The following is a 57,671-nucleotide window of genomic DNA, read 5'->3' as shown; positions in this document are numbered from 1 at the left end:
CACCACCTTGCTGGAGCTGGCCAAGGCCGCCGGCCGCGGCACTGGGGTGGTTACCACCACCCGGGTGACTCACGCCACCCCGGCCGCCACCTATGCCCACCTCTGCAACCGGGATCTGGAAGCCGACATCGCCGCCCAGCTGGTGCCCGGCGGTGCCGGTTACAACAGCGCCCTCAAAGAGGGGGTGGACGTGGTGCTCGGTGGCGGCAGCAGCTTCTTTTTGCCCAAGACCGACAAGGGCAAGCGCGAGGATGGCCGCAACCTCATCGATGAGATGAAGGCCAAGGGCTACCAGTTTGCCGGCAATCTGGACGAGCTGAACAAGGCCGAGGCGGGCAAGCCGCTGCTGGGGCTGTTTGGCTCAAGCCACATGAAATATGACCTGGACCGACCCGCCAGCGAGCCTTCCCTGGCCCAGATGACCCTGGCCGCCATCAAGCAGCTCAAAGACCAGAAACAGGGCTACTTCCTGATGGTGGAAGGGGGCCGCATCGACCACGCCCTGCACGACACCAACGCCAAGCGAGCCCTGCAGGACACCCTCGCCTTCGACAACGCCATCAAGGCGACCCTCGACGAGGTGAAGAAAACCGATCCCGAGCTGAAAAACACCCTGATCGTGGTCACCGCCGACCATGACCACACGCTAGTCCTGAATGGTTATGCCAAGCGCACCGGCAAGACCACCGCCGACAACCCCGGCGTGCTCGGGCTGGTGAAGAACTACGAAACCGGCGAACCGAGCAAGGATGCCGATGGCATGCCCTACACCATCATCGGCTTTGGCAACGGCTACAACCGGGTGGACGGGCCGCGCAGCAGCGTGGCACCGCTGGATGACGCCACCGTCTCCGCCAACGACTATCACCAGGAGGTAGTGGTCAAGGTGGGCGAAATCGGCAACGAGACCCACGGCGGCACCGACGTCTTCCTAGGCGCCATCGGCCAGGGAGCGGACAGCTTCCACGGCTCACTCGACAACACCGCCGTGTTCGGCAAGGTCAAGGCTGCGGCCGGGCTGTAAGGAGCATTCCCATGAAAAGAGCCATCAACCAATCCATGAAACAGAACCTGCATAAAACCCTGGTCAGCACGGCCCTGCTGGCCGCCCTCGGCGGCGCGGCCCAGGCACAGGCCAGCGACGCCAAGAACGTCATCCTGTTTATCGGCGACGGCATGGGCCCCACAGTGCTCACCGCCACCCGCCTCTACAAGGTGGGGGAGGAGGGCAATCTGGAGATGATGAAGCTGGCTCGCAGCGCCCGCATCAAGACCTTCTCCAACGATGCCCAGACCACCGACTCGGCCCCCTCCATGGCGGCCTACACCACCGGGGTCAAGATGAACAACGAGGTGATCGCCATGAGCAGCGACACCAAAGCCATCGCGCCCGGCAAGGACGCCAACGGCAACAAGGGCGTCAACAACTGCGCCAGCGACAACGGCAAGCCGGTGCCCACCATCCTGGAGCTGGCCAAGGCGGCAGGCAAATCGGTCGGGGCCGTCACCACCACCGAGCTGACCCATGCCACCCCGGCCGCCACCTATTCCCACATCTGCCACCGGGATGCTGCCTACGCCATCGCCGCGCAGGCGGTACCGGGCGGTGCCGGCTTCAACCAGGCGCTGGGGGACGGGGTCGACGTGCTGATGGGGGGCGGCGCCAACCACTGGACGCCTTACAACAGCACCAGCAACAAGGGGGGCCGCGCCGACGGACGGGATCTCACCGCCGAGCTGACCGCTCAGGGCTATCGCTACGTCACCACCAAAGATGATCTGGCTGGCGTCAACTCGGGCAAGGTGCTTGGGCTGTTCAGCGCCAAATCCCACCTCGACTACGAGCTGGACCGCGTCGCCAAGGGGGCGGCCAATACCCAGCCGTCGCTCTCCGAGATGACCGCCAAGGCGATCGATCTGCTCAGCCAGAACAGCCAGGGTTATTTCCTGATGGTGGAAGGGGGCCGCATTGACCACGCCCTGCACGGCACCAATGCCAAGCGTTCGCTCACCGATGCGGTAGCACTGGACGAGGCGGTCAAGACGGCGCTCGGCAAGGTGGATTTGAAAGATACCCTGATCGTGGTCACCGCCGACCATGACCACACCATGACCATCAACGGCTACTCCGCCAAGGGCAACAAGGTGCTGGATCTGGTGAAAAATGGCGATGGCTCGACCCAGAACGACGTGGATGGCAAGCCGTTCACCACCCTGGTGTTCGGCAACGGCCCCAACCGTCCCGATGTGCGCCCCACCCTCACCAGCGATCAGGTGATGGCGGACGACTACCTGCAGGAGACCGGGGTCAAGCTCGGCTCCGAGACCCACGGTGGCGGCGATGTCATGCTGTTCGCCGACGGTGCCGGCAGCAGCCGCTTCAAAGGCACGCTGGATAACACAAAGGTGTTCGGCAAGCTCAAGGAGGCGCTCGGCCTGTAAACGGCAGGGCCCGGCAGGGTGCCGGGCCCTGCTCGTTCGAGCGATCCCCCATGATGCGATATTTACTTCCGCTATGGCTGTTCGCCAGCAGCCTCTCTTTTCCCCTCCTTGCCGATGAAATCCCCGATCTGGCCGCCCGCATCCGCTATCAGGACAGGGTGACCAGCAGCGATGGCATCAGCAAGGAGAGCCAGTGGCAGGAGAAGTGGCTGCGGGTTGGCGATCAGGTGTGGAGCCAGCGGCTCATCCCGCTGCCCCTTGCCCGCGCCTATCACGCCACCCACGATGCCACCCCGGGCCACAAGCACTTTACCCACCAGATGGCGGCGCGCTGGGTGACCCGCGACCAGCAGGGGATGCTGCAACTGCGCTACGCCGACAGCTGGCACAACCAGCTGGTGGAGGTGCCTGAAGAGGAGTACGGTCAAGTGGCCTTCAAGCCCGACTGGCCGCGGATCCGCCATCTCATCAACCCGGCCCTGTTGCAGGAAATGACGCCCCTCGACGAGGCAGCCCCCGAACAGGCGCGCTGGTATGAAAAACGCGAGGGCAACCAGCGCACCCGCATCCTCTGGTCGAGCCGCTGGCAGCTGCCGCTGGTGGTGGAGTCGGCGAGCCTCGACGGTTATCGCAGCTACCGGATGGAGGTGACCCTCAAGCCCCTGCCAAAGAGCCAGCCCTGGCAGCAGCTGGACGGCTACCAGACCCTTGATCTGCGGGATTTCTTCGACTGACGGGACGCCCCGAATGGGGTGAGCTGATTTGTGCTGACGGGATGTTACACTCTGTGTACTCATCCCAAATCCGGCCAGCCATGCGAACTTCCCTTCTCTTGCTGCTTTGCACCCTGCTCTTCCCCGCCGCCCAGGCTAAGGCCGTGGTGGTCATCGCCGCCGAGATCCCCCCCTACGTCATCCGCTCCTATCAGGGCGCCCCGAGCGGCATGGCCATCGAAGTGCTGGAGGAGGCGGCCCGCCGCCTCAAGGAGCCGCTGACCATCGAGCTGATGCCGCTGGCCCGCGCCCTCAGCCAGACTCGCCACCGCCAGGACGTACTGCTGGTGCCGCCGGTGCGCAGCCCCCAGCGCGAGCCGCAGTTCCTGTGGATCGCACCGCTGCTGGACGAAGCCTTCGTGCTGGTCAGCCATCGCCAGCACCACCCGACGCCTCTCACCACCAACACGCTGCCCGGCCTCACCATCGGGGTGATGCGCGGCTCCTATGGCCAGAGCCTGCTGCAGCCCTACCCGCAAGTGAAGCAGGCGCTGGTTGCCGAAGAGATCCACAACGCCGACAAGCTGGCGCTGGGCCGTATCCAGGGCTGGGCGGTGGCCTGGAACAGCGCCCGCTACAACCAGCAGCAGGCCGGTCTGCCACTGACGGATCTGGTGCGCGGCGACACCCTGCAGCGGGCCTCGCTTTACTTGGCCGCCAGCCCCCGTTTCCCGCCCGCCGAGGCAACCCGCTGGCGCAAGATCATCGCCACCATGCACGACGATGGCAGCCTGGCGCGCATCATCAAGCAGTACGATTACCAGGCCCCCTGACAAGCTTGTCAGGATAATTGCCAAAGCAGTCCAGAATGGTTATGGTATCCCCATGAAAGCGCTCATTATTTTATCAAGCCAGCTCACACCCCGTTGAGCCCCCGCCCTCGCCTCCGACAGCGAGTCGTTCGGGGGCGTCGCATTCCCGATCTGTTTTTTCGTATCGCACAATCTTTTTCGACCAGCTTGCCCGTCATCCTGGTCATTTAACCCATTGATAAGGAATATCTTATGAAACAACCTCATCTCGTGATCTCCAGCCTGGATCTCGACCGCATCGAGCAACTGCTCGGCAACCATCCCCAGCACCTGGCCCTGCAGGAGGAGCTGGATCGCGCCGAGATGCGCGAGCCGGCCGACATGCCCCCGGACGTGGTCACCATGAACAGCACGGTGCGCTTCAAGATGCCGAGCAGCGGCAACGAGTTCTGCCTGACCCTGGTCTACCCCAAGGACGTGCAGGGTGACGAGTCGAAGATCTCCGTGCTGGCCCCGGTCGGCAGCGCCCTGCTCGGCCTGAAGGTAGGCGACAGCATCGCCTGGCCCGGCCCGGCCGGTCGCACCATCGAGGTGGAGATCCTGGAAGTGGTCTATCAGCCGGAGCGGGCCGGCGAGCTGCACCGCTAATCCTCCCGGGTACGTGCCAAGCCGCTGGCGCAGGCCTGCGCACGTGCCCGCCCCTGATCCCGATCAAGCTTTGCCACAGAAGCGCCGCCAATCCCGCTCACATGCCCTGCTTTCTCTTGAGCCCGGGCGAGGCGGCAGGTATCTTGTTGGCCGCGCCAGCACCCTGGCCGCAGATTTCAGGCTGACATCATGATAAAGATTGCCCTCATCGACGATCACCAGATCGTCCGCTCCGGCTTTGCTCAACTGCTCAATCTCGAACCCGACCTGCGGGTGGTGGCCGAATTTGGCTCCGCCGCCGAGGCGCTGGCGGGACTGCCCGGCAGCGGCGTGCAGCTGTGCGTGTGCGACATCTCCATGCCGGACCAGTCCGGGCTGGATCTGCTCAAGCGCCTCCCTTCCGGCCTCGCCGTAGTGATGCTGTCGGTGCACGACAGCCCGGCGTTGATCGAGCAGGCATTGCAAGCTGGCGCCAAGGGGTTCCTCTCCAAGCGCTGCAGCCCGGACGAACTGATCGCCGCAGTGCGCACCGCCGCCCACGGCGGTTGCTACCTCACCCCGGACATTGCCCACAAGCTGGCCTGCAACAGCCAGGATCCGCTTACCAACCGGGAACGGGAAGTGGCCCAGCTGCTGGCGCGGGGACTGGAGGTGAAGGCCATCGCCGAGCAGCTTGGTCTTTCCCCCAAGACGGTGCACGTGCACCGCGCCAACCTGATGGACAAACTCAAGGTCAGCAACAACGTGGAGCTGGCCCACCGCATGCTGGACAGCTGGTGATCCCCCGTCTTGCCAGCTATGTCGCCATCTCGCTGGCGGCCTGTTTCATCTTTGCTGCCGGCTGGTTCTGCCTGTGGAGCATCGGCCTGCACCTGGCGGGATCGCCCATGCTGGCGGCCCTGCTGTTCCCCTTCGGCCTGCGTCTGGGGCTGCTGCTGCAAAGCCCGATCGCCTACTGGCCGCCGCTGCTGCTGTGCGAATCCCTGCTGCTCTACTGGCTCAATCAGGAGGTGGGGCTGCCGCTGTGGCCGCTCATTCAGGCGGGCAGCCTGCTCACCCTGCTGCCGCTGCTCATCGCCCGCCGCCAGCCAGTGCGCAACGACTGGCAGCAGCTGCTGGTGCTGCTGGCCAGCGTCACGGTGGCGGCGGGGCTGCAATCCCTGCTCTGGCATCTGGCTGGCGAGGATGGCCTCACCGCGCTGCTGCTCACCCTCACCGGCGGGCTGACGCTGACCTCCACCTGCATGCTGATCTGGCACTACCTCACCCGCGCCACCTGGGTACCGCTCGGGCCAACCCTGGTGGATCAACCGGTGGACTGGCGTTTTCGCCATCTGGTCTGGTATCTGCTGTTGTTCGTGCTGAGCCTCTGGCTGCAGCTCGGTCTGCCGGACTCGCTGGTGCGCTTCACCCCGTTTTGTCTGGCCATTCCCATCATGGCCATGGCCTGGCGCTACGGCTGGCAGGGGGCCCTGCTCGCCACTCTGATGAACACGGTGGCGCTGATGGCCGGCCAGGCCTGGCATGATCATCCGCTCGATCTGCTGCTCTCCCTGCTGGCCCAGAGCCTCACCGGCCTGCTGCTCGGCGCCGGCATCCAGCGCCAGCGCGAGCTCAACCAGGCGCTGACCCGCCAGCTTGCCCACAATCGCCAGCTCACCGAACGGCTGCTGGAGACCGAAGAGAGCATCCGCAAGGAGGTGGCGCGCGAGCTGCACGACGACATCGGCCAGACCATCACCGCCATCCGCACCCAGGCCGGCATAGTGCGCCGCCTCGCCCCCGACAATGCCGGGGTCGGCCAGAGCAGCGCCCTCATCGAGACGCTGTCGCTGGGCATCTACGACGCGGTGCGCGGCCTGCTCGGCCGGCTGCGCCCCCGCCAGCTCGACGACATGAGCCTGGAGCAGGCGGTACGCGGCCTGCTGCGGGAGCTGGAGCTGGAGCGCCGCGGCATCGTCACCCGGCTCGAGTGGCAGCTGGCGGACGCCGGCCTCTCCGATGCCCAGCGAGTCACCCTGTTTCGGGTCTGTCAGGAGGGGCTCAACAACGTGGTGAAACACGCCAATGCCAGCTCGGTCACCATCCGGGCCCACCGCCAGGGCGAGCGACTGACTCTGCTGCTGGAAGACGATGGCTGCGGCCTGCCCGAACACCGCACGCCCCAGGGCTACGGCCTGCTCGGCATCCGCGAGCGGGTGCAGGCGCTGGGAGGCACATTGCAGCTCTCCTGCGTGCACGGCACCCAGCTGACCGTGACCCTGCCCGGCCGCAAACGGGAGGAGAGTCATGACTGACACCCTGCTGCAAGGGAGGAGCGTCTAATGCTCAGCTTCATGAGAAGCGCACCGCCTCAACCCCTCATCCGCGATCAGGCCGAGATCGACGCCTGTTATCGCCACTGGCGGCTGCACATCCTGCTGACCATGTATCTGGGCTACGCGGTGTTCTACTTCACCCGCAAGAGCTTCAACTTCGCCATGCCGGACATGTTGGCCAGCGGCATGCTGAACAAGGCCGACATCGGCATGCTGTGGACCCTGTTCTACATCACCTACGGCTGCTCCAAGTTCTTCTCCGGCATCATCAGCGACCGCGCCAACCCGCGCTACTTCATGGGCCTCGGGCTGATGGCGACCGGGGTCATCAACATACTGTTCGGGCTCTCGTCGTCGCTGTGGCTGTTCGCCGCCCTCTGGGTGGCCAACGCCTTCTTCCAGGGCTGGGGCTGGCCCCCCTGCTCCAAGCTGCTCACCAGCTGGTACTCGCGCAGCGAGCGCGGCTTCTGGTGGTCAGCCTGGAACACGGCCCACAACGTGGGCGGCGCGCTCATTCCCCTCATCGTCAGCACCCTGGCCCTGCAGCACGGCTGGCGCTACGGCATGATAGTGCCCGGCCTGATCGCCATCTTGGCGGGGTTGTTCCTCTGCTGGCGGCTGCGCGATACCCCGGCCGCCATGGGACTGCCCACGGTGGGCGAGTGGCGAAACGATGCCATGGAGCTGGCCCAGCAGACCCAGGATGCCGGCCTCTCCCATCGCCAGATCCTGCGCAAATACGTGCTCGGCAACCCCTATATCTGGCTGCTGGCCTGCTGCTACGTGCTGGTCTACGTGGTGCGCACCGCCATCAACGACTGGGGCAATCTCTACATGACCGAGCAGCGCGGCTTCAATCTGATGAGCGCCAACTCGGCCATCTCCATGTTCGAAGTGGGCGGTTTTATCGGTGCCCTGGTGGCGGGCTGGGGATCGGACAAGCTGTTCAACGGCAACCGCGGGCCCATGAATCTCATCTTCGCGGTGGGCATATTGCTGGCGGTGGGATCGCTCTGGCTGATGCCCTTCTTCAGCTATGTGATGCAGGCGGCCTGTTTCTTCACCATCGGCTTCTTCGTGTTCGGCCCCCAGATGCTGATCGGCATGGCGGCGGCCGAGTGCTCCCACAAGAATTCGGCGGGGGCCGCCACCGGCTTCGTCGGCCTGTTTGCCTACATGGGAGCGGCGCTCTCTGGCTATCCGCTCGCCAGGGTGCTGGAGATCTGGCACTGGCAGGGCTTCTTCGTGGTGATCTCGGTGGCCGCCGGCGTCTCCGCCCTGCTGCTGCTCCCCTTCCTCAAGGCGCAGGCGCCGCGTCCCCGCGACGCCGATTGACCGGCTAGGCTTGCGCCAGCCGGCAGACCCGATTCTTGCCCTCCCGCTTGGCCTGATAGAGGGCGCGATCCGCCTGGCTGAACAGGGGGTCGAAGTGCCAGCTGTGCTGGCAGCGCACCAGCCCCATGCTGACGGTGATGCCGATCCCGTGCATGTCCTGCGCCGCCAGAGAGCGGATGATCTGCTCGCAGCGCTGCTGCTGCGCCGTTTCATCCTCCTGCGGCAGCAGCAACACGAACTCCTCGCCGCCAAAGCGACTGGCCACCAGCTCATGCTGAGCGCCGAGATAGGCCCCCACCGCGGCCAGCACCTTGTCCCCCATCTCATGACCATGGCGATCGTTGATCTGCTTGAAGTCATCGAGATCCAGCACCGCCAGGGCGCCAAACTCGGTCATTCGGCGCCGGGCCATCAGCTCCATGAAGCCGCGTCGGTTGAGCAGGCCGGTAAGCGAATCGTGGCTCGCCTGCTGGCGCAGGGCCAGTGCCCGGTACTGGGTGCAGAGCAGCAGCACCCCGAAGGTGGAGAGGTAGCTGCCCATCAGCATGGAGAGGAAGGGCAGCACGTTGACACCGCTCTGATCCATCAAGACTCTGGCGTCCCCCTGCAGCAGAAATGCCATGCGCAGCAGGTTGAAGCCGTAGAGCAGGATGTTGACCACGGTGAACACCAGTACGGCGGGCAGGTAAGCGGGATAGCCGTGCCGCCAGATGAGAAAGACGATCACCGCCCCCAGCACCATGTAGCTCAGGCAGGCCAGCAGCACCCGGGGGGCCATCTGATCGTTGAAGGCAATGCTCCAGCTCAGGATCAGCACATAGATCAGCATGAACCAGCCGCTGGCAGACCAGCTGAGGGGCTGGCCGAAGAAACGCTGCAGCGCCAGCGGCATCAGGGCGATGCAGACGGTGATCAGCAGATTGGCCAGCCAGATCCCCGCCAGACTCGGCATGAAGGCCTGCAGGGTAAAGAGGCTCTGGGCCGCCAGTGCGAACAGACTGGACCACCACCAGTATCCGAGTCCGGGGATCTCCCTGTGGGTCGACCAGATGATGGAGAGAGTGATGAAACCGAGGCTGTAGCCACCCAGCGCCATGATCATCAAAGTGAATACATCCAGCTTGAGCAGTATTGAGGCGTCCATACCAGTGCCACTAAACGAAGGTAACTGAGTATATTTGAAGCGCAAAACAAGACCCAGCGGTGTCTGACTAAATCCTCAATTAAAAACCATTTAGTGGGCGGCAATCGTACACACTAAATTCATTCGAATCTGTTTTTTGGCGCTTGGCGGCCAGGTGAGCAACAATTGACACTACTGATGGCGGGCTGGCTTGTAACAAAATGTGCTGAATACATTTTTGGCTTGAACCCGCCTCATTAGATAGATATGTTGTTTTCGTGTGATTTTATGAGTGTCGCCACGGGGAAAAAGCGCCACTAACCTATTGAGTCATCTGGCACAATCGGAATTTGGTACATTTTTCACTCAGTCGGCAGCAAATAGAATCTCATATGGGGCTTTTGCCTCAATCAAGACAATAATCCTGTCTTGCCCTGTTGCCGGATGCAGCAGTCTCTTGTGCCACGGAGTCGCACGGGATCAGGTTCAAGGCCGAACACACTTTTGACAGAGACGTCACTTATGATCAAAAAACTCATTCTTTCTACCCTGCTGCTGTGCGGGCTGGCCAACGCCGCGCCCACTTCCACCCTGGATGCCGTGCTGGAGCGCGGCGTGCTGCGGGTCGGTTTCGACGCCGGCTATCAACCCTTCGAAATGACCAACAAGCAGGGCCAGTACATCGGCTTTGACGTGGATCTGGCCAAGATGGTCGCCAAGGAGATGGGCGTGAAGGTCGAGTTCGTCAACACCGCCTGGGATGGCATCATTCCGGCCCTCTTGACCGACAAGTTCGACGTCATCATGGGCGGCATGACCGTCACTCCCCAGCGCAACCTGCGCGTCAACTTTGCCGACCCCTACATCGTGGTCGGGCAGACCATCGTCCTGCGCAAGGACAAGGCCGGCGAGATCAAATCCTTCACCGACCTCAACGATCCCAAGTACAAGATCGCGGTCAAGCTCGGCACCACCGGCGAGCAGGCAGTCAAGCGTCTGATCCCGAAAGCCACCCTGCTGCAGTTTGAAACCCAGGATGACGCCAAGCTGGAAGTGCTCAACGGCAAGGTCGACGCCTTCGTCTACGACCTGCCCTACAACGCCATCTTCGCCACCCAGAACAAGGGGGCCGTGGTGCACCTCGACAAGCCGTTCACCTTCGAACCGCTGGCCTGGGCCATCCGCAAGGGCGACCAAGACACCCTCAACTGGTTCAACAACTACCTGCGCCAAATCAAGGGCGACGGCAGCTACGACCGCCTCTACCAGAAGTGGTTCGAGTCCACCGCCTGGCTGAACCAGCTCAAGTAACCTCGCAAGGGGCGGCCCGCCGCCCCTTCACGCAGATCCCCACACAATAACTACAACGAGGTTGCGACAGTGCACAACCCAACAAGACAGATGGAAAAACAACCCAATCAACTGCTCTGGCACGGGATCTTCCTGCTGATCGTGCTGGCCGCCATCTTTGGCATCTACAAGGCCGTGCAATCGGTGGATTACACCTGGCGCTGGGAGCGGATCCCCCAGTACATCGCCTATCAGGCGGAACAGAAAAACTACGCCGAATTTGACGGTACCGTGGTCGCCGGCACCACAGAAGCCGACAAGGGCAAGCTGTTTTTGCAAAACGACCTCGATCCCAACCAGCGCCAAGCCATCGCCATCAGCGGCGGCCAGGTAGCGGAAGGGGACACCATCTTTCGTGGCGACACCCTCGACACCCAGCTGAGCTGGACTGCCGGCCCGATTGCCTGGGGCGTCTGGGTCACGGTCAAACTCTCGCTGGTGGCGGGCATCTTTGCCATCCTGCTCGGCACCCTGGCCGGGCTGGCCCGACTCTCCCCCAACCCCGCCCTGCGCAACCTGGCAGTCACCTACGTGGAGCTCATCCGCGGCACCCCGCTGCTGGTGCAGATCTTCATCGTCTACTTCTTCATCGGTACCGTGCTGAACCTCGACCGATTCACCGCCGGGGTGGCGGCACTGGCGGTCTTTACCGGCGCCTACGTGGCGGAAATCGTCCGTGCCGGCATCAGCTCCATCCACAAGGGGCAGATGGAAGCGGGCAGAAGCCTCGGCATGACCTCGGCCCAGACCATGCGCTACGTCATCCTGCCGCAGGCGTTCAAGCGGGTGCTGCCGCCGCTGGCGGGCCAGTTCATCAACCTTATCAAGGACTCCTCGCTGGTCTCTGTCATCTCCATCACCGATCTCACCAAGGCGGGGCGCGAGGTGGTGAGCTCCACCTTCAGCCCGTTCGAGGTGTGGTTCACCGTGGCCCTGCTCTATCTGGTGCTGACTGGCACTCTCTCCTTCCTGGTGCGTCGTCTGGAGGTGAAATATGCGCGCAGCAACTGATCCCATTATCAAAGCCAGTGGTGTAGAGAAGTTCTACGGCACCGAAGTGCACGCCCTCAAAAACGTCAGCACCCAGGTCGCCGAGGGGGAAGTGGTGGTGATCGTCGGCCCCAGTGGCTCCGGCAAGTCCACCTTCCTGCGCACCCTCAACCAGTTGGAGACCATCAACGACGGCAATATCGTGGTGGATGGCATCAGCCTGACCGAGCCGGGGGACGTCAACAAATTGCGGGAGGAGGTGGGCATGGTGTTCCAGTCTTTCAACCTCTTCCCCCATCTGAACGTGCTGGACAACATCTGCCTCGCCCCGCAGAAGGTGCGCGGGCTGTCGCGTCGCGATGCCGAAGACAGAGCCAAGGCCCTGCTGCTCAAAGTCGGCCTGTCGGCCAAGGCCGAGAGTTACCCCTCCCAGCTCTCCGGTGGCCAGCAGCAACGGGTGGCCATCGCCCGGGCGCTCGCCATGCAGCCGCGCATCATGCTGTTTGACGAGCCCACCAGCGCGCTCGACCCCGAGATGGTGGGCGAGGTGCTGGACGTGATGAAGGGACTGGCCCGCGAGGGGATGACCATGGTGGTGGTGACCCACGAGATGGGCTTTGCCCGTGAGGTGGCAGATCGGGTGCTCTTTATGGAGAGCGGCGAGCTGCTGGTAGACGAGAAGCCGACGGACTTTTTCGACAATCCCCCCTCCCCACGCCTGCGCCAGTTCCTGAGCCAGGTGCTGTAATAGCGCCGGTGATAAAAAGCAGCAGAGGGAGCCCATGGCTCCCTCTGCTGCTTATACCTTGCCGACCATATCTATTTTGTCGCTTTGCGTTTCGCTTCATCCAGCATGGCTTGCAGTGCCGGCATGTTGCGCTCGGCCAGAGATTGGCCCACCAGCGAGCTCTCCTGAAAGATGACCGGCATGGTATCCAGAGATTTCTTCCCGACCGGACTCTGATAAAAGGCGATCAGCGCCTTGAGCTCAGCCTCGGTGAAATGCTTGCGGTAGATAGCGGCCACTTCGCTACTCATTGCCCCCCAGGAGAGGTAACGGCTCACCCAGGCCTCCAGTACATCGCGGTGCTGGGCCAACTCCTGAGCATGTTCACCGGCGCCACGAATGATCAGCGGGATCATCTGTGCCTGCATCTGGGCCTGCAGCTGCTCCGCCTGCTGCTCGCTGTTGAGCAGGTTGACCAGTTCCTGAGCAGGATCGGCCCACACACTGCCACTCCACATCAGGGCGATGACAACCCCTCTTTTCACCCCCTGCATAACCACCTCGCTAATCATATAAAAACAACAGGTTACATTGATTTATCAAACAGACCAGTCGCCAGATGGTGGTGATGCGTGCAAGGTCTGTGATTGCCATCCGGATCTGTTTTGGCGACTCCCTGTGGTGCTGCCTTTCCCGCCACCGTCACCGGTGACCCACCAAAAACAGCAGAGGGACTCTCAGTCCCTCTGCTGTTGGCCGAAACCCTGTGTTTATCGGCTGAATCTGACTGGCCCCCTTATCAGTTCAGCGCGGGGACTTTCCCAGATAACGCTCCACTATGGTTCGGATCCCGTCTCGCTTCTTGAGCTCGTAGAGCCGCTTGTCGAACTGCTCGGCAAAGTCCTCCTTGAAGTCGAACTCCCCCTTGCGGCTGTAACCGAGAAACCCCTGCTCCTTGCTGAGCACCGGCCCCTGCTTGAGCTGGGACATGTCGGCCACCGCCAGCTGGTTGCCCTTGATCATGTTGAGCAGCTCATAGAGCAGGGAGAGGCGGTCGTTGACGGTACAGTCCACCCGCCCGCGCACAATCTTGAGCAGATTCTCCCGGTTGCTCTTCACCTCCTCCAACCCGATCTTCTGCTGCTGGACGGCCTGCCAGAAGGAGGCACCACCTATGGTGAAACCGGCATTCATGCCAAAGCGCAGCCCGTAGTAGTCGAGCGGGAATTGCGCCTGCGGGGTATTGACCGCCACCCCGGCGCCACACATCACCACCAGCTCCTCGTCGAGCAGGGGTTGGGAATAGGGCCACATCCAAGGGCGGCTGTCGGGCTGGTAATAGGGCGGAAAGATGGCGAAGGCACTGCCCTGTTCCACCATGCTGAGACCCCGTCGCCAGGGCATGGCCTTGAGCACCACCTCGTACTCATCCATGGAGGCCGTCACGCTGCGCACTATGTCGGCATAGATCCCCTTCACCTCCTCCCCCTCCTGCCAGGAGTAGGGTGGATAGTTGGCATCGGCCAGGATCTCGACCCGGGTCTTGGCCTGCGCCAGCAGGCAGACTCCCATCAACAAACAACACCACAGCCGCATCATCTGCCACTCCAGAGGTAGAAAACCTCATCAAGCATAGTCACTGCGCCATGGTTCAGAGGGCCATCACACCCTTTCATGGCAATGCGTTTGCGGACTCCCGCCGCCAGCGTCAGATGGCGATGGCCATCGGGTGAAAATTGTTAATGAAAGATTAAATTCATCCTTTATGCTGGAGAGCAATTGCTCTGACTGGATACCCGACATGGATGTGCAACTGCTCCTGCTCTACCTCTCGCCCCTCTTTCTGGCCTTCATCGGCTGGGAGATGCTCTACCTGCGCAAGCATGGCGCCGCCTATCCCACCGCCGGCTACCAGTGGAAGGATCTCTTCGCCAACGCCACCCTGGCGCTGATGCATCAGGGTGGCGACGCATTGACGGCCATCGCCATCGCCTACCTCTACGACGCCCTCTGGGGCTGGCGGCTGCTGGATATCGATCTCAACTTCTGGAGCCTGCTGCTGCTCTTTTTGTTGCAGGATCTCTGCTACTGGCTGTTCCATTTCGCCAGCCACCACGTGCGCTGGTTGTGGGCCTCCCACGTGGTGCACCACAGCTCGGAGCGGCTCAACCTCTCCACCGCCTTTCGCCAGAGCCTGATGTATCCGGTCTCCGGCATGTGGCTGTTCTGGATCCCGATGATCCTCATCGGCTTCCCGCCCGAGGCGGTGGTGGCCACCGTGCTGCTCAGCCTGGGTTTTCAGTTTTTCGTCCACACCCAGGTGGTGGGCAAGCTCGGCTGGCTGGAGTGGGTTTTCAACACCCCCTCCCACCACAGGGTGCACCACGCCAGCAACGCCAAATACATAGATCGCAACTTCGCTGGCGTGCTCATTATCTGGGACAGGCTGTTTGGCACCTTCGTGGAAGAAGACCCGGCCGAGCCGTGCCGCTTCGGCATCACCAAGCCGATCCACAGCTTCAACCCGCTCACCCTCACCTTCCATGAGTGGCGCGACATGCTGCAAGAGGCCCGCGGCCTGCCCTGGCGGCAAAAACTCGCGGTGCTGTTTGGCAAACCGGCGGGTCCCGCCGGCCGCTGAGCACTCACTGCAGATAACCCGCAGACAAAAAGAGAGCGCCCAAGGGCGCTCTCTTTCATTGTCGGACACAGCCCGATCAGACGTGGGCAAAAGACCAAATGGCGGGGATCAGGCTCAGCAGTGTCACCCCAGCCAGCAGCCGCTCGCGCCCGCTGAGCCGCAGCTCGGCACCGAGCTGGCGGCGACTGTAGAGAAACAGCAGCAGACCCGGCCCGTAGAGCAGCAAGGAGAGCAGCAGGTATTCCACCCCGGCGGCGTAGAGCAGCCAGAGGCCGTAACCGCTCGATACCAGCGCCACCGCCCGCATCAGACCATTGCCCTCGCCACGCAAAGAGAGCTTGAGCAGGAACAGACCGATCAACAGGTAGGGCACCAGGATCATCGAGGTGGAGATGAGCAGCAAGTTGGTGTAGCCCTTGCCGAGCAGCCACACCAGCAACAGACAGCCCTGCACCGTCAGGCTGGTGAGCCACAGCGATGCGATGGGGGTGCCGTTGCGGTTCTGGCGCCGGAAAATGGCCGGGAAGGCGCCGTGGCGCGCCGCGCTGAACGGCACCTCGGCCGAGAACAGGGTCCAGCTCACATAGGAGGCCAGCACCGACACGATGAGACCGGCGCTGATGAGCAGCTTGCCCCAGGAGCCGGTCATCTGGGCCATCAGTCCCGCCATGGAGGGGTTGGGCAGGGCCGCAAGCTCCGGGCGGCTCAATATTCCGAGCGCCAGCACCGAGATAAGCACATAGAGCAGCAGCGCCAGCACTACCCCGAGCACGGTGGCGGTGCCCACATCCCGCTTGTTTCTCGCCCGGGCCGACAGCACCGCTGCCCCCTCGATGCCGGTGAAGACCCAGAGGGTGATGAGCATGGTGTTGCGCACCTGCTCGGAGACCGGCACCGCCAGGGTGCTGCCCTGCCGATCCGCCGCGAAGGTGACCGGGTCGAACCAATAGCAAGCGAACAGGATAAACAGCAACAGCGGCAGGCTCTTGGCCAGGGTCGCCACCAGGTTGAACAGGGCCGCCTGCTGTACGCCGCGGGCCACCAGCAGGTGTACCGCCCAGAGGATGCAGGACTCGCCGATGAAAGCCGCCAGGGTGTTGCCCTCGCCAAACCAGATCCGTTCCGGGGTGTCGACAAAGCTGCCCAACGCCGCGAAGGCGATCACCAGATAGCCCACCACGCCGATGGTGGCACAGAGCCAGTATCCCCAGGCGGAGAAGAAGCCCACCAGATCGCCGAAACCGGCGCGGGCATAGCTGTAGATGCCGCCATCGAGCTCCGGCCTTAATCGCGACAGATACAGAAAACTCATGGCGAGCGCCAGGATACCCACCCCGGTGATGCCCCAGCCGATCAGCACGGCGCGGGCGCCAGCCACCTCGGCCATGTTCTGCGGCAGGCTGAAGATCCCCGCTCCCACCATGGAGCTGAACACCAGCGCGGTGAGGGACCAAAGCCCGATCTTGCTCTCTTTCATGGGCTCTCCTTAGCGCAGCCGGCTGGCCAGGGCTTTAATGTGTTCCGGCCCAATGCCGCAGCAACCGCCGATAAGGTTTGCCCCGGCCGCGCGCCAGCGCTCGGCCCAGCCAAGGTAATCCAGCGGTCCCAGATCGGTGCGGATCTCGTCCAGCCCATCGTTGGCGGTCGCCTCCTTGGGCTGGGGCGGGAAGGCGTTGGCATAGGCGCCGAGGCGAATGTCGCTGCGACCCTGCTCTTGCAATGCGGCACCGGCCACCTTGAGCGCCCCTTCAATCACCTCTGGCTGGCAGCAGTTGAACAGGATGGCATCCACCCCGGCCGACGCCAACGCGGTCACGGCATCCGCCACCCGCTCGCCGGAGCGCAGGGTGGGCTCGCTGCCCGGCACCTCGTCTTCCAGAGTAAAGGAGACCCAGAACGGCTTGCCGTCCTCGGGCAGCAGGGCCTTGAGGGCCAGGGGCTCGGCGATGAGGCTCATGGTCTCGGCCAGCCAGAGATCCACGTGGGGGGAGAGCGCCCGAATAAGCGGGGTCGCCAGCTCGCTCACCCTGCCCGCGTCGAACAAGTCGGCGCGGTAGGAACCAAACAGCGGCGGCAAGGAGCCAGCCACCTGCACGCTGCCCGGCTGCTCATCGGCCACCTCGCGGGCCAGCTGGCCGGCCAGCGCAGCCAGCCCCTCCCCCTCTGCCACAAAGCGCGCGTCACCGATATGAAACGGCACCAGCGCATAGCTGTTGGTGGTGATGACCCGGGCCCCGCTCGCCACATAGGCCTGATGCACCTCGCGCACCGTCTCGGGGGCCTCCATCAGGGCCAGCGCCGACCACTCCGGCTGGCGAAACGGCGCCCCCCGCCGTGCCAGCTCGCGTCCCATGCCACCATCCAGTACCCACAAATCCTTTGTATCCATCTCTGTCTCTCTGCGTGTCCCCGTCGTGACGGGTATTTATTGTGTTTAGCCAAAAAGGCCATCAAAACATCTAGACGGCTAGAATGCCTTTTCATCATGACCCAAAGTAGAACAAGAGGCAATCGGGTGCTACGAACAAATCCGAACAAGCTCAGGGAGATAACGGCAAAGGAAGGGAGGTATGGCTGTTGAAGGCTCAACTCCGGGATGAGAAACGACAAGAGGCCACCCTAAGGTGGCCTCTTGTGGCAACAGATGATCTGGCGGCTCAACGCCCGGCCAGTACCCGCTTGGTCTGCTTGACCCAGTCGGAAACCCGACCCTGCTGGGGATATCCCTGCCAGATCTGCTCCCACTGGGCGGGGCTGAGCGGGCGGCCCAATCGGCGCTGCACCCCGGCATAGAGGTAGTCGTGAGCCGTGGTGCGTGCCTGGGCGGAGGTGAGGAACTTGGCCACCGGATCGGTCAGGCGTACGTCCCGCATGCTGAGCAGCGGGTAGTCGCTGTGCACCGCCGCCAGCATGGTCTCGCGCATGGCCGATTCGATGTAGCCACGGGCAAACAGGGCGGTCACCGACTCGAGCGATCCTTGATCCGGACCGTGATATTCCTCGTCGAACACCGGACTCGGCTCCGCCACGGCGCTTTGCACCACCGCATCTGGATCCTGCTGCGGCACGACTACAGCCGCCTTGGGGGCTGCCGGTTTGGCGACTGTGGTGGCCTTGCGCGGAGCGCTCTGGCTGCAGGCACCGAGTGCCAAGGCGAGCGCCACACAGGCCAGCGCACGGGAATGAGACTGCATCTTCATGATTGCTAACTAGCTCCTTTTACGATTCCTGAGCGGGTTTCTCGGCCGGCGTGGGCTCGACCCGGGTGACCAGCAGTTGGTCAATCTTGTAGCTATCGATGTCCACCACTTCGAACTTGTAACCGGCATATTTGACCGAATCGGTTCGCTTGGGGATCTTGCGCAGCATGTACATGATGAAGCCAGCGATGGTTTCATAATTCTGGTTTTCCGGGAACTCCTCGATGTCGAAGGCGCGCATCACGTCGGAGATGGGGGTCACCCCGTCCACCAGCCAGGAGTTCTCGTCCCGCTGCACGATCTGCTCTTCCACAACGTGGGTAGCCCACTCACCCATGACGGTGCTCATCAGGTCGTTCATGGTGACGATCCCCACCACCAGGGCGTACTCGTTCATCACCACGGCAAAGTCGCCCCTGTGGTTCTTGAAGTACTCCATCGCCTCGTAGAGGTTGAGGGTATCGGGGATGATGATGACGTTCTGCACCAGCGAGCCGCTGTTGAGATCGATGCTCTGGCCGCTGATGACCCGGATCAGCAGCTCCTTGGAGTCGACGAAGCCCTTGATGCTGTCGAGGTTGTGGTCACACACCAGGAACTTGTTGTGGGGATGCTCGGCGATCTTGGCCTTGATGCTCTCCTCGCCCTCTTGCAGGGTGAAGTAGATGAGGCTCTCGCGCGCGGTCATGGCGGAGGTGACACCGAGGGACTGCAGCTCGAACACGTTCTCGATGAGCTGATGCTCCTCGCGCTGGATGACACCCGCCTCGGCACCCGCGTCCATCACCGCATAGATATCGTCGGAGGTGATCTCGTCGTTGCGCACCATGGAGATGCGCATCAGCCGGAACAGGCCGTTGGCCATGCCGTTGAACAGCCACACCAGCGGCATCAGCAGGGTGACGCACAGCAGCATGGGGCGCACCACCACCACGGCGATCCGCTCCGGCATGGTCATGGCCAGCCGCTTGGGCATCAGATCGGCGATCAGGATGAACATGCCGGTGACGAACACGAAGGAGGCTGCCGAGCTGATCTCGCCAAGCCAGGGCCCCTGATAGAACTCGGAGATAAACGCCTTGATGGCCGGGTTCAGGGCAGACTCGCCCAGGATACCGCCCAGGATGGCGACGGTGTTGAGTCCGATCTGCACCACGGTAAAGAAGTTGCCCGGCTGGGCCTGCAGTGCCAGCACCTTTTCGGCATGGCGGTTGCCCTCATCGGCCATCACCTGCAACTTGATCTTGCGGGAGGCGGCGAGGGAGATCTCGGAGAGAGAGAAGAACACGCTGCCGGCAACCAGCAGCATCAGAAAAAATAAACTATCGGCAAAACTCATGATTAACCTATTGCTACACCCGCCTTAGCACAAGACGGCAAACTGGGTCCGGGAGACCGGACCGTGAGTCAATCCGGGACTCACACAGGGGGCATATTCTAGCAGAAAAGCGCCAAGCGGGTGGCGATATCTTGCACTGACTAAAAAGGCAACAAAAAAGGCGCTCAAAGCGCCTTTTTATTCATCTCAGACTCACCCTTTCCCCAGCAGGGTGCCCAGATCGTCCGCCTTGGTGTGGCGCACGTCCTTGCCCTTGACGTAATAGACGATGTACTCGCAGATGTGCTGGCAGCGATCCCCCACCCGCTCGATGGCCCGCGCCGCCCACAGCACGTTGAGTACCTGCGGTATGGTGCGCGGATCTTCCATCATGTAGGTCATCAGCTCGCGAATGATGGACTCGTATTCGCGGTCCACCTTGTCATCTTCCTTGTAGACCGCCAGGGCCGCGTCCAGATCCATGCGGGCGAAGGCGTCCAGCACGTCGTGCAGCATCTTGATGGTGCGGCGGCCCATGTTCTCCAGCGACACCAGCGGCGGCTGCGGCTTGTTGGCGTTGTCGGTCAGCATGCGGGCGATCTTGTCCGCCACATCGCCGATGCGCTCGAGATCGGTGATGGTCTTGATGATGGCCATCACCAGTCGCAGGTCGGAGGCGGTGGGCTGGCGCTTGGCGATGATGCGGGTGCACTCCTCGTCGATCGCCACTTCCATGGCGTTCACCTTGTGGTCGTTGGCGACGATCTTGCGCGCCGCGTCCAGATCCTGATCGTGGATCGCCGCGATGGCGTCGGTCAGCTGCTGCTCCACCAGCCCGCCCATCACCAGCACCTGGTTGCGCACGCTCTCGAGCTCGGCATTGAACTGACCGGAGATGTGTTTGTTGAGGTTCATATTGTCCATACCAATAATCCTTGATGCTCCGAGTATGCCTTAGTCGTTGAACTGACGGGTAATCTGTTTGTTGATGCTCATCTTGCTCATCTCCATCGCCAGCATCCCTTAGCCGTAACGACCGGTGATGTAGTCTTCGGTCTTCTTCTTGGCCGGGGTGGTGAAGATGGTGTTGGTGTCCGAGTACTCGATGAGCTCGCCCATGTACATGAAGGCGGTCTGATCCGAGACCCGCGCCGCCTGTTGCATGTTGTGGGTGACTATCACCACGGTGAACTGGCTCTTGAGCTCGTTGATCAGCTCCTCGATGGTGAGGGTTGAAATCGGGTCGAGTGCCGAGGTCGGTTCATCGAGCAGCAGCACTTCCGGCTCGATGGCGATGGCACGGGCAATCACCAGCCGCTGCTGCTGACCGCCGGAGAGGCCGAAGGCGTTGTCGTGCAGGCGATCCTTCACCTCGTCCCACAGGGCCGCGCCGCGCAGGGAGCGCTCGGCCGCCTCGTCCAGGGTGCGTCTGTCGTTGATGCCCTGCAGGCGCAGGCCATAGACCACGTTCTCGTAGATGGACTTGGGGAAGGGGTTGGGGCGCTGGAACACCATGCCCACCTGACGGCGCAGAGCGGAGACATCGACGCTCTTGTCGTAGATGTTGTGACCGTGCAGCTGAATTTCGCCCTCGATGCGGCAGATCTCCACCAGGTCGTTCATCCGGTTGATGCAGCGCAGCAGGGTGGACTTGCCGCAGCCGGAGGGGCCGATAAAGGCGGTGACCTGGCCCTTGGGGATCTTCATGTTGACGTTGAACAGCGCCTGTTTGTTGCCGTAGTACAGGTTGAGATCCTTCACCTCCAGCGCGGTCTGCTCCGGGCTCAGGTTGAGCAGGTCGGTCGCGGTATGCTGGGTCGCTGCGGTCGTTACGTTGATCATCTGTTACCTCAAAATCTGTCGGTGGCGGCGGGCACTCTCATTGCCCGCGGCCGGAACGCTTGGCTGGCAGGGAACCCAGTTCCCTGCCCATCTCTGTAGTGGCTGGTCTATCAATGTTCCAGCGACCGGAATTTCTCACGCAAGTGGTTGCGGATACCGATGGCCGTCAGGTTGAGGCCGACGATCACCGTCACCAGCAGGAAGGATGTGGCGTAGACCAGGGGACGCGCCGCCTCGACGTTGGGGCTCTGGAAGCCGACGTCATAGATGTGGAAGCCCAGGTGCATGAACTTGCGCTCCACGTGCAGATACGGGAAGTTGCCGTCCATCGGCAGGGTCGGCGCCAGTTTCACCACCCCCACCAGCATCAGCGGCGCCACTTCACCGGCCGCGCGGGCGATGGCCAGGATGAGGCCGGTCATGATGGCCGGGCTTGCCATGGGCAGCACGATGCGCCACAGGGTCTCGGCCTGGGTAGCCCCCAGCGCGAGGGACCCCTGACGGATGGTGCTCGGGATCCGGGCCAGCCCCTCTTCGGTGGAGACGATCACCACCGGCAGGGTCAGGATGGCCAGGGTCAGCGCCGACCAGATGACGCCAGGGGAGCCGAAGGTCGGGCTCGGCAGCGCTTCCGGATAGAACAGCTGGTCCAGCGAACCACCGAGGGTGTAGACGAAGAAGCCCAGACCGAACACGCCGTACACGATGGAGGGCACGCCCGCCAGGTTGATCACCGCGATGCGAATGATCTTGGTCAGGCTGTTCTTGCCCGCGTACTCGTGCAGGTAGACCGCTGCGATGACCCCCAGCGGAGTCACGATGATCGCCATCAGGAACACCATGAAGACGGTACCGAAGATGGCCGGGAACACCCCGCCCTCGGTGTTGGCCTCGCGCGGATCGTCGGAGACGAACTTGCCGATCTGGTGGAACCAGTAACCCACCTTGGCCAGCAGGCTCATGTCGTTGGGCCACACCACGTCCAGCACCTTGGACATGGGCATGGTCACCAGTTCGCCACGCATGTCCTTGACCGTGATGCTGTCTCTGTCCGCCTGGGCACGCAGGGAGAAGAGCTCCTTCTCCAGCACCTGATAACGATCGTTGAGGGCCTGACGCTCGCTCGCCAGCTCAGCTTTAAGCTGATCGGTCAGCTTGTCGTCCAGCTCGGCCTTGCGCTCTTTGAGGCGCAGTCGCTCCAGTTGATAGTTGATGCTGCCGATGTCCCCTTTTTGCAGATCGTCGGCCTGTTCGGAGAGGCCGTTGGCCCGCGCCAGCACCCGCTGCAGGGCAGGATGCAGATCCGAGGTGAGCTCGCGGCCATCCTCTTTCACCGCGACGATATAGCCGTAGAAGTTGCCGTTGGTGGCACGCTCCACCATGGCCAGCTCCGCCGGCAGGCTCTGGGACTTGATGTCGGTCTCCAGCACCCAGCGGAAGTCCAGGTCGACAAACTCGCGGTTGCCGGTCTTGACCAGATAGCGGGTCAGCAGCTCGCGCTCCTCCCCTGCCAGCGGCAGGCCGGCGGCCCGCAGCCGCTCGACCGGCACCAGCTCGCGGTCGTTGATTTCGCCGATCAGCACGCTCTTGTTGCCCTGGGCGTCTTCCAATTGCCACTCATAGATGGGGTGGGGCCAGAAGTAGACCAGACCACGCCAGCCGATCAGCAGCAGCAGACCCAGTACCGCTACCAGACTCAGGCTGACGGCGCCGCCGGTCATCCAGATCCAGGGGGCCCCCGATTTAAACCACTTACCCATTGTCGATTCCTCGATCCTTACAGAGCAGCCCATCACAGGGAGCTGTATTTTTCACGCAACCGCTGACGGATGAACTCGGCCAGGGTATTGAACAAGAAGGTGAACACGAACAGCACGAAGGCGGCGAGGAACAGTACCCGATAGTGAGAGCTGCCCACTTCCGATTCCGGCATCTCCACCGCGATGTTGGCGGCCAGGGTGCGCAGCCCCTGGAACATGGAGAAGTCCATGATGGGGGTATTGCCAGTGGCCATCAGCACTATCATGGTCTCGCCCACGGCGCGGCCAAGGCCCATCATCACCGCCGAGAAGATGCCCGGGCTGGCGGTGAGGATCACCACCCGGCTCAAGGTCTGCCACGGGGTGGCACCGAGGGCCAGGGAGCCCTGGGTGAGGTGCTTGGGCACCGAGAAGACGGCGTCTTCGGCGATGGAGAAGATGGTGGGAATGACCGCAAAGCCCATGGCGATGCCGACCACCAGGGAGTTGCGCTGGTCAAACTTGATGCCCATGTCGTGGGTCAGCCAGATGCGCGAGTCACCGTGCATGAAGGCGTTCTCGATGAGCGGGCTCACCGCGAAGGCGCCCCAGCCAATCAGCAGCAGTACCGGGATCAGCAGGATGGCGTGCCACCCTTCCGGCAACCAGGCCTTGCCGCGCTCCGGCAGGTAGTTCCACACCAAGGCGGTCAGCAGCATCCCCATCGGCAGCAGGATCAGCAGCAGCACCACGCCGGGCAGCGCCCCCTCGATGATGGGAGCGAGCCACAGACCGGCCAGGAAGCCGAGGATAACGGTCGGCAGGGCCGCCATGATCTCCACCGTCGGCTTGACGTATTTGCGCAGCCCCGCCGACATGAAGTAGGCGGTGTAGATGGCGCCGGCGACACCGAGCGGCACCGCAAACACCATGGCATAGAAGGAGGCCTTGAGGGTGCCGAACACCAGCGGGACCAGGCTCAGCTTGGCTTCGAAGTCGTTGCTGGCGGAGGTGGACTGCCAGACGTACTGAGGCTCGGGGTAGCCTTCATACCACACCTGTTGCCAGAGCGCCGACCAGGTCACCTCGGGGTGCTCGTTCTCCACCGCAAACAGCTTGAAGGCATCCCCCTGCTGCATCAGCAGCACGTTGTGACGGGGGGAGATGGCCAGCGCAGCCAGCGGACCGCCCTCCACTTTCTCGCTCAGCAGCTTGGTTTCGCCGGTGGCGTGGAAGAAGCTGATGGTGCCGCTCTTGTCGGCACTGATGAAGCCCTTGCGAAAATGTTCGGGGGTCAGCTGCGCCACGGCACCATCGCCCTTGAAGTCGCGGATCTGGGTGAACTGGCGCTTGCCATCCCGGGCCACTTCGAACCACTGGGAGATGACGCCATTGTCGTTGCCCACCAGCAGGGAGGAGGCGCCGGAGAGCAGCTCGACCCGGGTCACGTTGGCGTTGGGGGCGTTGATCTCCAGCACGTTGCGCAGGGAGATGTCGTTCAGGTTGTGGATGTCATAGACCGAGAGGCGATTGCCCTCGCGCACGAACAGGATGCGCAGGTTGGGGGTCAGCAACATCTGATCCACGTGGCGCGGCAGGGAGGGGATGCTGTAGTTCTGGGCGCTCCACTCGACTTCGCCGGAGAGGAAGTTCTCCTCGCCGCTCATCACCATCATGACGCCGCGACCATCGGCGGTCACGGCCGCGGTGGCCATCTTGTCCTTGGTGGCTTCAAATACCATCAGCGACAACGCCTTGCCCGCAGGGTCCACCACGACCGGCTCTTCGCCGAAGGGGTACTGCAGACTGGGTTCGATGACCCGCACGTCGTTGGGATAGGAGACCTTGAAAGCGGGCTGCACCACCTGGGCCTTGCCGTCGGCAAAACCGTAGGCCATCAGCTTCTGGCCCGGCGACGGCGGCGCGACGGCGGTGATGTCACCCTTTACCTGTGCCTGACCGAGCGACTGGCCCACCTTGACCTTGCCATCATTCTGGACGGCAAAGAAGTTGACCTGACCCTGGTCGCTGAAGCGATAGCCGATCTCGTTCTGCTCCTCCACCCCGAGCCAGGCGGTCTTGCCCTGAATGGGCAGGGTAAACGATGCGGTCGGCTCCATGGAGGCGCCATTGAAGATGGGTTTCACCACATAGAGCAGATAGAAGAAAATAAGCAACAGGGCGACCAGTACCAGGGCTCCGCCCGTGGTCACCCCGTACTTGGCCAACTTATCCTTGATACGGCGCTTTCTGCTCCCCGCCATAACCAGGTGCAACGATTCCGATGACATGCAAAACCTCAATGTGAGCTAGGCTTGGCGGCATTATATGGCGGTTGCATGACAGTTTTGTTACATCAAGGCCCTCTGGGAAGAGGTTATTTTGAAGGGGGATTCAGACCAGGACCCGCTGGCAGACAGCATTGCCAACCATCTGTTTTATAAAAAGATATAGGAAAGTATAAAGCACGAAGGCGGCCTCGCCGACTTCGCCGTTCTCAGTCAGCGGGGCCACCGCTTTGTTGCAGTGCCAATCTGGCGGCCTTTTTCTCGGCGCGCCGCCGCCGAAAGAAATCCGACAGCTGGGCCGAGCAGGCATCGGCCAGCACACCGCCGGTCAGTTCGACCCCGTGGTTGTGGCGCGGGTCCTGCAGGATCTCGAACACCGAGCCCGCCGCGCCGGTCTTGAGGTCACGGGCACCGTAGACCACCCGCTTGACCCGGCTGTGGATAAGGGCACCGGCGCACATGCAGCAGGGCTCCAGAGTGACATAGAGGGTGGTATCGAGCAGACGGTAGTTTTGCAGCCGAACGCCGGCGGCCCGGATCGCCATCACTTCGGCATGGGCACAGGCATCGTTCTCGCTGATGGAGCGGTTCCATCCCTCCCCCACGATCTCGTCACCCAGCACCAGCACGGCCCCGACCGGGATCTCGCCGATCCCCTCCGCCCTTTCGGCCAACGCCATGGCATGGCGCATCCAGCGTTCATCCTGCTCGCGCTGGCTCACTGATTCTGTGACGTCTGATGGTTTCACACCCTGGTTCCTCTCTGTGACGGGTTGCCGGCGATGCACTTGCAGCTTGATTGCCTGCTGCTCATTGGCCGCAACCGGGTAGCGCAGCCAAGCAGCATGATGACGGGCTCCCCGGCAATACGGGGCGGCGATTATGCCAAATCTGCGCCACAGCCCCAAGTCGCATCTTGCCTGCACAATAAAGAAGCAGTCAGCATCTCCCTGATAAAAAAGGAGTTGCACCCATTTGCTCAGATCATTAGACTTCCCTCCGTCAGCTCGAACTGATCTCGTCGGTGTGTAGCGCAGCCAGGTAGCGCATCTGCATGGGGTGTAGAGGGTCGGAGGTTCGAATCCTCTCACACCGACCAATTTCCCCGAAAATAGCCCAGTCTCACGACTGGGCTATTTTTTTGCTTCTGTATATTTCCGCCACAACTGTTGTAGCGCATCAGTCGACCCTCTGAATGCTCTTCCTGAGCGAGCCTGTCGCAGAGTCGCCACACAGTTGTGGTACAAATTTCATTCAGAACCGCTTGAAACCTTTCAAGAGTCCCGCTAGGATACGCAACTTTTCCGCCGGCAGTTCAAACAGGGAGGTGGGAGCGCGGGTGATGGAGTCACCGACCGGCTTGCAATCAATGAGGCAAGCAACCATGACCAAAGCAGTTGAAACACAGCCCGAGTACGCCCCTCTGCCCCAACCGGCTACCGAGTCGGCAACCAATCAGTATGCGACCGAACACGGCCCGGTGGTGCGACTCGATGTCGTCGATCTGGCGGCCCCGGACGATGATTACTGAGCCGACGGCGCAGACATGCCGCTCTTCAACTACCGGGAGAAAATGGCAGTGGCACTGGAAATGGCGTCCCGTTTTACCTCCTTTGAGGGCCAGGATGGCCCGCTGACACAAATAACAATAAAATGCTGAATAAATAAACAACAACAGTCATATCCACTGCTACATCCCCTCCCCGCCCCCGGGCTCCTCATCAACCCAAGTGATACAAACCTACGTTATTGCACCTCACTTTCTCCTCTTCTGCCGACCAGATCCCATTCGACCCCTTTTGGTCATTTCAGTTTTAAACAAACGTTCTCTCCTTAACGCTAGCAGGAGTTACATGCCTACTGGGTTTACATCTTTCATTTCATACGTGTGTTTTTTAGAAGCTTGGAGTTAGGTCGGGATTTGTTTTTGCATTTGTAATTTTATTACGTAATAACTTACACCCCTGCATCCCTATCCCCCCTCACCATCCGCCACCGGCAGGGGATGAAAAACAAGAGCATAACCATCTGCATAGAGTTTTTACGCTAATCATATAAGTTATTTATAAACATACACTTAATATCATGACCAAAACGTGCGTTTTAAAAAACCTGTTGACGAATAGAGCAATATTTCGCACCTTATGAATCGTGTTACCCCGTTGTTACGGGAAGTTTGAAAAAACAGAGATCGACTTTAGTCGTAGTTAATTAGTTCAAAATGTAATTCTCAAAGGAGTGAACCCTATGTCGGCACCGGCCCAGACCCACTGCAGCGCTCGTCTGCGCATCCAGGGCGAGACGCATCCCGATTACGCGCAAATTCTGACGCCGGATGCGGTGGCCCTGGTATCCGAACTGGTGGAACGCTTTGCTCCCCAACGGGACGAATTGTTGAAACAACGTGTGGCGCGCCAGGCCCGCATCGACGGCGGTGAGCTGCCCGATTTTCTGCCTGAAACCGCCCACATCCGCGCCGGGGACTGGACGGTGCGCGGCATTCCCGCCGACCTGCAAGATCGCCGCGTGGAGATCACCGGCCCGGTCGAGCGCAAGATGGTGATCAACGCCCTCAACGCCAACGTCAAGGTATTCATGGCGGACTTCGAGGATTCACTGGCTCCCGCCTGGAACAAGGTGATCGAAGGTCAGATCAACCTGCGCGATGCGGTCAACGGCACCGTCTCCTACACCAGCCCGGAAGGGAAGGCTTATACCCTGAACGCCGATCCGGCCGTGCTTATCTGCCGGGTGCGCGGTCTGCATCTGCCGGAAAAACATGTCACCTTCGATGGAGCTCCCATTCCCGGCGGCCTGTTCGACTTCGCTCTCTACTTCTTGCACAACTATCAGGCGCTGCTGGCCAAGGGCTCCGGCCCCTACTTCTACGTACCCAAGCTGCAGAGCCATCTGGAAGGGCGCTGGTGGAGCGAAGTGTTCGCCTGGACCGAGGACAAATTCGGCCTGCCCCGCGGCACCATCAAGGCCACCGTGCTGATCGAAACCCTGCCAGCGGTGTTTGAGATGGATGAGCTGCTCTATCAGATGAAGGATCACATCGTCGCCCTCAACTGCGGCCGCTGGGATTACATCTTCAGCTACATCAAGACCTTGAAGAATCACCCCGATAGGGTCCTGCCGGATCGTCAGGTGGTGACCATGGACAAACCCTTCCTCTCCGCCTATTCGCGGCTGCTGATCAAGACTTGCCACAAGCGCGGCGCGCTGGCGATGGGAGGCATGGCGGCCTTTATCCCGGCGAAAGATCCTGCCGTGAATGAACAGGTATTTGCCAAGGTGAAGGCTGATAAAGAGCGTGAAGCCAACAACGGCCACGACGGTACCTGGGTCGCCCACCCCGGTCTCGCCGATACCGCCATGGCGGTGTTCAACGCCGCCATCCCGGCTGGCGCCAGCAACCAGATCGGCGTGCTGCGCGAGCAAGATGCCCCCATCACCGCCGCCGAGCTGCTGGCTCCCTGTGAGGGCGAACGCACCGAGGCAGGCATGCGCACCAACATCCGGGTGGCGCTGCAATATCTGGAAGCCTGGATCAACGGCAATGGCTGTGTGCCCATCTACGGTCTGATGGAAGACGCCGCCACCGCCGAGATCTCCCGCACCTCCATCTGGCAGTGGATCCGCCACGGCAAGAGCCTGTCGAATGGCAAGGTAGTAACCAAAGATCTGTTCCGCCAGATGCTGGCCGAGGAGCAGGAGGTGATCAAAGCCGAAGTGGGGGCCGAGCGCTGGCAGGCAGGCCGCTTCGCCGAGGCGAGCGAACTGATGGAACAGATCACCTGCGCCGATACTCTGATCGATTTTCTGACGCTGCCCGGCTACGAGCGGCTCTGAACTACGGGCCTCCCCAGCGGGGCTCGCCAATAACAAGTCAATGGAAACGTGAAATCAATGAAAGAGGGAACTGATATGGCACTGACCCGTGAGCAACAGATCCAGGCTATCGAGAAAGACTGGGCGGAAAACCCCCGCTGGAAAGGGATCAAGCGCGGCTACAGCGCCGAAGACGTGGTAAACCTGCGTGGCAGCCTGCAACCGGTGCACACCCTGGCCCAGCGCGGTGCCGACAAGCTGTGGGAATTGATCCACGGCGGCGCCAAGAAAGGCTATGTAAACTGCCTCGGCGCGCTGACCGGCGGTCAGGCGGTGCAACAGGCCAAGGCGGGCATCGAGGCAATTTACCTCTCCGGCTGGCAGGTGGCGGCGGACAACAACCTCTCCTCCACCATGTACCCGGATCAGTCCCTCTACCCGGCCAACTCGGTGCCGTCCGTGGTGGAGCGCATCAACAACTCCTTCGCCCGTGCCGACCAGATCCAGTGGGCCAACAAGGTGGGCCCGCAGGACAAGGGCTTCATCGACTACTTCCTGCCCATAGTAGCGGATGCCGAAGCCGGTTTCGGCGGCGTGCTGAACGCCTTCGAGCTGATGAAGGGGATGATTGAAGCGGGCGCCGCCGGCGTGCACTTCGAAGATCAGCTCGCTTCCGTCAAGAAGTGCGGCCACATGGGTGGCAAGGTGCTGGTACCGAGCCAGGAAGCGGTGCAGAAGCTCATCGCGGCCCGTCTGGCAGCCGACGTCTGCGGCACCACCACCCTGGTGATCGCCCGTACCGACGCCAACGCCGCCGACCTGCTGACCACAGACGCCGATCCGTACGATGCTGGCTTCCTGACCGGTGAACGCACCTCAGAAGGCTTCTACAAGGTACAGGCCGGTATCGAACAGGCCATCTCCCGCGGTCTGGCGTATGCCCCTTACGCCGACATGGTGTGGTGCGAAACCGCCAAGCCGGATCTGGACGAGGCGCGCAAGTTTGCCGAAGCCATCAAGGCCCAGTACCCGGACAAGATCCTGGCCTACAACTGCTCGCCAAGCTTCAACTGGAAGAAGAACCTGGACGATGCCACCATCGCCCGCTTCCAGCAGGAGCTGTCAGACATGGGCTACAAGTACCAGTTCATCACCCTGGCGGGTATCCACAACATGTGGTTCCACATGTACGAGCTGGCCTACCAGTACGCCCGTGGCGAAGGGATGAAGCACTATGTCGAAATGGTGCAGCAGCCGGAATTCGCCGCTGCCGAGCGGGGTTACACCTTCGTGGCACACCAGCAGGAAGTGGGTACCGGTTACTTCGACAAAGTCACCACTGTCATTCAGGGCGGCCAGTCCTCGGTGACCGCGCTGACCGGCTCCACCGAAGAAGATCAGTTCCACTGATAGGCAAAACTCTTTGAGAGAGTCCTTGAGATAGCAAAACCCCGGCCACTGACCGGGGTTTCTTTTTATTCATTGCCTCGGCGCTGCTCGCGCTCAAGCACACCCGCAGGGCTCAGAGCTCGAGGATCTCTTTGACAAAGGGGATGGTCAGCTTGCGCTTAGCGCGAAAGGAGGCGTTGTCGAGCTGATTGAGAGTGGTGAGCAGGGTGCGCATGTCGCGCGAGAGGCGGTTGAGCAGGAAGCGGCCCACGTCGATGGGCAGTTTGAAGCCCCGCAGCTCGGCACGCAGCTGCAGGGCACTGAGCTTGCCTTCATCGTCCAGCTCGTCGAGGTGGAAGCTAACTCCCCAGTCGAGGCGGGAGGCGAGATCCGGCAGTTGCAGCCCCAGTTTGCGTGGCGCGCTGCAACCGGTCACCACCAGGGTGCCTTCGCCCTTCTCCTGCCAACGGTTGTAAAAATCGAACAGGGCCCGCTCCCACAGCGCATTGCCGGCGATCGCCTCCAGGCTGTCGAGACAGACCAGCGGCAAGCTTTCGAGGGCGTCGAGCATGCTGGGATCCAGCTGTTCGAACTGATCGAGGGAGAGATAAGCGGCTGCGGCGTCGCGGGCATTGACCTCGGCGCAGGTAGCGTGCAGCAGATGGGAGCGGCCCGATCCCTTGGCCCCCCAGAAATAGAGGAAAGGTGAGCCCTGACCAATGGCCGCATTTTTGAGGGCGGTGATCAGATGAGCATTGTTGCCGGGATAAAAACTGACGAAGGTTTCATCATCCGGTAGTTGTACGGCTAAAGACAGTTGGGCCGGTTGCTTCACTCGTTGGGCTTTGACTGTGACATTTGCGGGCAAGTGTATCATCGCCAAGGCGGATAGAGAACCGCCCGGACGATGCCGGGCGGTGTGGATCCTCATAAAGGATCCAGGCTGCGACCATTGCTAACGAAAGCGGCTACTCCTTGGCCGGCGCGAAAAAACGCACCCTGGGCCCACGCTGGTTGTGCGCGACCAGCCGGTCAGGATCCTCGCCAGGATCAGGGCTGCGACCATTGATAGCTCAACCCCTCGGGGGTATCCGCCAGCTGGCGCAACCGGCTCTCGAGCTGCAGTCCGCGAATGAGCTCGGCCTTGTCCCCTTGCAGGCTCAGGTTGAAGGTCACCTTGTCCCCCTCCAGTTTGCCAATCTCCACCTTGGTGACGCTGGCCATCCCCTGCAGCATCTTCTGCACCGTGATCATGCCATCGATGCCGGACAATCCCTCCACCACCAGTGTCTGGCTGGAGGCGACACCCGAGATACGCGCCCCGTAGTTCTGCACCAGCCAGCCAGCCAGGGCATCGGCGAACGTCTGCGCCACCTCGGCCTGGGTGCCGGCGCCCTCACCCTTGGTCAGTTCGCTCAGCTCATCGCCGGCCTTGGCCCCATAAAGGCTCCAGTCGATGCTCCACTTGCCCTCCTCCTTGCCATCGGGCGTCAGCTTGCCCAGCACCACCATCTCGGCGCCATAGCGCTGGCTCGCCTTGAGGATGGGGTCGGCAAAACGGCCCCAGACATCGGTGGCGTTGACCGCCATGTTGTCGTCCAAGTCCATCAGCGGAATGCTGACCGGCAGCCCCATCGCTTGGGCCTGGGTACGCAGGGCGGCGGCCCAGCCATCATTGGACTGATCCGGCAGAATGCGCCGCTCCCCTTCATTGATCACCAGCCAGATAGCCACTTGTGGCCGAGCCGGGCCCAGCAGGGCGAACTTGCTCTCGGCCACCAGGGCATTGACCTTGGCCACATCGAAATCGGCCTTGAGAAACTTCACCGGCCCCACGTCCTGATAACCGTAGTGCTGCACGAACTCGCCGGGGGTCGCCAGCGCCTTGACCACCGCCGGCTGGGTCAAGATGTCACGCTTGCCGGTCACCTTGATCAGCACCTCGCCCAGGGCCTGGGACTGAGCCGCCGCCATGTCGCCGCTGGTGGGCGCCTTGCCCTGATAGAGATCGGTCACTTGGGCGGCCGACACCATGAATGACAAGCCGCAGCAGAGGGCGGTCACAACACGTTTGAGCATGAGAGGAGTCTCGAAATGGGAGATGGTGCTTATGGTAGCGGCAAGGCGCGCATGGCAGCAAGCCGGGGCGGGAGAAACAGCGGAGCCGGCGGGGTGCCGGCTCCGTTTGCGCGCCTGCTGGCGCGCGATGAGGCGCTCGAGGCTTACTTGGTGCCGAAGATCTTGTCGCCGGCGTCGCCCAGACCCGGGACAATGTAGCCTTTCTCGTTCAGGCCCTGGTCGATGGAGGCGCAGAACAGCTCCACGTCCGGGTGAGCGGCTTCCAGCGCCTTGATGCCTTCCGGCGCGGCAACCAGCACCAGCACCTTGATGGACTGGCAGCCCTTCTTCTTGAGCAGGTCGATGGTGGCAATCATGGAGCCGCCGGTAGCCAGCATGGGGTCGATGACCAGCGCCAGACGCTCTTCGATGTTGCTGACGATCTTCTCGAAGTAGGGAACCGGCTGCAGGGTCTCTTCGTCGCGGTAGATGCCGACCACGCTGACGCGGGCACTCGGCATGTGCTCCAGCACGCCATCCATCATGCCCAGACCAGCACGCAGGATGGGCACGACGGTGACCTTCTTGCCCTTGATCTGGTCAACTTCCACTGGCCCATTCCAGCCATCGATGGTAACCTTCTCGGTTTCGAAGTCAGAGGTCGCTTCGTAGGTCAACAAACTGCCCACTTCCTTGGCCAGTTCACGGAAACGCTTGGTGCTGATATCGCCTTCACGCATCAGACCGATCTTGTGCTTGACCAGGGGGTGTTTGACTTCAACGACTTTCATTATTATCTCCTCTAACTGCCGCAAAAAAATCGCGGAATCATACAACAAAAGCCGCCGCTTGTAGAGCATTTCCGCGCAAAAACGCGCAAACGATTTCCTTTCTGGTTTTTCACCGCCACTGTTAGAATACGCCCCGAATTTTACCCTCCACTTCTTTATATGACGGGGAATACGCGTGACTGACAAAACCTCACTGAGCTACAAGGATGCTGGCGTGGATATCGATGCCGGCAATGCACTGGTTGAACGTATCAAGGGCGTGTCAAAACGCACTCGTCGTCCTGAAGTCCTTGGTGGTCTTGGCGGCTTTGGGGCCTTGTGTCAAATCCCTGCGGGCTACAAGGAGCCGGTGCTGGTCTCCGGCACCGACGGGGTGGGCACCAAGCTTCGCCTCGCCATCGACCTGAAGAAGCACGACACCGTCGGCATCGATCTGGTGGCCATGTGCGTCAATGACCTGATCGTGCAAGGCGCCGAGCCCCTCTTCTTCCTCGACTACTATGCCACCGGCAAGCTGGACGTCGACACCGCCGCGGCTGTGGTCACCGGCATCGGTGCCGGCTGCGAGCAGTCCGGTTGCGCCCTGGTGGGCGGCGAGACCGCCGAGATGCCGGGCATGTATGAAGGGGAAGACTACGACATCGCCGGTTTCTGCGTCGGTGTGGTGGAAAAGAGCGAGATCATCGACGGCAGCAAGGTCGGCGAAGGAGATGCCCTGATCGCCCTGGCCGCCAGCGGCCCCCACTCCAACGGTTTCTCGCTGGTGCGCAAGATTCTGGAAGTCTCCAAGGCCGACGTGCAGCAGCCGCTGGGTGATACCACCCTGGCCAATGCCCTGCTGGAGCCGACCCGCATCTACGTGAAACCCGTGCTCAAGCTCATCAAGGAGTGCGAGATCCACGCCCTGTCCCACATCACCGGTGGCGGCTTCTGGGAGAACATCCCGCGCGTGCTGCCCGCCAACACCCAGGCGGTGATCGACGAGCAGAGCTGGCAGTGGCCGGCAGTGTTCAGCTGGCTGCAGCAGGCTGGCAACGTCACCCGCCACGAGATGTACCGCACCTTCAACTGCGGTGTCGGCATGATCATCGCCCTGCCGGCGGATCAGCTGGAAAAAGCCCTGACCCTGCTCAAGGCCGAAGGCGAGAACGCCTGGCATATCGGCCATATCGCCAAGGCGGCCAATGGTGAGGAGCAGGTCATCATTCAATGAATGACCGGATCAACAGCCAAATGACCACCCCCATGAAACGCATCCTGGTGCTGATCTCCGGCAACGGCAGCAACCTGCAGACCATCCTTGACGGCTGTGCTGGCGGCAAGATTGCCGGTCAGGTGGTCGGCGTCATCAGCAACAAGGCCGATGCCTATGGTCTGGTGCGTGCCAAAGAGGCGGGGGTGGCCACCGCCATCCTCGCCCAGCAGCAGTTTGCCAGCCGGGAGGAGTATGACGCGGCTCTGTTGGCGCAGATGGTGGACTATCAGCCCGATCTGGTGGTACTGGCCGGGTTTATGCGGATCCTGAGTGCTGACCTGGTACGTCACTTCGCCGGACGGATGATCAATATCCACCCCTCCCTGCTACCGAAATATCAGGGGCTGCACACCCACCAGCGCGCCATCGACGCCGGTGATGACGAGCATGGCGCCAGCGTCCACTTCGTCACCGAAGAGCTGGATGGCGGCCCGGTGATCCTGCAGGCGCGCGTCCCCATCTTCGAAGAGGATGATGCCGGCGAGGTGGCGGCCCGGGTACAGGTGCAGGAACACAGCATCTACCCGCTGGTGGTGCAGTGGTTCTGTGAAGGACGCTTGCAGATGCGTGCAGGGTCTGCCTTGCTCGATGGCATGCAGCTTGGCCCGGCAGGCTATGCCAGCGAGTAACCGCTAACCGCAGTAATAAAATGCAACAAGGGAGGCCCAAGCCTCCCTTGTTATTTCTATCTACCAGCCCTGCGGCCACGTCCGATGACCCCGCTATGCGGCTAATCGAACCTACACCGGATTGTCGATATCGATAAAGGTCACATCCAGCCCGTGCACCGTCGCCAGCCACTCCCCCAGCGCCTTGACGCCGTAACGTTCGGTGGCGTGGTGACCGGCGGCGTAGAAGTGCATCCCCATCTCGCGGGCGGTATGGATGGTCTGCTCGGAGGCTTCACCGGAAATAAAGGCATCGATGCCCTGCTCCGCCGCCAGATTGATGTAGCTCTGACCGCCGCCGGTGCACCAGGCCACGGAGCGGATAAGCTCGGGGCCGCTGTCGCCGCAATGGAGCGGCTCACGGCCGAGCCGCTCGGCAATCAGCTTGGCAAAATCGCTGCCGGTCATGGGCTCTTCCAGCTTGCCCACCATGGCGACGCTCTTGCTGTTCCAGGGCTCGAGGCCACGACGCACCTTGATGTCGAGCAGCTTGGCGAGCTGGGCGTTGTTGCCCACCTCGGGATGCACGTCCAGCGGCAGGTGGTAGGCAAACAGGTTGATGTCGTGGGTCAAGAGGGTCTTGATGCGGCGCTGTTTCATACCGGTGATCTGGGCCGGCTCACCGCTCCAGAAGTAGCCGTGATGAACCAGGATGGCGTCAGCATCGGCGGCCACGGCCGCATCGATCAGGGCTTGGCTGGCGGTGACACCGGTCACCACCTTGCGAATGCGCTCACGCCCCTCCACCTGCAGGCCATTGGGGCAGTAATCCTTGATGGCATGCGGTTCGAGCAGATGGTTGAGTACGGTTTCGAGTTTTCGATGAGAGATCATAGGGGTCCCTTATAAAGGCGCCGACCCCTGTGCTGCGCTGCAGACAGGAATCGGGCTCATAACGCCGAAGCCCCATGATAATCGAGGCCGGCCGCCAAGACCATGATGCCTCCCGCACTGCGGCCCATAGCAGAGCTCGGAATGGCTTCAGGCCGGCAGATCGATCCCCGCCTCGCGCATCTGGGCCAGCTTGTAGCGCAGGGTGCGCGGGCTGATGCCGAGCCGGTCGGCCACCGCCTTGCGGCTGCCGTTGCAATCCTGCAGGGTGTCGAGAATGATCTGGTGCTCCTGCTGCTTGAGCTCGCTGCCCAGGTGTTCGCTGCCGCTGCTGCGCTCACTGCCGACAAGGCGGATCTCTTCTTCCTCCACCTCTTCCAGGATCAGGTGCTCGCAGCCGATGAGGCCGTCGGGGCTCAGAATGAGGGCGCGCTGCACCACGTTGTCGAGCTCGCGCACGTTGCCGGGCCAGGGGTGAGCCAGCAGCCGCTCGCGAGCGGGTTCTGTGAGCTGCGGCGTCGGCAATCCCTGCTGGCCGGCATGCAGCGCCAGCAGGTGCTCCGCCAGCGGCAGTATGTCACCGGGACGCTCCCACAGCGCCGTCCAGCGCAGCGGGAAGACATTGAGGCGGTAGTAGAGATCCTCGCGAAACAGGCCGTCCTGCACCGCTTTTTTCAGATCCCGGTTGCTGGTGGCGATGACCCGTACGTCGAGCGGGATCATCTTGCGGCTGCCAAGCCGCTCCACCTCTTTCTCCTGCAGCACCCGCAGCAGCTTGGCCTGCAGCCCCAGATCCATCTCGGTGATCTCGTCGAGCAGCAAAGTGCCACCCTGGGCCTGCTCGAACTTGCCGGGACAGCCCTGTACCGCGCCGGTAAAGGCCCCCTTCTCGTAGCCGAACAGGGTCGCCTCCAGCATGTTTTCCGGAATGGCGGCGCAGTTGATGGCGACGAAGGTCTGCTCGGCGCGGCTGGAGTTGTCGTGGATGTAGCGGGCCAGCACCTCTTTGCCCGTCCCGCTCGGACCGGTCACCATCACGGTGGCTTCGCTTCTGGCCACCCGGGTCGCCAGCTGGAACAGCTCGGCGGTCTTGGGATCGCCGTAAACCACGGCCCGCTTCTCCACCTTCTGGGCCGGCACATAACGGCTGACCTGATTGAGCAGCACCTCGGGCGAGAAGGGCTTGGCCAGGTAATCGATGGCGCCTTCGCGCATGGCGCGCACAGCCCCGTCGATGTTGGCGTAGGCGGTCATCAACAGCACCGGCACCTGGGGATATTGCTGACGAATGTTGGCCAGCAGGGTCAGGCCATCCATGCCCCCCATCTGGATATCCGAGATCACCATGTCGAAACTCTGGCGCGACAGGGCCAGCAAAGCCCGCTCGCCACTGTCCACCTCGCGGCACTCATAACCGCCGAGCAACAGGGTATCCACCAGCGCTTCGCGCAGGCCATTGTCATCTTCCACTACCAGGATCCGGGCCTGAGTCATGCTACACCTCCCACCACAGCCAACCTGGCCGCTGCAATATTCATTTCCACGAGCCTGACGCTCATGCTACACCCCCCAGCTGCACCGCTTGCTGATGCAGGGGGAACGACAGGGTAAAACAGGTTCCCTCGCCGGGTACCGAGGCCACGCTGACCTCGCCCTGATGGGCACGGACCACGGATTGCACCACCGCCAGCCCAAGGCCGGTGCCCTGGGAGCGGGTGGTGAAGAAGGGTTCGAAAATTTGGCTCAGCAGGTGAGCGGGCATCCCCTTGCCGTTGTCGAGAATGCGCAGCTCCACCCGGGTGCCGCTGCGCACCGCGCTCACCAGAAGCGACGTGGCGCCGGCCTGCTGGGCATTGGCAATGAGGTTGTTGACCGCCCCCGCCAGTGCGCTGCTGTTGGCCAGCAGGCAGAGATCGGGCTCCGGCGCCTCCATGTGCAGCTCACAGCCCTGCTGGCTGCAAAATGCCTCGGCGCCGGCCTGCACCTCGGCCAGCAACCCCTGCACCGACGTCGGGGTCACCACCTGGTTGTCGCCGTTGCGGGCAAACAGCAGGATGTCGCTGATCTGTTTTTCGAGATCCTGCAGGCGCGCCATCAGCTTTTGCTGGAACTGGCTGCGGGATTCAGGTTTGAGGGTGCGGTTGGCCAGGTTGGCGGCATAGAGCATGGCGGCGGAGAGCGGGGTGCGGATCTGGTGGGCCAACGAGGCGGCCATGTTGCCAAGGGCGGACAACCGCTTCATGTGGTTGATGCGATCTTGCAGCTGGCGGGTTTCGGTCAGATCGTTGATGAACACCAGCTGGCCCGGCTGATCCGGCAGCGGCTGGGTCGACAGCTGGACCCGGCGCCCATCGCGCAGGGAAATTTCGTGGCCGTCATCCTCGCGGGGCTGGAAACAGCGGTCGATGATCTGGCGCCAGGCCTGGCCTTCCAGCGGCTCCCCCAGCAGCGCCTTGGCGGCCGGGTTGGCGCGGGTGATCCGGCCCTCGCCGTCGAGCAGCAAGACACCGGTGGGCAACGCCGTGAAGATGGCGTAAAGCTGGCTCACCTCGTGAGACTGGAGCGGGGTATCCTGCGGCTGGGCTGTCATAAAGCTGACCTCAAACTGGCGACTGAGTCAGCTTATTCAATTTCCATGCCACTAAAATTTACATATAAAATCAAAGCCTTGAAGCTAGGCGTCAAGGCTTTGACCCTTATGCTTCCTTGCTCATCCCGTATTTTTTCATCTTCTCCACCAGGGTGGTACGGCGCATGCCGAGCAGGTCGGCGGCGCGGGCCACCACCCCGTCCTGGGACTCCAGCGCCTGGCGGATCAGCTCCACCTCCAGGTCGGCCAGCATCTCCTTGAGGTTGACCCCCTCCTCCGGCAGCTGCATGGCGCGGGCGTGGCTGGCGGGCAGATCCAACTCGGGCGGATCCTGGAACACGGCGGCCAGCGCATCGCGCTCGTCCATCTCGGTCAGCCGCTCGTCCCGCGGCTCGCACGGCAGCAACCGATAGCGGCTCGGCAAGTCAGCCACATCGACGATCTGCTGCGGGTAGAGGATGAGCAGCCGCTCCAGCAGGTTGGAGAGCTCACGCACGTTGCCCGGCCAGGGATACTGCATCAGCGACTCCATAGCGCGCTGGGTCAGGCGGATCATCCCCTGATGCAGCTCGGCATGGCGGTTGAGCAGCTCCTGCAGCAGCAGCGGGATGTCATCGGCCCGCTCCCGCAGCGGCGGGGTCTCGATGGGGAAGACGTTGAGGCGATAGTAGAGATCTTCGCGAAAACCCTGGGTACGGATCATCGCTTCCAGATCCCGGTGGGTGGCCGCGATGATGCGCACATCCGCCTGGATGGGCTTGCCGCCGCCAACCCGATCAAACAACCGTTCCTGCAGCACCCGCAACAGCTTGACCTGCATCGGCAGCGGCATGTCGCCGATCTCGTCGAGAAACAGGGTGCCCCCCTGTGCCAGCTCGAAGCGGCCGCGCCGGGCCGCGATGGCGCCGGTAAAGGCCCCCTTCTCATGGCCGAACAGTTCGCTTTCCAGCAGCTCAGCCGGAATGGCGCCGCAGTTGATGGGCACGAAGGGGCCCTGGCTTCGGCCGGACAGTTCATGAATGGCACGGGCCACCACCTCCTTGCCGGTACCCGATTCGCCGAGGATCAGCACGTTGGCATCGGTCTCGGCCACCTGGCTGATGAGCCGACGCACCTCCTGGATCCCCTTGCCCTTGCCCACCAGCAGGCGCAGCAGCGCCTGCCCCTTGTCGTGGGTCTGTTGACGAGGATGGAGGGAGACGAAGGCCTGGCAAAAGTGCAGATGGCGGGTCAGGGATTCGTAGGTGAAAGGCGCCTCGGCCACCCCGATGAAGTTGCTGTTGGGGAAGTCGGCCTCCACCAGCGACAGGAAAGGCACCCGGGGGAATCCGGTCAGCAGCTCGCCCAGCGGGCGGCCGTTGAGGGAACCGGTCAACACCCCCTGCAGCGGGCCGGATGACTCGATGGCCACATCCAGATCGCCCTCGGCAACGTCCTGCCAGGGGATCCCCATGAACGAGAGAACTGTCCCCAACTGCTGGCGCCGCTGCGCATCGGCGTCAACAATCAACACTCCCATTGCCATCATATCCATCCCTCTTATTTTCGACGTAACTTATTGTTTTATTTTGCTTATGTGGTCAAACCACGCACTTTATGCAGGATGCACAAAGTGCCAAAATTCCGACGCATTGTCAAAATTTGTCGCATTTCACCTAAGTTTATCGACCCAACAGCGCAACAAGATAAATTTTGTCGCCTCTTTATTAGGTATGGTGGGCGGGCAGCGGGCAAGCAAGAGAGGCAGAAACACGAGCAGGTGCGCCTGTTTGCGGCCAATAGCAGGCCGCAAACAGGCGGTGAGGATCAATGGCGGGCGTGAGTATGGGGTGCGGCGTAGCGACACTCGGGGAAGCGGCTGCAGGCCAGGAACAACCGGCCGGCATGGGGGCCCTTCTTGGCTTCCCGTTCCACCAGCGGCGCATCACAGCGCGGGCAGTGCGGCACCTGATGGGGATGCTCGTCGTCTTCCTCCTCCACCTCGGCAAATAGATTGTCCACCAGCTCGGTGTCGGCCGCCGGCAGCGGTGCACTGCGCGGTGATACGATCGCCTTGATGGGGGCCACGGCCGGGGCACGACCGCCATGGCGAGGCTCTTCCACCTCGACCCGATCCAACTGCAGGGGGCTGAAGGTGGGCTCGCGGCGATCCCCTGGCAGCAGATCCTCATCCGGAGCACGGCGGGGGCCGCTTAGCAGCGGCAGGATCTGTTCGCGCAGCTCTTCGACCTGATAATGGCTGCTTGCCGGGATCTGCAGCAGCGGCAGACCGGCGCTGTCAAAAGCGGCCTTGAGGAAACTGTCGCGCACCTTGCGCTTCTGGTGGCGATGGGAGCTGTCATCGAGCTCGATGGCGCAGATGAAGGAGAGATCGGAGGGGTGGCAGAGCAGATAGTCCACGTGCTTGGCGCTGATCTTGTTGAACGCCTGCTGCCACTTGCTCTTGCTCATGCCCGCCTCCGGCGTCAGCACATCGGCCACCCGCACCTTGGCAAAGACCCGGGCCTGGTCGCCGACCGCCAGATCCAGCACGCCGAGAAAAGAGCGCTCGGCGGGACTGAACAGGGTCTCCTGCAGATCATAGGGCAGCGCCTTGCCCTTCTTGCCCCTGCTCCAGAAGATCGCCAGCAGCAGCAACACCAACAACACCAATCCCGATACGACAAGGCTATTCATACGCGCACATCCCGTTCACAAGAGCTATCCGGTTCACAATACAAAACAGGGGCATCACTCTACCACGGTGCAGCGGCCGCAGGCAGTGCAGAAATGGCGCCACCCCCCTCCCGGCGGCGCTTTTTCGCCATATTTGCGGTGGGCGGGGCTTCATATGGCCTGTGACAGCAGGCACAATGCTACGGAGTACCCATTTTCCAAGGAGAGCAGGATGCAAAAGCAATTGGTCGTGACCGTGATAGGCGCTGACAAGCCCGGTATCGTCGAGAGTCTGGCGGACGTCATCACCCACCAGCAGGGCAACTGGCTGGCCAGCTCCATGAGCGAGCTGGCGGGACAATTTGCCGGCATCCTGCACGTGAGCGTGCCTGACGAACACTACCGCAGCCTGTGCGAGGCGCTGGTGATGCTGCCCGGCCTCACCGTCAGCTTCGCCGAAGGTCAGCTCAGCCAGGAACCGGAACGGCAGGTGATGGTCAGCGTCACCGGCAACGACCGGGCCGGCATCGTCCACGAGGTGGCCAGCATCCTGCGCCAGCTCAACATCAACGTGGCCGACCTCACCACCGGCTGCGAACCGGCCCCCCACTCCGGCGCCCCACTCTTCTACGCCCATGCCCTGGTGGCGCTGCCGCCCCGACTCGAACTGGGGGATCTCATCAGCGCGCTGGAGTCGCTGTCGGACGATCTGGTGGTCGACATCGATCAAGCCATCATCGACTGAGCGGATGGTCATCAATCTGTCATATTTCCACGCCATAACTGCCGCGCAGACGCGACCTGAAACAGAGGCACAAGATGAGCACCGACAAGCAGTATGAAGACAAAGAGCTGAGCTGGCTCTCATTCAATGAACGGGTGTTGCAAGAGGCAATGGACAAGACGGTGCCCCTCATCGAGCGGGTCCGTTTTCTGGGGATCTTCTCTTCCAACCAGGATGAGTTCTTCAAGGTGCGGGTGTCGGACGTCAAGCGCCGCATCCTGATCAACGAAGTGCACGGCGGCGACGACGAGGCCAAGGTGCTGCTGCGCGCCATCCAGCAGAAGGTGATGGCGCTCGGCGAGGCGTTCGACAACACCTACAAGGAGCTGTTGATCGCGCTGGCCCGCCACAACATCTTCCTGGTCAACGAGTACCAGCTCTCCGAGTCCATCCAGCAGTGGCTGCGGGTATTCTTCAAGGAGAAGGTGCTGCGCCACATCATCCCGATCCTGCTCAACAAAGAGGTCAACCCGGTCAAGTTCCTGAAAGACGAGTACACCTATCTGGCCATCGAGATGAAGAAGAACGGCCAGGTGATCCAGTACGCGCTGGTGGAGGTACCGACCGACGACCTGCCCCGCTTCTTCCAGCTGCCACCGGAGGGCACCCGTCGCAAGAAGCAGATCATCATTCTGGATAACGTCATCCGCTTCTGTCTCGACGAGATCTTCAAGGGCTTCTTCGACTACGACGAGATAGCCGCCTACGCGGTCAAGCTGACCCGGGATGCCGAATACGATCTCTCCGACCAGCTGGACTTGAGCCTAGTGGACAAGATGAGTGACGGCTTGAAGCAGCGCCTCACCGCCATGCCGGTGCGCTTCGTCTACGAGCGGGAGATGCCGGCGGCGATGATCAGCTTCTTGAAGCTCAAGCTGCAGATCAGCTCCTACGACGCCATCATGCCGGGCGGCCGTTATCACAATTTCAAGGATTTCATCGGCTTCCCCAACGTGGGCCGGGACTATCTGGAAAACCCCAAGCTGCCGGCGCTGGATTGCCGCGATTTTGACGGCTTCGTCAACGCCTTCGACGCCATCACCAAGCAGGACATACTGCTCTACTACCCGTACCACAAGTTTCACCACTTCACCGAGCTGGTGCGTCAGGCGGCGTTCGATCCGGCGGTCAGCGCCATTCGCATCAATATCTACCGGGTGGCCAAGAAGTCGCGCATCATCCACTCCCTCATCGACGCCGCCAACAACGGCAAGAAGGTGACCGTGGTGGTGGAGCTGCGCGCCCGCTTCGACGAGGCCGCCAACATCGACTGGGCCAACATCCTGACCGATGCCGGCGTCAAGGTGGTGTTCGGGGTGCCGAGCCTCAAAATCCACTCCAAGCTCTGCCTCATCACCCGCCACGAGCAGGGTGAGGCGGTGCGCTACGCCCACATCGGCACCGGCAACTTCAACGAGAAGACGGCGAAGATCTATACCGACTTCTCCCTGCTGACCCGTCACCCAGACATCACCGCCGAAGTGGAGGGGGTGTTCGAGTACATCGAATACCCCTATCGGCGCTACAAGTTCAACCACCTGCTGGTCTCCCCCATCAACAGCCGCCGCCAGCTCTACCGGCTCATCGACAATGAACTGGCCAACGCCAAGGCGGGCCAGCCGAGTGGCATCACCCTCAAGATCAACAACCTGGTGGACAAGGATCTGATCAACCGGCTCTATGCCGCCGGTCAGGCCGGGGTGCCCATCCAGATGATCATCCGCGGCATGTGTGCCCTGCGTCCGGGCGTGCCGGGCCTCAGTGACAACATCAGGGTGATCAGCATCATCGACCGCTTCCTTGAGCACCCGCGGGTGATGGTGTTCCACAACAAGGGCAATCCCCAGCTCTATATCTCCAGCGCCGACTGGATGAGCCGCAACATCGACGGCCGCATCGAGGTGGGCACCCCCATCTATGACGAGCGGCTCAAGCAGCGCATCCTCGACATTCTCGAGCTACAACTGAGTGACACCTGCAAGGCGCGGGTCATCGATGCCGACCAGAAGAACGAGTACGTGAAGCGGGGCAACCGCCGCAAGATCCGTTCCCAGGTCGCGATTTACGACTACCTCAAACGCATAGAGTCAAACAATGGACAATAGCCTGTACGCCGCCGTGGATCTGGGCTCGAACAGCTTTCACATGGTCATCGCCCGCCTCACCGAGGGGCGGCTGCAGATCGTCGATCGGATAAAAGAACGGGTGCGGCTGGCAGAGGGAATGGACGGCCAGCGCCGCATGTCTGCCGAAGCCATGACCCGGGGCCTCGACTGCCTCGCCCTGTTTGCCGAGCGGCTGACCAACATCAAGCCGGATCAGATCCGCATCGCCGGCACCTATACCCTGCGCCGTGCCAGCAACGCCCGCGAGTTCGTGAGCGAGGCGGCCAAGGTGCTCAACCACCCCATCGAGATCATCAGCGGCCAGGAAGAGGCGCGCCTCATCTATCAGGGGGTCGCCCATACCCAGCACATCGAAGGCCAGGTACTGGTGGTGGACATTGGCGGCGGCAGCACCGAGCTAATCATCGGCGAGGGCTTCGATCACAAGGCGCTCACTAGCCGCAAGATGGGGTGCGTCAGCTTCACCCAGAGCTTCTTTGCCAACGGCAAGTTGAGCGAAAAAGCCTTCAACAATGCCGTGCTGGAAGCCCAGCACCAGCTCGCCCCCATCATCAACCAGTACCGCAAGCTGGGCTGGCAGAGCTGTCTCGGCAGCTCCGGCTCCATTCGCACCGTGCGCGATGTGTTGCAGGGGGAAGAGTGGACCGATGGCGCCATCACCCTGGCCGGGCTGGAGCGGCTCAAGCAGGAGATGATCAGGCACAAGCGAGTCAGCGATCTCAAGCTGGCCGGCCTCACCGAGGAGCGTCAGGAGGTATTTGCCGCCGCGGTGGCCATCCTGCTCGGGCTCTTCACCTCGCTGCCCATCGAGCGGATGGACTATTCCGATGGAGCCCTGCGTGAGGGGCTGCTGTACGAGTTCGAGGAGCGCTTGCAGCACCACGACATTCGCGAGCGCACCGCCCTGGCGCTCTCCACCCACTATCGCATCGACAAGCGTCAGGCTGGCCGGGTCGAACAGAGCGTGCTGACCCTGTTCGATCTGCTCAGCGGCCCCTGGGAGATGCTGGAGGAGCCCTATCGTGCCATCCTCGGCTGGGCGGCACGTCTGCACGAGATCGGCCTTGCCATCAACTACAGCGGCATCCACAAACATTCCGCCTACATCTTGCAAAACACCGACCTGCCCGGCTTCAACCAGGACGATCAGGCCCTGCTGGCCGCACTGGTGCGCTTTCACCGCAAGGGGCTCAAGCTCTCCGAGCTCCCTTCCCTGCCCAACCACGACGAACAGACGGTGCTGCGCTGCATCCGCATCCTGCGCCTCGCGGTCGCCGCCCATCACAGGCGCCAAGACAACCTGCTGCCCGATTGGCATGTGCAGGCCGCCGGCGATCAGCTGGTGGTCACCCTGCCACTGGACTGGTGCGACGAGAACAAGTTGCTGATGCAGAATCTGGAGAAGGAGCATCGCTACTGTCAGGAGCAGGGCTGGCCACTGCTGTTCCAGCTCGGCTGACGCCGACGCAGCGAGACAAAGCGGCGAAACAAAAAAGGCAGCCCACGGGCTGCCTTTTTGATTTTCTGGATGGCGGCTTACTGCAGCTCGGGCAGCAGCAGCTTGGCGATTTCGAAGTAGATGATGAGACCAGTGCCATCCACCAGAGTGGCGATGAAGGGGGCGGATACCACGGCCGGGTCGATGCGGAAGCGACGCAGCACCATGGGGATCACAGAAGCGACGGTGGCGCTCCACAGCACGATGGCGATGATGGTCAGGGTGACGACCATGCCGATCTGGGGGCCAACCCCCAGGCTCCAGGCCCGTACCCAGGCGGCCAGCGCGATGGCGGCCGAGATGAGCAGACCGGTGGAGATCTCCTTTTTCAGCACGGTGCCGAGGTTGCGCAGACTCACCTCCCCGACCGCCATGGCTCGCACTATGGTGGTGGTGATCTGGGTACCACTGTTGCCGCCGGTGCCGATCAGGAGCGGAATGAAGAAGGCCAGCGCGATGGCCGCTTCCAGCTGCTCTTCGAACGCCCGCAGCACGGTACCGGTATAGGCTTCGGCCACGAACAGGATCAGCAGCCAGCCCACCCGCTTGCGCCACAGTTGCCAGGGAGTCGCCTGCAGATAGGGAGTGTCGAGCGGCGAGGAGCCACCCTGCATCTCCGCATCCTCGGTCGATTCAAGCTCCAGGATGTCGGCGGCATCGTCCACGTGGAAGATCCCCACCAGCTTGCCCTGATCCTCGACCGGCAGGGTCGAGATGTCGCGGTCTATCAGCAGGCGGGCGGCCAGTTCCTGATCCGCCCGGGCGTTGATGCGCACCGTCTCCCGGTCCATCAACTCGCTCACCGGCAGTTGCGGGTCGGCAATCAGCAGGGATTTGAGCGAGATGCTGCCAAGCAGACGGTGGTCGTTGTTGACCACATAGAGGTTCTGGAACAGCTGGGCGTTGTCCCAGGCATCGTGGATCAGCTGCTTGGCGCTGCCCACCGTCTCCTGATCGCCTATGGCCAGGAATTCGTGGCGCATGTTGGCGCCCACCGATTCGGTCGGCCAGTCGAGCAGGGAGTAGAAGGTGGACTGCACCTGCTCCGGGAAGCGGGCAAGCAGCATGGTGCGATCACTGCTGCCCAGCCGGCGGAGAATGGCCAGCATGTCGCGCCGCGGCATGGCCCCCTGCAACACGCTGACGATGCTGGCATGCAGCCGCATCAGCAGGCGCCCTGCACAGTCTGCCGAGAGCGAACTGAGCAGCGCCGCCCCCTCGGCAGTGGGCAGGGTATCGAAGATGCAGTTGAGCTCTTCCGGACGCAGGGTCAGCAGCTGATCGGCACGCTGAACCGGATCCAGGTTGTGCTCCAGCCAGCCCTGCAGGGCAGCCAGATCGAGCAGTTGATGACGATTGAGTAGAGTCTGTGTTTTCTTCATCACAAATGACCTCATGTGATTTCAGGCAAGCCTGAGCGCGAACGGTGATCCGTCGCCGTCTGAAAGAAAACAGCAATTTGATTGACGAGTAATAGGCAGGAAATGACGCCGTTCGGCGTGTCATCATCCCCACGTACCAGCTTTAGCACTGCATAACGTATCCGGCATGCCGGAAGCCACTTGGGTTTACACCTTAATCCGATGAAAACTGTCCTGATCTTGGGCGTCTCTGGACGTCGTGAGATCAGTGGCCTGTGTTTATACAGGAGCCTCGCCTAACGAGATGCTGCAAATATGCGCACAACCCTCTGTTGTGCGGGCTGCATGATTATCGAATGCTCAATTGGAGTCAACCCGTCGCAATGCGCTAAATAGCCTGTGGCAACAGCTTGTTACAATTGGCCGGCATGGGGATTTGAATGAGGATAAACGAGCGGAAAAAACAGGCGCCAAGCGGGTAGCCATCGCTCGCAGCCACCCGGGCCGCGAGCGATGGGTGACCGGTCAGCGAATGTAGTCGAACAGGGTCAGCTTGCTGATCTTGCTGAAGGAGAGCTGGGTGGCGCTCAGCGCCGCATCCTCTTTTGACAGGGTGGCAATCACCTCATAGAGATCCGCTTCGGAGACCTTGGCCCTCGCTTGCTGGTTCAAGGTGCTCAACCCTTCGTTCGAGCCCATCACCTGCTCCAGCCCGTTCATTCTGCCGCCAATCTCCCCCAGCCCCTGATCAACGTTCAGCCGGGCATTCTTCATGTGGGCGGTGGCATCCGCCACCTTCAGCTGGAAGGTATCCGGCGTGATGTTGGGATCCCGCAGCGCCGTGATGAAGTCGGACATGCCATCGAGGATGTTGTTGTTCTGGGGCGGATCCAGCACGAAGTTTTGTGCCGCCCCCCCCGCCGGCAGTGACAGGGTCAGCTCCAGTCCGTTGAAGGGGATCTTGTTGCCTGCCACATAGTCGCCACTTTGCAGCAAGGCACCGCCGCCATCCCTGATCTCGTAGGTATCCGGCGTGCCAGCGATGGTGTTCACCGTATACTGGTTGCTGGCGAGCGAAGGGTCGTAGTTGTTGCGGTAGAAGCTGTCAAAGTGGCCCTGATCGGCCACCCCGACCTGAATATTGGCGCTCCCCGCGCTGCTGGTTCTGCGGGTTGGCACTATCTCGAACAGGTTGAAGCCGGAATCGTTGGCGGCAATCTGCACCGTCGGCGACACCTGAATGTTGCGCTGGCCGGTATCCCCCTGAAAGACATAATTGCCGCTGGCATCCTGAATGAAGGGCTGAGTCTTGCTCTGGTTGCCGCCGAAAATGTATTCGCCCTGGGAGTTCTTGCTGTTCATCAGGTCGAACATCTGCTTTTGCAGCCCCTCTAGCTCGCTGGCAATCGCCTGACGATCCTCGTACCCCACCGCCGAGTCGTTCGCCTTCTGGATCAGGGTCTGGGCACTGGTCATGGCGGTGTTGAGGGCGGTCAGCACCGTCTCCTCATGGCCCAGGCTGTTTTCCAGCAGGCTGCCGTTGACCCCGTACTGCTTGAAGAGATCGATCTCCTTGGTCAGCGCCAGCTTCTGGCTCATGCCGGAGGGATCTTCCCCCGCCGTTTTGAACTTGTTGCCGGTCATCAGCTGCTCATACGCCGTGCTCAGCCGCTCATTGGCGCCGTTCAGCGAGGAGATATTGCGGTCATAGACCATGTTGGTGGTAATACGCATCGATTTACCTCACTGATGACAACAGGGTATCGAAGATGGTCTTGGCGGTGCTGACGATCTGGGCGGAAGCGGCATAGGACTGCTGATAACGGATCAGGTTGGCCGCCTCTTCCTCCAGACTGACGCCGGAGACACTCTCGAAAATCCCCCTGCTCTGGGTCAATTTCGTTTCATCTGCCTTGAGCTGGCTCTTGGCCTGGCTGGCGGTGTTACCCACCCCGGTCACCAGGCTGGAGTAAGCCTCGTTGAAGGTCATCTTGTCGTTGCTGGTGCCGGCGTTGCTGCTCTTGCGCACCAGATCCTTGTTCTGCAGATCCGCCAGAGCCAACCCGTTGGCGTTGTCGGCAAAGCCGTCGGTGTTGTAGCTGAGGGTAAAGCTGTCCTTGGCCTCCACCTTGCCGGTGATACTGAACTCGTAACCAGGCATCTGTTTAGGATCACTGTAAACAGGCGTACCCGCCGGGAAGGGGTTGATAATGGACGCCATCAGGTTCTGTCCCTTGCTGGAAGCGGGAGCCACCCCAATCAGCGTGGTACCGTCCGCCGCATAGACCTGGTAGTTGCCGCTGCCGTCTATCTTCACCACCTGTGGTGAGGCCGGATTCAGGCTGTTGGTGCCAAAACCGGAGCCGGTACCGGTATTGGTGATGCCGTTGAGCTTGATCTCTCCCGAACCGAAGTTGTTCTTGCCTTTGTCGGCCTTGAGTGGCGATGCCAGCGCCAGATCTTCGGCCCGGGTTGCCAGCTGACCCAAGCCGGCTGCCGCCCGCTTGGTCGGTTGCAGCAGGATCTTATCCCCCGCCGCCGGGGTGCCGGAGAGATCGATCTGGATGCCGTGACCGGCCACCTGTACCGTGGCGGGCGGCGTGGTACCTGTGGTCAGCGAGGTGCGGTTGCCATCCTTGTCCACCGAGAACACCTCGTAACCGGTGGCGCTGCTGAACTGCACTTCGTAATCAAAGGTGGTCACTTCCGTGCCCTTGCCGGGCACGAAGCTCACCTTGGCGGCGCCACTGCCGGTGTTCTGGCTGTAGGCCAGACCATCGCTCGAGCCAAGAGAGAAGAGATCCCCCCCCAGCTCGTTGTCCAGATCCATCCCCAGCCGGTTCTGCTGGTTCATGGCATCGGCCATGGCGGCGGCCAATTGACCCAGCTCGCGCTTGGACGGTTCCAGATCGTTGCGGGCGGAGAAGAGGCCGCCAATACCGCCACCAATATCCTTGTTGTTCAGGATGTTCTGGTTGGACCCCATATTCAGCTGCAACTCGGGCTCACGGGCATCGGGATTACCCGGCACCACGCTGAACTGGGCAACGCTGCCATTGAGCACCAGGGAGTGGCCGGTACTCATGTTGACCAGCATGCTGCCGTTGTCCTGCGGCACGGTGCGGATCTCCATCTTCTCGGAGAGCTGGCGAATGGCCTCGTCGCGCTGGTCGAACAGCATCAGGTTCTCTTCCGGCGTGCCCTGGGTGCGAATGATGGCCTGATTCAGATCGTTGATGCTGTTGATCAGGCTGTTCACCCGCTTGGCCTCATCACCGATGGTGGTGTTGATGGTGTCGGTCTGCTTGTCCAGTTGCGCTGACAGGGTATGAAAGCGGTTTACCATGCCGCTGAGCTGGCTCAGGGTGGTCTTGCGGCCGGAGATATCGGCGGGGGCTTCGTTGGCGGTATGGAAGCCCTCGAAATAGGAGCTGATGGCGGCGCCGACGCTGTTGCTGGTGTCTCCCAGCAGGCTGTCGGTGTTGGCGAGCTGCTGATAACGGGTGGAAGAGGCATAGAAGGCGGACGTGTCACGCCTGACCTCCCCCTGGGCATAGGCGTTGATGACCCGTTCGGTCAGCATGTCGCCGGTGCCGAGTCCGTTGGCATTGGTATAGATCAGGGTCCGTTCACGCACATAGCCCTGGCTATTGACGTTGACGATGTTGTTACTGGTGGTCTGCAGCAGTCGCTGCTGGGCCATCACACCCGAGGTACCAATTCCAAGCAGATCGCTTGCCATGACTTACAGCTCCATTTCTGTATTGTTGGTCGCGGAGTAGCCAGCAATGGCATCACTGCGCAATACCTGTTTCAGTTTCCTGGCGTAGTGCGGGTCGGTGGCGTATCCAGCCTGTTGCAAGGCTTCGAAATAACGGTCCGGACTGTCCACCTTGGCCAGAGCCCCCTTGTAGCGGGAACCCGAAGTCAGGAAATCGACATAGTCGTTGAAGCTCTCCTCGAACGACTCGTAGGAGCGAAACGCCGCCTTCTGGCGCGATGCCACTCCTTTCTCATATTCCAGGGTGCTGACCACCGTCTTGGGTCCTTCCCAGCGCGGATCGGCCTTGATGCCAAACAGGTTGTGGGTCACCTGCCCCTCCCCGTTCTTGATCACCCGCTTGCCCCAGCCGCTTTCCAGCGCCGCCTGGGCCACCAGCACTGCCGGGCTCAATCCCAGCTTGTCGGCCGCCTTCTTGGCCAGCGGCATCAGCCGGTTGACAAACTCTTCAGGGGTGTCAAACACCTGTGTCGTTTCATCGAGCGCCTTGGCGCTGCGAATGCCATGCCCCACTTGCGCAGGCCCCATCGGCGGTATGGTGCGGCGACTGCGGTGAGCCGTTGCCAAAGGCTGCACATCGCCACTCATCTCCTTGTCAGCAAAATCTTTGCCAACTTTTGAGGCTGAGATGAGATCGTTGGCGGCCGAGGTGGGGGGTTGATAGGGTTTATAGACCCGCTCCGTACGCTGCGGCATCTTGAGCACCCGCCCGTCGTGATGGGTAAAGGTCTCCGGCGAGAGCTGCTTGGCTACCATGGCAGCCAGGCCGATGCCACCCTTGCTCGACATGTCGGCAACCCGCTGCTCATCCAGCATCCCCTCGTAGAACTGGGTGTAGCTGCTGTTGAAGGGGCTGTCCTGGGTCAATACCTGGTTGGCCTGGCGCATGCTTTGAAACAGGGTCTGGGTAAAAATGGACTCAAACTGGCGAGAAGCCGCCATGAGTGCATCCGCCTTGCCCTCCTTGCTCTGGCTCAGCTGACGCAGGCGATCCAGGTTCTGGATATCCTGCACCATGCCCAGATTCACGCCGCTGTTGGTATCTAACTCTGCCATTTTGCTTACCTCATTGCCGCCCGTGGCAACCCCTTGCCGCTTTATTACAGTATGACCAGCTGGCCTTCGATGGCGCCGGCCTGTTGCAGCGCCTCCAGGATCGCCATCAGATCGCCGGGCGCCACCCCGACCTGATTCACCGCCCGCACCAGATCATCCAGGGTGGCCCCGGTATCCAGCTTGAACATGCGTCCCTGCTCCTGCTGCACGTTGATGGTGGAGTTGTTGGTAACCGCCGTCTGCCCGCCGGAGAGCGGGTTGGGCTGGGACACCTGCTGATTTTCCGCGATGGTGACCGTCAAGCCGCCATGGCTGATGGCCGCCGGCTTGAGCCGCACCTGGCTGCCGATGACGATGGTGCCGGTACGGGAGTTGACGATGATCTTGGCTGCCTCGCTGGCCGGATCCACCTCCAGGTTCTCGATGGTGGCGAGGTAGGAGACCCGCTGACCCGGGTCCCGCGGTGCGTAGACCTTGACCGAGGTGGCATCGAGCGCCTGCGCCGTATTGGGGCCAACCAGGTCGTTGACCACGTCAGCCAGCCGGCGCGCCGTGGTGAAATCGGGGCGGTTCAGGTTGAAGGTGATGGTATCCCCCTGGCTGAAGGAGTTCGGGACTTCCCGCTCCACGGTGGCACCGTTGGCGATGCGGCCCACTGTCGGGGTATTGATCACCACCTTGGAGCCGTCAGCCCCCTCGGCACCCAGCCCGCCAACCACCAGACTGCCCTGCGCCACCGCATAGACCCGACCATCCAGCCCCTTGAGGAAGCTTTGCAGCAAAGTGCCGCCGCGCAGGCTCTTGGCCTCGCCGATGGCCGATACTGTCACGTCAATGGTCTGGCCCGGCTTGGCAAACGGTGGCAGATCCGCATGAATGGCCACCGGTGCCACGTCCTTGATCTTCGGCTTGATGTTGTCCGGCACCTTGATGCCGAAATTGTTCAGCATGGTGCGAAAGGTCTGCTCGGTGAAGGCGTTGCTCTTCTCACCCGTGCCCGGCAGACCGACCACCAGACCGTAGCCGATCAGCTGGTTGCTACGTACCCCTTCCACCGAGCTGATGTCCTTGATCCGGGAGGCATGGGCCATCCCCAGGGGCAACAGGCAGCAGAACAGGGCAACAAGACGGAGCGACTTCATAACACCTCCTAGAGCGGCCACCAGGGGCCATTGAAAAAGCTGGTGAGCCACCCCTGTTCCTGGGTGTTGGCCAGATCGCCGGTGCCACCGTAATGGATGCGCGCATTGGCCACCTTCTGGGATGAAACGCTGTTGTCAGTGGTCACATCCTCGGGGCGGATCATGCCGGTGATCCGGATATATTCGTTGCCATTGTTGAGCATGATCCACTTCTCGCCGCGCACCAGCAGGTTGCCGTTGGGCAGGACCTTGGCCACGCTGACGGAGATGTTGCCCTGCAGGCTGTTGCTCTGATCCGCCTTGGCCTGCCCCTTGAAGGCACCGTTCTGGCTGAGGGAGGCCGACAGATCGTAGGGGCCGGCCGTCACCGGCACACCGCCCAACACAGCCGGATTCATGGTGAATTTATTATCCTTGCCGCTCTGGGTATTGGCCTTCTTGGAGGCGGAAGTGGACTCGGCCAGCTCGATGGTGATGATGTCGCCCACCTTGTGCGCCTTGATGTCCGAATAGATGCCGTTGACCTGATCGGGCTGGAAGATGGCACCGGTCGGCCTGACCGAGACCGGCTCCGACTCCCCGTAGACGGGGGCAAACTCGGGATCATCGGGCTTGGCGGTATTGGGCGTGCTGCTGCAGCCCCCCAACGCCAGCAGCCCCAGCATCCATATGGCTTTCATCATGCGCCTCCTACTTATGTGCGCTGGATCAGGAAGGACATCATGCCATCCACCGCCGAGAGAACCTTGGAGTTCATCTCGTACACCCGCTGGGCCTGGATCAGGTTCACCAGCTCTTCGGTCACGTTGACGTTGGAGGTCTCCAGCATGCCCTGCTTGATCACGCCCAGTCCGTCCGTCCCGGCGACACCCTGCACCGGCGCACCGCTGGACTGGGTCTCGACAAACATGTTCTCGCCCATGGGCTGCAGGCCCGAAGCGTTGACGAAGTCAGTGGTGTTGATCTGGCCCACCACCTGGGAGGCGCCATCCCCTTTGAGCTGTACCGACACCTGGCCATCCTCGCCAATCGTCACGCTCTGGGCGTTCTCCGGGATCTGGATCTCCGGCTGCAGCGGATAACCGTTGCCCGGTGTGACGATGGTCCCTTCGCTGTTGAGGGTGAACTGGCCGTTGCGGGTATAGGCCGCGCTGCCATCGGGCAGCTGGATCTCGAAGTAGCCGCGGCCGCTTATCATCAGGTCCAGCGAGTTGTCCGTGGTTTGCACGTTGCCCTGGCTGTGGTTCTTCTGGGTGGCCACTACCTTGGCACCCGCCCCCAGCATCAGGCCGGAAGGGCGCTCGGTATCGGCCGATGAACGACCACCGGGCTGGTTGATGTTTTGATAGAGCAGGTCCTCGAAGATGGCCCGGGATTTTTTGTAACCCACGGTGCTGGCGTTCGCTAGGTTGTTCGAGGTAACCGAGATGTTGGTCTGCTGTGCATCCAAGCCGGTCTTGCTGATCCAGAGTGCAGGGTTCATGTAAAACTCCTTGGTTAGCTGATACGCAGCAGCTGGGTTTGAGCCTCGTCATTCTCTTCCGCGGTCTTCATTATTTTGACCTGGGTTTCAAACTGACGTTGCAACCGAATAAGGTTGGTCATTTCATCGACCACGTTGACGTTGCTCCCCTCGAGGGAGCCGGCAATAAGGCCGACAGTGGCCGACGCCGCTTCATTCTGGCCATCCTTGCGACGGAACAGGCCGTCCTGCCCTTTCTCCACCGCATCCACCGCCGGATTGACCAGCTTGATGCGCTGGAAATTCTCCGGCAGGTTGGCGGCGGCCCCTTCCGGACGGCCACTGATGGTGCCGTCCCGGTTGATTTCAATTTTCTCCATCGGCAGCGGCAGCACGATGGGCTGACCGCCGTCGTCCACCACGTTCAACCCGGTGGAGGTTTGCAGGTTGCCGGTCGCGCTCAGCTGCAGATTGCCCATGCGGGTATAGGCTTCGCCGCCCTTGGGATCCTGCACCGCAATCCAACCCTGGCCGTCGACGGCAACGTCAAGATCCCGACCCGTGGTCATCAGCATGCCATGCTGCAGGTTCTGGCCTGGCCGCTCCGCCATGGCGAACACCCGGGTGGGCAGCCCCTCGCCAAACGCCTGCATGCTGCGCGCCTGCTCGAAGTCGGACTTGAAGCCGGTGGTATTGGCGTTGGCCAAGTTGTTGCTTCGAACAGCCAGGCTGTTCATGCTCTCCTTGGCGCCCGACATGGCGATGTATAGCAGGTGATCCATGGGATCCTCCGTCAAACTGATGACTCTGACAGAGGAACTGCAATTTGAGTGCCAACCCCCATAAGCTGGCATCGCCAAGGCAGCAAATACCCATAAAAAAGGGCGCCGAAGCGCCCTTTGTTAACAAGAGGGTGATTAGCGGATCTGCAGTATGGTCTGCTGCAGGGAGCTGTTCACTTCCAGCGAACGGGAGTTGGCCTGGAAGTTGCGCTGCGCGGTGATCAGGTTGACCAGCTGGGAGGTCAAATCCACGTTGGATTGCTCCAGCGCAGAGGACTTGATGCTGCCCAAGGTGCCCGAGTTGGGGGTGCCGGGCAGCGCATCACCAGACAGCAGAGACTGGCGCCAGGAGGTATCACCGACCTGGGTCAATCCTTGCGAGTTGGCAAATTTGGCAAGAGCCACCATGGCAACCTTCAACGTCGTCGCATTGCTGTAGGTCGCCGACACAATACCATCCGGCGTAATCTCAACCTTGGTCAAATTACCAACGGTGGCGCCATCCTGAGTCAGTTTGGTGACGTTGAAAGGCGAGCTGTATTGAGTCACATCACCGAGACGGATCTCCAATGTCTGGGTGGGATCGGCACCGTTGTTGATAATCCCGGCCGCCGTGCCAAGGGCGACGGTTTTGATCGGGTCAACAGGAACCGTCAGCGTGGGATCCAATTTACCGCCGGAGGTAAACGTCATCTTCACGCCAGTGGGGATACCTGCGGCTGGGCTGGGTGAACCACCAGCGATATCGATGGGCTTGTTCCCTTCATACATGTACATGCTCCAGGTACCCGGTGTCAGCGGTGTGCCCGGGGCAGCCGGATCCTCATGGCGGACAAAATATTTGGTGATCACATGGGGGGCACCAAGCGAATCATAAATCGTCACCGAGGTTGAATGGGCAAAGGTGGCCGAGTTGGTGGGGTCAAACGCAGCCGGTGACGTTGGTTTGGTTTTCGACTCGATACTCAGGTTGAAGCTGGCTTCCACCAGCTCGGTCATTTTTGGCTCACCCGCCCGATCCGGTATTTGAATCGGTTTGGTGGCGTTGATGCTGACCGCCTTGGGCGTCCCATCCGTGTTGATTTCATAGCCTTGCAGATAGTTGCCCTGATTGTTGACCATATAGCTGTTTTCATTCAGCTTGAAGGCACCGGCCCGGGTAAAGGTACGATCCAGGTTGGTCAGACCGTCAGACGTCACGAAGAAGCCGTTGCCCTGAATGGACAAATCAAGGGCGTTGTTGGTGAACTGCAGCGCCCCCTGGTGAAATTGCTGTGCCACCGCCCCCGTTGCCACACCATTGCCGACCTGGGTCTTGGCATTGACGAAGATGGAGTTGGCGTATACGTCCGCAAACTCGGCACGAGACTCTTTAAAGCCCGTGGTATTGACGTTGGCAATGTTGTTGGCGGTAACGTTCAGATCTTTTTGTGCCGCGTTGACACCGCTCAAGGCATTGTTAAATGACATATCCAGCTCCTTAGATCGATGCTGTTGGCGTGGGGGTTGATGGTGTTTTCACCGTACCTGCAATCTGCAAGATACTGTTCAGACTTGTTGTACCGAGGCCTTTCAAATTGAGCTGAGTCGGGCTGCTTGCCGTACCCAGGATCACGCTGTCGACCTTGCCATAGGCAAAGATCGAGACACTTTCCGACTTTCCGTCCACGGTACCGTTTGCCTTGAGGGTGTATTTGCCCTCTTTGGCCGGGTTTCCGTCCTTGTCCTTGCCATCCCATACGATCTCGACGTTGCCCTTCTGGTCACCTTCCAGGGGGAGCTCCTTGATGACCTGCCCGCTCTCGTCTTCGATGGTGATCTTGACGTTCGAATACTTGTTTTCTGTACCCACGGCGACCACGCCTTGCAAAGAGCCGTCTTTTTCCAGGTAACCGACATTGCTCTGCAGCAAGACGTTTTGTCCCACCAGCGCCGAGGCTTGCAGCGCCTGGCTGGAGGTCATCAGGTTATTGAGGCTGCCAATCTGGTTGGAGAGGCTGCTGATCCCCTGTGACGTCGACATGGAGGTCATCTGGGAAAGCATCTGGGCGTTGTCCACCGGCTTGAACGGATCCTGATAGGAGAGCTGCATGGTCAGCAGCTTCAGGAACGACTCCTGATC

At 61.6% G+C, this 57,671-nt stretch carries 50 protein-coding genes, 1 tRNA gene and 1 riboswitch (2 of these 52 cut by a window edge); of the genes, 21 read left to right on the top strand and 30 right to left on the bottom strand.

Annotated elements, in window-relative coordinates; all coding sequences use genetic code 11:
• From AACQ43_RS09390 to AACQ43_RS09355, 8 genes are all read left to right on the top strand, one after another.
• A protein-coding gene (locus AACQ43_RS09390; protein WP_043119163.1) for an alkaline phosphatase crosses the window boundary here: on the top strand, positions 1 to 1,024 show its 3' portion. It extends 368 nt beyond the left edge of the window; only the last 1,024 of its 1,392 coding nucleotides appear in the window; its start codon lies beyond the left edge, outside the window; the stop codon is at positions 1,022 to 1,024.
• A gap of 11 nt (positions 1,025 to 1,035) precedes the next feature.
• Positions 1,036 to 2,442: an alkaline phosphatase gene (locus AACQ43_RS09385; RefSeq protein ID WP_211162504.1), complete on the top strand. Its 1,407-nt coding sequence runs from the start codon at positions 1,036 to 1,038 to the stop codon at positions 2,440 to 2,442.
• Positions 2,443 to 2,492: 50 nt separating this feature from the next.
• Entirely contained in the window at positions 2,493 to 3,176 is a 684-nt protein-coding gene (locus tag AACQ43_RS09380) for a hypothetical protein (RefSeq protein WP_168967064.1), read from the top strand.
• Positions 3,177 to 3,217: 41 nt separating this feature from the next.
• Positions 3,218 to 3,988, top strand: a complete 771-nt coding sequence (locus tag AACQ43_RS09375; RefSeq protein ID WP_168967063.1) for a transporter substrate-binding domain-containing protein — start codon at positions 3,218 to 3,220, stop codon at positions 3,986 to 3,988.
• 231 nt (positions 3,989 to 4,219) lie between these two features.
• Positions 4,220 to 4,615 carry a nucleoside diphosphate kinase regulator gene (gene rnk / locus AACQ43_RS09370; RefSeq protein ID WP_011706600.1) on the top strand — a complete coding sequence of 132 codons (396 nt, stop codon included), beginning with the start codon at positions 4,220 to 4,222 and terminating at the stop codon, positions 4,613 to 4,615.
• A 189-nt stretch (positions 4,616 to 4,804) separates the two neighbouring features.
• The gene (gene uhpA, locus AACQ43_RS09365) at positions 4,805 to 5,395 is read left to right on the top strand and encodes a transcriptional regulator UhpA (RefSeq protein WP_011706601.1); all 591 of its coding nucleotides are present in this window, start codon (positions 4,805 to 4,807) and stop codon (positions 5,393 to 5,395) included.
• Complete coding sequence (uhpB, locus tag AACQ43_RS09360; RefSeq protein ID WP_168967062.1) at positions 5,392 to 6,912, top strand: signal transduction histidine-protein kinase/phosphatase UhpB; 1,521 nt, start codon at positions 5,392 to 5,394, stop codon at positions 6,910 to 6,912. The genes uhpA and uhpB overlap by 4 nt, the downstream gene beginning before the upstream one ends.
• A 27-nt stretch (positions 6,913 to 6,939) precedes the next feature.
• Positions 6,940 to 8,268 carry an MFS transporter gene (locus AACQ43_RS09355; RefSeq protein ID WP_045527424.1) on the top strand — a complete coding sequence of 443 codons (1,329 nt, stop codon included), beginning with the start codon at positions 6,940 to 6,942 and terminating at the stop codon, positions 8,266 to 8,268.
• 4 nt (positions 8,269 to 8,272) lie between these two features.
• Here the strand turns inward: AACQ43_RS09355 and AACQ43_RS09350 are convergent, their stop codons facing one another.
• The gene (locus AACQ43_RS09350) at positions 8,273 to 9,412 is read right to left on the bottom strand and encodes a GGDEF domain-containing protein (protein ID WP_168967061.1); all 1,140 of its coding nucleotides are present in this window, start codon (positions 9,410 to 9,412) and stop codon (positions 8,273 to 8,275) included.
• Positions 9,413 to 9,913: 501 nt separating this feature from the next.
• Between AACQ43_RS09350 and AACQ43_RS09345 the strand changes: the two genes are divergently transcribed.
• From AACQ43_RS09345 to AACQ43_RS09335, 3 genes are all read left to right on the top strand, one after another.
• Positions 9,914 to 10,702, top strand: coding sequence for a transporter substrate-binding domain-containing protein (locus AACQ43_RS09345; RefSeq protein WP_168967060.1), 789 nt, complete (start codon positions 9,914 to 9,916; stop codon positions 10,700 to 10,702).
• 90 nt (positions 10,703 to 10,792) lie between these two features.
• On the top strand, positions 10,793 to 11,752 hold the full coding sequence (locus AACQ43_RS09340) for an amino acid ABC transporter permease (protein ID WP_168967059.1): 960 nt from the start codon (positions 10,793 to 10,795) through the stop codon (positions 11,750 to 11,752).
• Entirely contained in the window at positions 11,736 to 12,479 is a 744-nt protein-coding gene (locus AACQ43_RS09335) for an amino acid ABC transporter ATP-binding protein (RefSeq protein ID WP_011706607.1), read from the top strand. The genes AACQ43_RS09340 and AACQ43_RS09335 overlap by 17 nt, the downstream gene beginning before the upstream one ends.
• 71 nt (positions 12,480 to 12,550) lie before the next feature.
• Here the strand turns inward: AACQ43_RS09335 and AACQ43_RS09330 are convergent, their stop codons facing one another.
• Positions 12,551 to 13,012, bottom strand: coding sequence for a DUF2059 domain-containing protein (locus tag AACQ43_RS09330; RefSeq protein WP_168967058.1), 462 nt, complete (start codon positions 13,010 to 13,012; stop codon positions 12,551 to 12,553).
• A 250-nt stretch (positions 13,013 to 13,262) separates the two neighbouring features.
• Positions 13,263 to 14,030, bottom strand: a complete 768-nt coding sequence (locus AACQ43_RS09325; protein WP_168967166.1) for a substrate-binding periplasmic protein — start codon at positions 14,028 to 14,030, stop codon at positions 13,263 to 13,265.
• 229 nt (positions 14,031 to 14,259) lie between these two features.
• Between AACQ43_RS09325 and AACQ43_RS09320 the strand changes: the two genes are divergently transcribed.
• Positions 14,260 to 15,099 carry a sterol desaturase family protein gene (locus AACQ43_RS09320; RefSeq protein ID WP_168967057.1) on the top strand — a complete coding sequence of 280 codons (840 nt, stop codon included), beginning with the start codon at positions 14,260 to 14,262 and terminating at the stop codon, positions 15,097 to 15,099.
• Positions 15,100 to 15,175: 76 nt separating this feature from the next.
• On the opposite strand, the gene AACQ43_RS09315 is transcribed toward AACQ43_RS09320, so the two are convergent.
• The 9 genes from AACQ43_RS09315 to tadA form a co-directional block, all read right to left on the bottom strand.
• Positions 15,176 to 16,576, bottom strand: coding sequence for a basic amino acid/polyamine antiporter (locus AACQ43_RS09315; protein WP_168967056.1), 1,401 nt, complete (start codon positions 16,574 to 16,576; stop codon positions 15,176 to 15,178).
• A gap of 9 nt (positions 16,577 to 16,585) precedes the next feature.
• The gene (locus AACQ43_RS09310; RefSeq protein ID WP_168967055.1) at positions 16,586 to 17,488 is read right to left on the bottom strand and encodes a homocysteine S-methyltransferase family protein; all 903 of its coding nucleotides are present in this window, start codon (positions 17,486 to 17,488) and stop codon (positions 16,586 to 16,588) included.
• Between the two features lie 268 nt (positions 17,489 to 17,756).
• Positions 17,757 to 18,299, bottom strand: coding sequence for a hypothetical protein (locus AACQ43_RS09305; RefSeq protein ID WP_168967054.1), 543 nt, complete (start codon positions 18,297 to 18,299; stop codon positions 17,757 to 17,759).
• Between the two features lie 19 nt (positions 18,300 to 18,318).
• On the bottom strand, positions 18,319 to 19,638 hold the full coding sequence (locus tag AACQ43_RS09300) for a hemolysin family protein (protein ID WP_146062136.1): 1,320 nt from the start codon (positions 19,636 to 19,638) through the stop codon (positions 18,319 to 18,321).
• Positions 19,639 to 19,830: 192 nt separating this feature from the next.
• Positions 19,831 to 20,541 carry a phosphate signaling complex protein PhoU gene (gene phoU, locus AACQ43_RS09295; protein WP_005334097.1) on the bottom strand — a complete coding sequence of 237 codons (711 nt, stop codon included), beginning with the start codon at positions 20,539 to 20,541 and terminating at the stop codon, positions 19,831 to 19,833.
• Between the two features lie 99 nt (positions 20,542 to 20,640).
• Positions 20,641 to 21,459 (bottom strand): phosphate ABC transporter ATP-binding protein PstB, encoded by an 819-nt coding sequence (gene pstB, locus AACQ43_RS09290; RefSeq protein ID WP_005302736.1) that lies wholly within the window; start codon positions 21,457 to 21,459, stop codon positions 20,641 to 20,643.
• 110 nt (positions 21,460 to 21,569) lie between these two features.
• Positions 21,570 to 23,219 carry a phosphate ABC transporter permease PstA gene (gene pstA / locus AACQ43_RS09285; RefSeq protein ID WP_168967053.1) on the bottom strand — a complete coding sequence of 550 codons (1,650 nt, stop codon included), beginning with the start codon at positions 23,217 to 23,219 and terminating at the stop codon, positions 21,570 to 21,572.
• Positions 23,220 to 23,251: 32 nt separating this feature from the next.
• Complete coding sequence (locus tag AACQ43_RS09280; RefSeq protein WP_168967052.1) at positions 23,252 to 25,489, bottom strand: ABC transporter permease subunit; 2,238 nt, start codon at positions 25,487 to 25,489, stop codon at positions 23,252 to 23,254.
• Positions 25,490 to 25,695: 206 nt separating this feature from the next.
• A complete protein-coding gene (gene tadA / locus AACQ43_RS09275; protein ID WP_168967051.1) occupies positions 25,696 to 26,235 on the bottom strand; it encodes a tRNA adenosine(34) deaminase TadA in 540 nt (179 codons plus the stop codon).
• Positions 26,236 to 26,508: 273 nt separating this feature from the next.
• Here tadA and AACQ43_RS09270 point away from each other — a divergent pair.
• From AACQ43_RS09270 to aceA, 4 genes are all read left to right on the top strand, one after another.
• Positions 26,509 to 26,585: transfer RNA gene (locus AACQ43_RS09270), tRNA-Pro, on the top strand.
• Positions 26,586 to 26,870: 285 nt separating this feature from the next.
• The gene (locus AACQ43_RS09265; RefSeq protein ID WP_162837656.1) at positions 26,871 to 27,017 is read left to right on the top strand and encodes a hypothetical protein; all 147 of its coding nucleotides are present in this window, start codon (positions 26,871 to 26,873) and stop codon (positions 27,015 to 27,017) included.
• Positions 27,018 to 27,733: 716 nt separating this feature from the next.
• Positions 27,734 to 29,341: a malate synthase A gene (gene aceB, locus AACQ43_RS09260; protein ID WP_168967050.1), complete on the top strand. Its 1,608-nt coding sequence runs from the start codon at positions 27,734 to 27,736 to the stop codon at positions 29,339 to 29,341.
• Between the two features lie 75 nt (positions 29,342 to 29,416).
• Entirely contained in the window at positions 29,417 to 30,730 is a 1,314-nt protein-coding gene (gene aceA / locus AACQ43_RS09255; protein WP_011706620.1) for an isocitrate lyase, read from the top strand.
• Between the two features lie 112 nt (positions 30,731 to 30,842).
• Here aceA and hda read toward each other — a convergent pair whose 3' ends face one another.
• The 3 genes from hda to upp all read right to left on the bottom strand — a co-directional run bounded on the left by hda (position 30,843) and on the right by upp (position 33,558).
• On the bottom strand, positions 30,843 to 31,544 hold the full coding sequence (gene hda, locus AACQ43_RS09250; RefSeq protein WP_016351307.1) for a DnaA inactivator Hda: 702 nt from the start codon (positions 31,542 to 31,544) through the stop codon (positions 30,843 to 30,845).
• 215 nt (positions 31,545 to 31,759) lie between these two features.
• On the bottom strand, positions 31,760 to 32,788 hold the full coding sequence (locus AACQ43_RS09245) for a DUF2066 domain-containing protein (RefSeq protein WP_168967049.1): 1,029 nt from the start codon (positions 32,786 to 32,788) through the stop codon (positions 31,760 to 31,762).
• Between the two features lie 143 nt (positions 32,789 to 32,931).
• Positions 32,932 to 33,558: a uracil phosphoribosyltransferase gene (gene upp, locus AACQ43_RS09240; RefSeq protein ID WP_005302745.1), complete on the bottom strand. Its 627-nt coding sequence runs from the start codon at positions 33,556 to 33,558 to the stop codon at positions 32,932 to 32,934.
• Positions 33,559 to 33,733: 175 nt separating this feature from the next.
• Here upp and purM point away from each other — a divergent pair, with 175 nt between their 5' ends.
• Positions 33,734 to 34,771, top strand: a complete 1,038-nt coding sequence (purM, locus tag AACQ43_RS09235) for a phosphoribosylformylglycinamidine cyclo-ligase (protein WP_168967048.1) — start codon at positions 33,734 to 33,736, stop codon at positions 34,769 to 34,771.
• Between the two features lie 32 nt (positions 34,772 to 34,803).
• Complete coding sequence (purN, locus tag AACQ43_RS09230) at positions 34,804 to 35,442, top strand: phosphoribosylglycinamide formyltransferase (protein WP_168967047.1); 639 nt, start codon at positions 34,804 to 34,806, stop codon at positions 35,440 to 35,442.
• Positions 35,443 to 35,553: 111 nt separating this feature from the next.
• Here purN and AACQ43_RS09225 read toward each other — a convergent pair whose 3' ends face one another.
• From AACQ43_RS09225 to AACQ43_RS09205, 5 genes are all read right to left on the bottom strand, one after another.
• Complete coding sequence (locus AACQ43_RS09225) at positions 35,554 to 36,315, bottom strand: Nif3-like dinuclear metal center hexameric protein (protein ID WP_168967046.1); 762 nt, start codon at positions 36,313 to 36,315, stop codon at positions 35,554 to 35,556.
• A 147-nt stretch (positions 36,316 to 36,462) separates the two neighbouring features.
• On the bottom strand, positions 36,463 to 37,806 hold the full coding sequence (locus AACQ43_RS09220; RefSeq protein WP_011706626.1) for a sigma-54-dependent transcriptional regulator: 1,344 nt from the start codon (positions 37,804 to 37,806) through the stop codon (positions 36,463 to 36,465).
• A gap of 61 nt (positions 37,807 to 37,867) precedes the next feature.
• On the bottom strand, positions 37,868 to 38,902 hold the full coding sequence (locus AACQ43_RS09215) for a sensor histidine kinase (protein WP_024944839.1): 1,035 nt from the start codon (positions 38,900 to 38,902) through the stop codon (positions 37,868 to 37,870).
• Between the two features lie 106 nt (positions 38,903 to 39,008).
• Positions 39,009 to 40,430 carry a sigma-54 dependent transcriptional regulator gene (locus AACQ43_RS09210; protein ID WP_029303977.1) on the bottom strand — a complete coding sequence of 474 codons (1,422 nt, stop codon included), beginning with the start codon at positions 40,428 to 40,430 and terminating at the stop codon, positions 39,009 to 39,011.
• A gap of 278 nt (positions 40,431 to 40,708) precedes the next feature.
• Positions 40,709 to 41,578 carry a DUF2726 domain-containing protein gene (locus AACQ43_RS09205; RefSeq protein ID WP_168967045.1) on the bottom strand — a complete coding sequence of 290 codons (870 nt, stop codon included), beginning with the start codon at positions 41,576 to 41,578 and terminating at the stop codon, positions 40,709 to 40,711.
• Positions 41,579 to 41,789: 211 nt separating this feature from the next.
• Here AACQ43_RS09205 and AACQ43_RS09200 point away from each other — a divergent pair, with 211 nt between their 5' ends.
• From AACQ43_RS09200 to ppx, 3 genes are all read left to right on the top strand, one after another.
• A complete protein-coding gene (locus AACQ43_RS09200; RefSeq protein WP_016351315.1) occupies positions 41,790 to 42,302 on the top strand; it encodes a glycine cleavage system protein R in 513 nt (170 codons plus the stop codon).
• Between the two features lie 74 nt (positions 42,303 to 42,376).
• Complete coding sequence (gene ppk1, locus AACQ43_RS09195; protein WP_076361344.1) at positions 42,377 to 44,446, top strand: polyphosphate kinase 1; 2,070 nt, start codon at positions 42,377 to 42,379, stop codon at positions 44,444 to 44,446.
• The gene (gene ppx / locus AACQ43_RS09190) at positions 44,436 to 45,926 is read left to right on the top strand and encodes an exopolyphosphatase (protein ID WP_168967044.1); all 1,491 of its coding nucleotides are present in this window, start codon (positions 44,436 to 44,438) and stop codon (positions 45,924 to 45,926) included. The genes ppk1 and ppx overlap by 11 nt, the downstream gene beginning before the upstream one ends.
• A 77-nt stretch (positions 45,927 to 46,003) precedes the next feature.
• On the opposite strand, the gene mgtE is transcribed toward ppx, so the two are convergent.
• From mgtE to AACQ43_RS09140, 10 genes are all read right to left on the bottom strand, one after another.
• The gene (mgtE, locus tag AACQ43_RS09185) at positions 46,004 to 47,347 is read right to left on the bottom strand and encodes a magnesium transporter (RefSeq protein ID WP_043167491.1); all 1,344 of its coding nucleotides are present in this window, start codon (positions 47,345 to 47,347) and stop codon (positions 46,004 to 46,006) included.
• A 120-nt stretch (positions 47,348 to 47,467) separates the two neighbouring features.
• Positions 47,468 to 47,637, bottom strand: a riboswitch (M-box (ykoK) riboswitch).
• Positions 47,638 to 47,851: 214 nt separating this feature from the next.
• Positions 47,852 to 49,060, bottom strand: a complete 1,209-nt coding sequence (gene flgL, locus AACQ43_RS09180; protein WP_011706634.1) for a flagellar hook-associated protein FlgL — start codon at positions 49,058 to 49,060, stop codon at positions 47,852 to 47,854.
• Between the two features lie 4 nt (positions 49,061 to 49,064).
• Positions 49,065 to 51,068: a FlgK family flagellar hook-associated protein gene (locus AACQ43_RS09175; protein ID WP_049048026.1), complete on the bottom strand. Its 2,004-nt coding sequence runs from the start codon at positions 51,066 to 51,068 to the stop codon at positions 49,065 to 49,067.
• A gap of 3 nt (positions 51,069 to 51,071) precedes the next feature.
• Positions 51,072 to 52,163 (bottom strand): flagellar assembly peptidoglycan hydrolase FlgJ, encoded by a 1,092-nt coding sequence (gene flgJ, locus AACQ43_RS09170; protein WP_168967043.1) that lies wholly within the window; start codon positions 52,161 to 52,163, stop codon positions 51,072 to 51,074.
• Positions 52,164 to 52,207: 44 nt separating this feature from the next.
• The gene (locus tag AACQ43_RS09165; RefSeq protein WP_011706637.1) at positions 52,208 to 53,305 is read right to left on the bottom strand and encodes a flagellar basal body P-ring protein FlgI; all 1,098 of its coding nucleotides are present in this window, start codon (positions 53,303 to 53,305) and stop codon (positions 52,208 to 52,210) included.
• Between the two features lie 8 nt (positions 53,306 to 53,313).
• Entirely contained in the window at positions 53,314 to 53,985 is a 672-nt protein-coding gene (gene flgH / locus AACQ43_RS09160) for a flagellar basal body L-ring protein FlgH (protein WP_011706638.1), read from the bottom strand.
• A gap of 14 nt (positions 53,986 to 53,999) precedes the next feature.
• On the bottom strand, positions 54,000 to 54,788 hold the full coding sequence (gene flgG, locus AACQ43_RS09155) for a flagellar basal-body rod protein FlgG (protein WP_011706639.1): 789 nt from the start codon (positions 54,786 to 54,788) through the stop codon (positions 54,000 to 54,002).
• A 14-nt stretch (positions 54,789 to 54,802) separates the two neighbouring features.
• Positions 54,803 to 55,549, bottom strand: coding sequence for a flagellar basal-body rod protein FlgF (gene flgF, locus AACQ43_RS09150; protein WP_011706640.1), 747 nt, complete (start codon positions 55,547 to 55,549; stop codon positions 54,803 to 54,805).
• A gap of 135 nt (positions 55,550 to 55,684) precedes the next feature.
• Positions 55,685 to 57,019: a flagellar hook protein FlgE gene (gene flgE / locus AACQ43_RS09145; RefSeq protein WP_076361340.1), complete on the bottom strand. Its 1,335-nt coding sequence runs from the start codon at positions 57,017 to 57,019 to the stop codon at positions 55,685 to 55,687.
• 10 nt (positions 57,020 to 57,029) lie between these two features.
• On the bottom strand, positions 57,030 to 57,671 hold the 3' portion of the coding sequence (locus AACQ43_RS09140) for a flagellar hook assembly protein FlgD (RefSeq protein WP_041217322.1). 87 nt of this gene lie beyond the right edge of the window; 642 of the gene's 729 nt are visible here — the last part of the coding sequence; its start codon lies off the right edge, out of view; its stop codon occupies positions 57,030 to 57,032.

Origin of the sequence: Aeromonas sp. DNRA1, from assembly GCF_963888745.1 — a bacterium.
Lineage (GTDB): Bacteria > Pseudomonadota > Gammaproteobacteria > Enterobacterales > Aeromonadaceae > Aeromonas > Aeromonas hydrophila.
The sequence above is the reverse complement of the archived record's forward strand: the minus strand, read 5'-3'. Positions and strand labels throughout refer to the sequence as shown.

Coding starts and splice junctions, on each gene's coding strand:
- AACQ43_RS09350 (WP_168967061.1), bottom strand. CDS start 9,412: ATGGACGCCTCAATACTGCTCAAGCTGGATGTATTCACTTTGATGATC.
- AACQ43_RS09165 (WP_011706637.1), bottom strand. CDS start 53,305: ATGAAGTCGCTCCGTCTTGTTGCCCTGTTCTGCTGCCTGTTGCCCCTG.
- AACQ43_RS09280 (WP_168967052.1), bottom strand. CDS start 25,489: ATGTCATCGGAATCGTTGCACCTGGTTATGGCGGGGAGCAGAAAGCGC.
- AACQ43_RS09345 (WP_168967060.1), top strand. CDS start 9,914: ATGATCAAAAAACTCATTCTTTCTACCCTGCTGCTGTGCGGGCTGGCC.
- AACQ43_RS09315 (WP_168967056.1), bottom strand. CDS start 16,576: ATGAAAGAGAGCAAGATCGGGCTTTGGTCCCTCACCGCGCTGGTGTTC.
- flgE (WP_076361340.1), bottom strand. CDS start 57,019: ATGTCATTTAACAATGCCTTGAGCGGTGTCAACGCGGCACAAAAAGAT.
- pstA (WP_168967053.1), bottom strand. CDS start 23,219: ATGGGTAAGTGGTTTAAATCGGGGGCCCCCTGGATCTGGATGACCGGC.
- AACQ43_RS09200 (WP_016351315.1), top strand. CDS start 41,790: ATGCAAAAGCAATTGGTCGTGACCGTGATAGGCGCTGACAAGCCCGGT.
- uhpA (WP_011706601.1), top strand. CDS start 4,805: ATGATAAAGATTGCCCTCATCGACGATCACCAGATCGTCCGCTCCGGC.
- AACQ43_RS09225 (WP_168967046.1), bottom strand. CDS start 36,315: ATGATCTCTCATCGAAAACTCGAAACCGTACTCAACCATCTGCTCGAA.
- AACQ43_RS09265 (WP_162837656.1), top strand. CDS start 26,871: ATGACCAAAGCAGTTGAAACACAGCCCGAGTACGCCCCTCTGCCCCAA.
- AACQ43_RS09205 (WP_168967045.1), bottom strand. CDS start 41,578: ATGAATAGCCTTGTCGTATCGGGATTGGTGTTGTTGGTGTTGCTGCTG.
- flgF (WP_011706640.1), bottom strand. CDS start 55,549: ATGGATCACCTGCTATACATCGCCATGTCGGGCGCCAAGGAGAGCATG.
- AACQ43_RS09310 (WP_168967055.1), bottom strand. CDS start 17,488: ATGGATACAAAGGATTTGTGGGTACTGGATGGTGGCATGGGACGCGAG.
- aceA (WP_011706620.1), top strand. CDS start 29,417: ATGGCACTGACCCGTGAGCAACAGATCCAGGCTATCGAGAAAGACTGG.
- purN (WP_168967047.1), top strand. CDS start 34,804: ATGAAACGCATCCTGGTGCTGATCTCCGGCAACGGCAGCAACCTGCAG.
- flgL (WP_011706634.1), bottom strand. CDS start 49,060: ATGCGTATTACCACCAACATGGTCTATGACCGCAATATCTCCTCGCTG.
- aceB (WP_168967050.1), top strand. CDS start 27,734: ATGTCGGCACCGGCCCAGACCCACTGCAGCGCTCGTCTGCGCATCCAG.
- flgH (WP_011706638.1), bottom strand. CDS start 53,985: ATGAAAGCCATATGGATGCTGGGGCTGCTGGCGTTGGGGGGCTGCAGC.
- AACQ43_RS09305 (WP_168967054.1), bottom strand. CDS start 18,299: ATGAAGATGCAGTCTCATTCCCGTGCGCTGGCCTGTGTGGCGCTCGCC.
- mgtE (WP_043167491.1), bottom strand. CDS start 47,347: ATGAAGAAAACACAGACTCTACTCAATCGTCATCAACTGCTCGATCTG.
- AACQ43_RS09355 (WP_045527424.1), top strand. CDS start 6,940: ATGCTCAGCTTCATGAGAAGCGCACCGCCTCAACCCCTCATCCGCGAT.
- phoU (WP_005334097.1), bottom strand. CDS start 20,541: ATGGACAATATGAACCTCAACAAACACATCTCCGGTCAGTTCAATGCC.
- AACQ43_RS09380 (WP_168967064.1), top strand. CDS start 2,493: ATGATGCGATATTTACTTCCGCTATGGCTGTTCGCCAGCAGCCTCTCT.
- AACQ43_RS09335 (WP_011706607.1), top strand. CDS start 11,736: ATGCGCGCAGCAACTGATCCCATTATCAAAGCCAGTGGTGTAGAGAAG.
- AACQ43_RS09175 (WP_049048026.1), bottom strand. CDS start 51,068: ATGGCAAGCGATCTGCTTGGAATTGGTACCTCGGGTGTGATGGCCCAG.
- AACQ43_RS09300 (WP_146062136.1), bottom strand. CDS start 19,638: ATGAGTTTTGCCGATAGTTTATTTTTTCTGATGCTGCTGGTTGCCGGC.
- AACQ43_RS09245 (WP_168967049.1), bottom strand. CDS start 32,788: ATGCTCAAACGTGTTGTGACCGCCCTCTGCTGCGGCTTGTCATTCATG.
- AACQ43_RS09330 (WP_168967058.1), bottom strand. CDS start 13,012: ATGCAGGGGGTGAAAAGAGGGGTTGTCATCGCCCTGATGTGGAGTGGC.
- AACQ43_RS09220 (WP_011706626.1), bottom strand. CDS start 37,806: ATGACTCAGGCCCGGATCCTGGTAGTGGAAGATGACAATGGCCTGCGC.
- flgJ (WP_168967043.1), bottom strand. CDS start 52,163: ATGGCAGAGTTAGATACCAACAGCGGCGTGAATCTGGGCATGGTGCAG.
- flgG (WP_011706639.1), bottom strand. CDS start 54,788: ATGAACCCTGCACTCTGGATCAGCAAGACCGGCTTGGATGCACAGCAG.
- AACQ43_RS09385 (WP_211162504.1), top strand. CDS start 1,036: ATGAAAAGAGCCATCAACCAATCCATGAAACAGAACCTGCATAAAACC.
- AACQ43_RS09215 (WP_024944839.1), bottom strand. CDS start 38,902: ATGACAGCCCAGCCGCAGGATACCCCGCTCCAGTCTCACGAGGTGAGC.
- rnk (WP_011706600.1), top strand. CDS start 4,220: ATGAAACAACCTCATCTCGTGATCTCCAGCCTGGATCTCGACCGCATC.
- AACQ43_RS09320 (WP_168967057.1), top strand. CDS start 14,260: ATGGATGTGCAACTGCTCCTGCTCTACCTCTCGCCCCTCTTTCTGGCC.
- AACQ43_RS09340 (WP_168967059.1), top strand. CDS start 10,793: ATGGAAAAACAACCCAATCAACTGCTCTGGCACGGGATCTTCCTGCTG.
- ppk1 (WP_076361344.1), top strand. CDS start 42,377: ATGAGCACCGACAAGCAGTATGAAGACAAAGAGCTGAGCTGGCTCTCA.
- AACQ43_RS09375 (WP_168967063.1), top strand. CDS start 3,218: ATGTTACACTCTGTGTACTCATCCCAAATCCGGCCAGCCATGCGAACT.
- pstB (WP_005302736.1), bottom strand. CDS start 21,459: ATGATCAACGTAACGACCGCAGCGACCCAGCATACCGCGACCGACCTG.
- upp (WP_005302745.1), bottom strand. CDS start 33,558: ATGAAAGTCGTTGAAGTCAAACACCCCCTGGTCAAGCACAAGATCGGT.
- AACQ43_RS09325 (WP_168967166.1), bottom strand. CDS start 14,030: ATGGGAGTCTGCCTGCTGGCGCAGGCCAAGACCCGGGTCGAGATCCTG.
- AACQ43_RS09210 (WP_029303977.1), bottom strand. CDS start 40,430: ATGATGGCAATGGGAGTGTTGATTGTTGACGCCGATGCGCAGCGGCGC.
- ppx (WP_168967044.1), top strand. CDS start 44,436: ATGGACAATAGCCTGTACGCCGCCGTGGATCTGGGCTCGAACAGCTTT.